Source organism: Nitrospirota bacterium, assembly GCA_016235245.1.
Classification (GTDB): domain Bacteria; phylum Nitrospirota; class Thermodesulfovibrionia; order Thermodesulfovibrionales; family UBA6898; genus UBA6898.
In genome coordinates, this window is the sequence record JACRLO010000037.1 from 1 (window position 1) to 44,135 (window position 44,135).

Consider the following 44,135-nt stretch of genomic DNA (forward strand, 5'->3'; position numbering starts at 1 on the left):
AGTGAATATGCGGCCAGAAGTACGCAGAAGAATATTGATCATCACCGTCTCGCTTGCGGTCATTCTTGCTCTCGTATACGGCTTCATGCCGAAGCCTGTGCGGGTTGATCTCGCGCAGGTGAAGAAGGGGGCCATGAGGGTGACCATAGACGAAGAAGGAAAGACGCGGGTAAAAGACCGCTTTATCGTGTCAGCTCCTGTTGCAGGTTTCCTGCGCCGCGTTGAACTTGAAGTAGGGGATGCAATAAAGAAGGGGCAGGTTGTGGCCGAGCTTGAGCCGCTCCGTTCTTCAGTCCTTGACCCAAGGAGCAGGGCAGAGGCCCTTGCTGCTGTTTCAGCAGCCCAGGCAACGCTCAATGCGGTCAGGGAGGAAGAACGTTCTGCAGAGGCATCTGCTGATTATGCAAGAAAGAACATTGAGCGTCAGAAAAAGCTTTTCGAATCGGGCTATGTTGCCAAGGACACCCTCGATCAGGCTGACGCTGACGCAAAGAGGACCGAGGCGGGCCGCCTCTCGGCAGAGGCGCGGGTAAAGGCTGCGCGGGCAGAGCTGGAGCGCGCAAGAAGCCTGTTGGGCCATTCTGCTGCTGAAGGGACTGTTGACCGGGAGAGGGTCGTGACAGTCAGGGCGCCGGCTGCGGGCAGGGTTCTGAAAATCAATCACGAGAGTGAAGGCGTGATTGCTGGCGGCGAGCCGGTGATCGAGATCGGGGACCCCGAGACGATCGAGGTGAAGGCAGAGGTCCTTTCTGCGGAGGCAGTAAAGATCAAGCCGGGCGGGGCCGTACTCTTTGAGCGCTGGGGAGGCAGTGAACCGCTCTCCGGCCTGGTGCGGGTCATCGAGCCTGCGGCATTCACGAAGATATCGAGTCTCGGCGTGGAGGAGCAGAGGGTGCTGGTGATAGCAGACATAACCTCAGTGCCTGAGGCCTGGAAAAGGTTAGGAGACGGGTATCGGGTCGAGGCGAGCTTTGTGATATGGGAGGGCAGGGATGTTCTGCAGGTACCTTCGAGCGCACTCTTCAGAAAGGGTGAGGGATGGGCGGTTTTTGTTGCTGATAAGAACAGGGCACGTCTGAGAGAGGTCAATGTCGGCCATAGAAACGGCCTTGTGGCAGAGATCGTTTCAGGTCTGACCGGGAAGGAGCAGGTCATCACTCATCCAGACGAATTGATAAAGGACGGTGTCAGAGTGCGCCTGAGAAATAGCGGGAAATAATGGAGAGGACAGAAGTCCTTTATCTGTCAAAGAACATAAAACAGGACATTAGAGATTATTTCGATGTAAATCCTGTTTGGAGACTGTTAATATATGCAGCGATGAAGGAGAAGAGGAATTGAGGAAATATGTTATGGAAGCGTCTCCGCTTGGGCCTTCGCGAAAGGTGAAGGCAGCTATCCGCAAAGCCGTCAAGGACATTAATATGCAGCCAGAGGAAGGGTGGGCGCGTCTTGAGCGGCTGTTTCTTTCAAAATTTGGAATTGGCAAAGAAAGTCTTCTCTTTGCCAATTCACTGAAAGAGCTTTTGTTTGCCATCTGCCGGAGTCTCAGGCCAAGGAGAATACTGATTATTGGTCCTGCATTAAACATCTACCGGGAGGCTGCCCAGGCTGCCGGTGCGGTTATTGAATCTCTGTGTGGCAAGGAAGAGGGCTTCTTTCTTCCTGATATGTGCGCCCTTGTCGAAAAGGCCGAGGGCTCAGACCTCGTCTTTATCGCAAACCCCAACAGGATCAGCGGCAAAGTTATGTCCGACGCAGTGTTGAAGCAGCTGCTCGCAGCTCTTGCCCTGAAGGACTGTGTTACGGTAATTGATGAAGCGCTTATGGAGTTTGTAGAGGAAGAGGGTTTTATCCGGAGAGCCGGACAGAACGGCCGTATTATTGTTCTCAGGACTACAGCCTATTACTTTGGTCTGCCTGGGCTTGAGCTTGCCTGTGCAGTGTCAGCTCCGAAGGCGATTGCGTCCCTGAGGCGGCAGTTGCAGAGTGATCCGAGCATCCCTGCGATGGAGGCAGCACGCACGGCACTCAAGGACAGGACGTACAGAAGAGTAATGGACAAATTTATGAAAGAAGAGAAACTGCTCTTAAGAAAAGCGATCAGCAGAATGCCCGGAATGGTTATGTTTGATTCTGATACCAATATCGTTCTTCTGAAGGCTGTTAATCTTGCTGTTGAGATTGCCCGTAAGGCAGCTGGGGCGGGGCTTGCCGTTGACCCCTGTTCTGATTGTGACGGACTTAATGATGCATTTCTCAGAATCTCGGTGATGAAGCATGATCATAACCGTAAACTTATCAAGCTGCTCAATGGGATCAGTCTGGAAGATGCAGAGAAGAAGAGCGGCGCTGCTTAACACGTAAGGGGCTACGAGATGCTGTGTATTTTGGTGTAACCGGATGCACTGAGCAGCGACTCTCCCCTGAGATTGATCATTTCGATAAAAGACTCAACCACATAGGGATCAAATTGTTTACCTGCGTTGAGGAAGAGCTCCTCCTTGACCTGATAGATCGAGAGGGCTTTCCGGTAAGACCGCTCCGACATCATGGCATCAAAAGTATCAACCACAGAAAGAATCCGTGCCTTAAGCGATAGTTCCTCTCCTCTTAGCCCATAAGGATAACCCGCGCCGTCATAGCGCTCGTGGTGCTGGATGATAGTCTGCCTTACTCCTTCGAGGGTGTCGATCGGGCTCAGGATCTCTTCTCCGATGAGCGGATGAGATTTGATCAAACTGTATTCTTTTGACGTGAGTTTGCCCTGCTTCTGCAGGATGAAACTCTCGATACCGATCTTGCCGATGTCGTGCAGAATGGATGCATGCTCGAGGATCTCAAGCTCTTTATAATCAAGGCCGATGAACCTGCCGAGTTCAAGGGCAAGGAGCTTGACTCTTTCTGAATGCCCCTTTGAGTAAAGATCGCTTGCCTCGAGGGCATTGACCAAAGACTGAATAGTGGCAAAATAGTTTCTTTTCACACTTTCATAAAGCCAGGCATTTTCCATCGAAACGATCGCCTGGTTTGAAAGGGTTGTCAGGATTTCCATGTCCTCGTCAGAAAAGGCTGATCCATTCTGCTTCATTTCGAGGATCATTGTCCCTATAATCTCCCCTTTCATCTTAAGCGGCACCCCTATTTTTGACAAAGGGTCATTGCCATGCTGAAGCAGGATTGGCTTGCCCTGAGCCATAACTTCGGTGTAATAAGCCTGATATTCCAGAGGCACATCTACGATGCTCTCTGTGCCAAGTCCCCTCCTGTACTGAATAATGAGGGGAGGCTGATTTGCGTTGCGGATGTGAAGAATGGCCCGTTCCGTGTTGAAGAGGTCAGCGGTGGTCCTGGTGATGATCTTCATGACCTCCTCAGTTTCGACAATGGAGGTCAGAATCCTGCCGACCTCGTTCATTTTTTTGAGGCGCTCGACGACCTTTTCAAGTTCCTTGTTCTTTCCCTTAACTTCTTTTGACAGCGAGGTGATAGCTTTGTTTGCCGTCTCGAGTTCCTTAAGTCTGAACTCAAGCTGGGAGTTGAGGTCCTCGACCTTGTTCTTATGCTCGAGATCCATCCTGATTCTGGAAAGCTCCCGTTCTTTGGAGAGATTTTTTTTATACAGTTTGTTCATCTCATCGATCATCCTGTTAAAGGCAGTACCGATGGTGCCAAGCTCATCTTTGCTTGATCCCTGAACGGTGGCGTTCCAATTGCCTCCCTCAACTTCCTGAATCGTGGTGAGGAGGTTCTTAAGCGGCGTCATCACGAAACGAGAGAAGAGCAGGCTCAGAACAACCGATATCACGATTACAATAATGATGTTCGAAAAGACGAGCATTCTTTTGATGGACAGCATTGTTGAGAAATTCCTCGATACGTCAAGCTTTACCTGGATGACACCGATAATCATTTCCCTGCTGTCATGACAAGCAAAGCATTCCTGTCTGTTTGCAATGTTACGGAAATAGCTGATCGTGCTGTTGTTCTGGACAACCGGCTTCTGGTGTATTTCATGTGTCGCAATCTTCATATAATCGGGGGATTTGGCGCCAATCTCCGACATGTTGGTAGATTTCAGGATTGTGCCGGCAGGCGAAAGTATCCTGACATGCACGATTTCCTTATTCTTTCCGATATTTTCGAGGATCTTCTGGACTTCCTGGGTGTTACCCAATTTCATGTCGTGAGCTATGGTGCGCTCGATGATATCACCTAAAAAAATGGTGTCATCGACCTTTGATTCGATCATCTTGGTGTTCTGCATTCTGAGAACGACAGCTGTCGTGATGCCGACCGTAATGATGATGGTGAAGGCTATTACCGCAATAATCTTGGTTTTGATAATCATATAGTTATCTGCTTATTTGCAAGATATATGCCCGAAAAAGAGTTGAAACGCCTTGAAATACAAGCAATTTATGGCAAAATTAGCGCTTCTGTGGTGTATTTCACCCATTATTGTTTGAAAACTCGCAGTTATGAATGCATCTTTATGAAACTAATTTTGTGCATTAGTATAGAATAATAATCTATGAGAAAACCTTTTGTTGTGATTGTAGGCAGGCCAAACGTCGGGAAGTCCACCCTCTTTAACCGGATGACCGGAACACATTCAGCAATTGTTGAAGACATCCCCGGTGTTACACGGGACCGGAACTACCTTGACGCAGAGTGGGAAGGCAAAAGCTATATGCTGGTCGATACCGGAGGTTTTTATATCGACCCGCCTGAGGACATCTTTGCCCAGGCCAAGGAGCAGGCTCTCTTTGCCATTGAGGAGGGCGACATTATCCTTCACCTCCTTGACGGCAAGGATGGCCTCACACCTGCTGACATGGAACTGGCCCGCCTTATCCGCACCTCGGGCAAGAAAGTCATCTGGCTGGTAAACAAGATCGATGCACCGGTAAGGGACGAAAGGTTCTATGATTTTTATGCCATCGGCGCGGATGACCTTTATCCCGTTTCTGCAGCCACCGGATACGGGTATGACGACTTCATGGACATCCTGGGTGCGTTGCTTCCGGAATACCATGAAGAAAAAACCGAATATCCCAAGATAGCGGTTGTCGGAAGGCCGAATGTCGGCAAGTCGACACTGGTCAATGCTCTAACGGGCAAGAAGCGTATGGTCGTGAGTGACGTGGCAGGGACTACAAGGGATTCTATTGACAGCCCCTGTACCTTCCACGGCAAGAAGTATATGATCATCGACACGGCAGGGCTCAGGAAAAAAGGCAAGGTCGGGTACTCGCTTGAGCGGTTCTCCATGGTGCGGGCGGTCAGGAGCATTGAACGCTGCGATGTTGCGCTCGTTGTTCTGGACATGAGTGTCGGAATTACCGAGCAGGACCAGAAGATCGCCGGCATCGTCAAGGACTACAATAAGGGTGTCGTATTCCTCCTCAACAAATGGGACCTTGTGACTAATCCTGAGGAGACCTTTAAAAACGTTCTGCCTGAACTGTACCGGAAGGTCTGGTTCGCTGAATATGCGCCGGCGATCACCATATCCGGAGTCTCTAAAAAAAGGATTACCAAGGTTTTTCCGGTGATCGATGTTATCATCGAAGAACGACGGAAGCGAATCACAACAGGAGAACTGAACAGGTTTTTCCGCGAGATCATTGCAACAATTTCACTTCCTATGTATAAGGGCAAGGAAGTAAAGATGTACTATATGACCCAGGTGGGTATCGAGCCTCCGGCATTTGTTGTTTTCTCGAATTACCGAAACGCGGTGATGGACTCTCACCTCAGATATATCGAGAGGAAGCTGCGGGAGTATTTCGGCTTCGGGGGAACGCCGATCAAGATCCATGTGAGGCCAAAAAAGAGAGATGCCTGAGGGTGAAGATGGTCAGGGTTATTGGCAGAAGCGTCCTCGATTTTTTCAGGGACAACGGCTTGATGCTCGCCGGTTCGATGTCCTATTTTACCATGATGGCGCTGGTGCCCCTCTGTCTTTTCCTGGTAACGGTATTCGGTTATTTCCTTGGACAATATCCTGATTTTTATAATTTCTTTATTGCAAAACTGGCAGGTTTTTTTCCTGCGGTGACACAGAATATTACCGATGATCTCACGAAGATCATCTCCTACAAAGGACTTGGAAAGTTCAGCCTTTTCCTTTACGGGGTCCTTTCTTTCCAGGTCTTTGCTTCTATGGAAGCAGCGCTGAATACCATTTTTAAGGTTAAGAAAAGAAGGCATTTTGTCGTCTCCGTAATTGTCTCTCTTGTCGTCGTGACGTTGATCATCGCGCTGCTGACCGCTTCCTTTGCAGCAGCCTCGCTTATACCGCTTTTAAAGACCCTCGGATCGGATTTTTCCGGTATCAGGATCGGCAAGATCACAAAGTTTCTTCTGCAGTTCGTTCTTCCTTTTGTGCTTGTTCTGTTTTCGATCATGCTTCTCTATGTTGTCGTGCCGAAGACGCGCGTTGCACTCTCTTCGGCGTTGAGGGGCGCTTTCTTTGCAACCGTCATGCTGGAGATTGCAAAGCATGCCTTTACGTGGTATGTGATCAACGTAGCGCATTTCGGGAAGATCTATGGCCCGCTGACCGCATTTGTCATGTTCCTGCTCTGGATGTTCTATTCCTCCGGCATCTTTTTAATCGGCGCCGAAATAGTGCATAATTTGGGGAGTCAAAAGCAGATAAGGAGCGTCAAATGATAGACCTGATCGGGACGATCGTTGAAGTGGGCACTGGTGAAGCCCTTTATGTGGGGAAGCTTGTCGAGATGAACGAATATGAAATTCATCTTGAGGCAGAGTCTGGCTGGGTCGTGGTCCCGATAGAACGGATCGCCTTTGTGCGGCCCAAAGAAGAAGCGGACTGGATAGCGCCGTAATGTTATTTCTGAAGAACATATGGGCAATTGGCGGCGGCAAAGGCGGCGTCGGCAAGAGTGTTATGGCCGCAAATCTTGCGTGCGGTCTTGCCCGGCAGGGAAGCAGGGTGACCCTTATTGACGCGGACCTTGCGGGAGCAAACATCCATACGCTTTTCGGCATCCGGTATCCCGAGGTCACGCTTGCAGACTATCTGAAGAAAAGGGTCGCCAAATTCTCTGATGTCCTTATTCCGACGGCCCAGGAGAACCTTAACCTTATCTGCGGAGCTTCTGATCTCCTGGAGATGGCAAACCCGAAATATGCCCAGAAGCAGAAGCTGATGCGCGCCATTGCTGATCTCGATGCAGACTACATAATCATCGACATCGGTGCCGGTTCAACGCTGAACAATCTTGATTTCTTCAATGCAGCACATATCGGCATTCTTGTTACGACTCCCATGCCGACCGCGGTCCAGAATGCCTATACGTTTTTAAAGATGGCACTGCACCGGAGAGTCCTTTCGCTCTTTTCCGACGAGCCGGCGCTCAGGAGCGAGATAGCCTCTGCGCTGGAAGACGGCAATGGGACCAAGAGCATGATCGAGCTCGTGGCAGATGTCAAAAAGATGGATGAAGCGGCTTCCTGGAAAATCATCAAGACCCTGGTCGAAAGCCGGTATCGCCTGATCGTTAATATGTCATCAGAGATGGACGGCCAGAGAATAGCGAATGCGCTTGCGGGACTCGCCTATCAGTTTCTGCGGCTAAAGCTTCCCTGCTTTGGGACGGTTGGCGTCAGCGCGGACATCGAGCAGTCCGTCCGCAAGCTGCAGCCACTCATGTTAAGCGGCAATACGGTTACTTCTCAGGCGATCAGGAAGATCACGCTGAAGATGAAAGACGAGACAATGCAATTCGCTGTCCGTGACCAGGTGGAGAAGAAGAAAGACGAACGGCAGCCCAAACCCGGGATTGAGGTCGCAGGAGAAAAACAGACGGCAATTGACAAAAGCGCTGCAGACCGTATCGGTCCCGGCGCAATGGAGGGAAGGATTACGAAGGAACCGGATGTTGCAACCCGGTATAAGGCTTCAGAGACTGAATCGACGGTCCAGCTCTGCATGAATGACGAATTTGTGCACGAGGGCATCAGGCTTCATATCCAGACCGAAGACCTAGGGATCAAAAAAGCCAAGGTCTTGACCCTTGTCTTCAGGGGAGGACGTATTCTTTTTTCAAAGGAAACCGACTATGGCCAATTTGCAGACCAGCAGCATCTGGAACGGTCAGTCGCGGAACGGGTACGCTGGCAGCACAAGGCGATACTTGCCGGTATACATGCCGGAAAGCTGGGCGACAGACTTAGCGCGGAAGGGGGAGCCTGATGGCAATTGGACGGATAGGTCTGTTGATTGAGGATGATTTTTGTGCAAAGACACTGAAGCAGATCCTTGAAGACGCCGATTTTGATGTTGATTTGCCGAAGATCGAGATTTCGAAAGTCCAGGATGCGTCGGTGCTTGACCCCTACGATCTTGTGATCCTGAACAGTGAAGTGGCCCAGAGAACGGAGGAGGGTTTTTTCTCGCTGATCCTCTCTGCGCGCGGGTTTATCCTCGTTGATTCAGCCAAAAATATCGCCGATTTATCAATATCTTCGATGCGGTATATCGATCCCTATATGAGTCCTGAAGAGATCGTCTCAAGGGTCAACAGCGTTCTGTTCCAATATAAGAATATCCGCAAATCTCCGAGGATTAGCGTGAATCTTCCTGTGGACTATCGCTGCGGCTCATCCTGGTTTCAGAGCAATATACAGAACCTGAGTCAAAATGGGGCGTTTATCGCCTCACTGAATCCGCCGGAAAAGAACGAACTTATATCGGCGCATTTTACCCTGACGGGCGATGAAAAGCCGATAAGCGTTATCGGGCGGGTGTTGTACAGCATTGGCTATGATCTTGACCGTGGCATCATTTCACACCCAGGGTCTTCAGACCGAAAGATTGTCGCCATGCCGGGGATGGGGATCTTCTTCGAGAAGATCTCGGACGAGGACCGTGAGGCCATAAGAATCTTTGTAGACGAAAGGGCGTTTTGAGCGCTATGAAAATTAAGGTTCCCGAAAATTCTCCGGTGAGAGTCGATTTCAGAGAGCCCCGTCTGGAGCAGCTCTCCGATATGCTGAAAGTCCTTTTTATCAGCGAATCGGACATGGATATTGAAGTGCCGAAGGCTGAGGCCTATTTTCGGGTGGGTATGACCATCGAAGGGACTGTTGTTTCCTTTCCCGGGGTCGGCACCAGCGGTATCAAATGCTTTGTGAAGGCGGTGAGCAGCAACCGGTGCAATCTGGTCATTGAGAAGGCAGAACCCCGCAAACCGCTGCTTGACTATCTGCAGCAGCGGGAAAGTCTCGATAAGCTCAATCAGCAGACCTACAAGCCTGCCGTGGATGTTGGCGGCGTTATGTTCAATAAATTCATGGAGGAGCAGAAACAGCCGAAGGAGCTGCCCAGAAAGAAGGTGCTGATAGTCGATGACGCCATCTCTGTGCATGACCGCTTCAGGACTGCCTTTGTTGACAACGGCTTTGAAGTGCTCCAGGCAGTGGATGGCATGGAAGGTATCAAGCTGGCGCTTGAGGCGCATCCCGACATTATTCTCATGGATGTGAATATGCCGAAGATGTCAGGCGTTGAGGCAACAAGGATAATCAAGTCAAATCCGCGTACCAGCAGTATTCCGATCTGCATGTTCACGACAGAAGGCGAGCAGGATTTTATCATGCAAGCCATAAAGATCGGGGTAAAGGATTATATCATCAAGACCTCGGATGCAGCGCTCGTGATACAGCGGATACGCAAAATCATCGGAGATGGATAGACATTACAGGCAATAAGGCGTTATGGCAGATAGATCGAAAAGCAGCCGCCCCCGCTTGTTTCGCAGTTTGCCGTTCGGATAAAGCCTTTTCTGTTTTTATTCCTGTGCATAGTTGCTACGATTGATGCGAAATAGAGGCCAAGTCCTGTACTTCCACTCGAAAAACTTACCCTGCTTGATCCTGCGGCTCCTTCGGTAATCATATGCTCAGGATACCCTTCGCCATTGTCCCTGATATGAATGGCAAGATATCCGTTTTCCTCTCGTGCCGTTATCCATATCCTGCTGTCAGCATACCGATATGCATTGTTCATGACATTATTGATCACGCCAGCCACAAGGTCGCGGTCAAAAAACCACGCCAGCTCTTCTGGGCAGTCCGCTTCTATGGAAATACCCTTACATTCCAGCAGGGGCTTGTTCTGGAGTGCAGCGTCCTCAAGAAATTCCGATACCGAGTGATATTCGATAGTAAGCGTGTACCGGTCCTTATCCATTTTATAGAGGGTAAGCAGCTGAATCAGGTTGTTGTTCACCCTCTTGGCCTCATACTGGAGATTGGAAAGAAGAGGGTGGGAAGGGCAGTTCTTTCCTGAGCAGTTGCCCAGGATCTCTTCCGTTGTATTGATCAGCATGCCGAGTGAGTTTTTCATGTCATGGGCGATCGATGCCAGAAACGCAGGGAACTGCATGTCCTGCTTTTCCATATCCGGCCCTTTTTTGTCTTTATTGGTCATCATCAACCTGCCAGGAGCTTCTCATACATGCCGAGGAGGTTTTGATACTTGGGATGATCTCGTGCTGGGCATGAGATACAATGCTGGCGCCCTCAGTCTCCATCTGGGTATCCTTGAATACGTCCTGGACCTTCTTAATGACATCCTCGTCCTCATGGTTGTTCCTGACAACCTCCTGAACGAGTCTGGTTCCTGCCGCCTTGTCGCCGAGTTCAAAGCAGACCTTTGCCAGATCTATGGCAATATCTTCGGAGATGCTGCCGGAGGACTCGTCCATAAGCTGCATCGCCTCCCGGATTGCCTTCTTTGCCTCCTCGGGCCGGTTCATTTCCTTAAATACGATGCCCTCCATGGCAGAAGCCTGCATGGACGCATCTGCATTGCCTTTGAAATCCTTGCGCACATCTTTCAGTACGTCAAGGGCTCCTTCAGGCGTCTTTTTTTCGACGAGCACTTTCGCAAGACTCGTGTAATGGGACGGATTTTTGAAATAGGAGTACTGGCCCAGATCGATTGCCTTCTTGAAAGATTTTTCCGAGACGTCAAGATCATTCATCTTGAAGGAAATATCCCCGATCGTCTTGTGCCGGAAGATAGATTTGGGAGACAGCTGGGCAGCTGTCATCAGGACCTGCTGTGCTTCCTCCAGGGACTGCTGTGCTACCAGAGATTTGGAAAGCCAGTCATAGGCCTCGATATACATGCCATTGTCCTCTACCAAAGCTCGAAAGGTCTCAACCGAACCTGCATAGTCCCCCGTATAGAATTGGACCTTGCCCATCCCCAGCTTTGCCCAGGAGATGTCACGTATGGCAAGTATCTTTTCATATACCGCTCTGGCAGTCTCGTAGTCTCCGGTGGTAATGCAGAGGTCCCCCTTGAGTTTAAGATATTCAAAGATATTCTTCGGGATCTTCTGGATGTACTGGTCGCAGAGAGATATGGCACGGAGATATTCCTTGTTTGCAATGGCATGTTCAATGATCTCGAAGTCGCTTTTCCGTCTGATGGCCCGCTCAAGCCGGGTGCTTAATACTTCACGGGAAAAGGGTTTGATAAGGTAGTCATCGGGTTGATATTCAACTGCTCCCATGACCATCTGCATGCTGTTTTCAGCCGTGATCATCATAAATACCGTCGAAAACTTGATCAGGCCGCGTTGTCTGGCTTCCTCAAAGACCTGCTGTCCGTCCTTGCGGTTGTATCCGAGATTGTAATCACAGAGGATTACGTCATAGGATTTACTCAGCATCAGCTCGATGGCGGCTTCGCCATGGGCAGCATCATCGATATCCTTGGCGTTAAAGCCCCAGAGCATACGGCGCAGAGATGACCGGAACTCTCCGAAATCATCGATGATAAGAAATTTCTTGTAGCTGAAGTCGAGTGACATATTTCAGCTAGTATCTTAGCACAAATATTTCAGATGAGTAACCAAAGAGATGGTATTTAAAGGAAAATTCTGACAGGCTTACGGTGCAAGTGCATATCGGATAGTGGTTACCCTGCAGGAAAAATTATGTGCGCCCTGACAGATCACCAAGAACATATTGACTAATGGCAATTGCAGATATGGCAGCAGTCTCCGCGCGGAGTATGCGCTTGCCTAAAGATGCAACTGCAAACTCACGACTTTCGGCTTGCCTGACCTCTTTTTCGGAGAATCCGCCTTCAGGTCCTATACAGAGAACGATCTGTTTTTGTCCTTTCAGCGCCTCAAGTGAGGAAGAGAATGGGAGTACCCCTTCTTTTTCCCAGCAGATGATGCCTTTGGGGAGTCCGTCGGCCATTATCACCGATTCAAATGCAGCGGGTTCGTGGATAAGGGGAATCCTGTTCCTGCCGCACTGGCGCGAAGACTCAACTGCAATCTTCTGCCAGCGCTGGAGTTTTCTGGTCTCCCTGACCTGGCTCCTCTCGGTAATCATCGGAACGATCTCTGTCGCCCCCAGCTCGGTTGACTTCTGGATAACCAGGTCCATCTTTTCGCCCTTGAGCAAACCCTGGAAAAGGATGATATCCAGGGGAGGTTCGTTGTCCTGGTTGAATGGGCCTGTGATATTGAGTGTTGCCTGCTTTTTTGTGATGGCTGAGATCGTTGCAGCATAGACAGAGCCGCTGCGGTCTGTTACGAGAAGATTGTCGTGGGCTTTACACCTGAGAACGGCTGAAAGATAGTGGGCCTTTTCTCCGGTGATATAAACGATTTTCTCTGCCAAAATGGCTTCGTCAAGAAAAAGTCTGGTCATGGAAAACAGGGGATGCTTCCGGTCAGAATCAGTTTTCGACTCCGGTGAAAAGATCCTTCAGCTTGTCCTTAAAGCTCCTATTACTGTCATCAATGCTGAGAGCAGCAAACTCCTCAAGAAGGTCCTTCTGTTTTTGTGAGAGCTTTTTCGGGACATCGATATAAACCCTGATGAGCTGATTGCCCCGCTGCTGGCTGCCGACCCTTGGCGCTCCCTTGGACTTGAGCGTGAAGATTTTTCCTGACTGTGTGCCGGCCGGTATCTTGAGCTTTGCAGAACCGTCGAGTGTCGGCACTTCGATCTCTGCCCCGAGAGCTGCATTGGTGAAGGATATGGGAAAATCGCAGAAGATGTCAGTGCCCTCTCTTTTGAATATTTCATGCTCGTTAACATCGAGAATCACATACAGGTCTCCGCTAGGCCCATTATTAAGGCCCGGCTCCCCTTCACCCACGATCTTGAGCCTTGAGCCTGCATCAACGCCGGCCGGTATCTTGAGGTTAACAGTCTTCTGTTCCTGGACGGAGCCATGCCCCTTGCATTTTTTACAGGGGTTCGAGATAATCTTGCCCGTGCCGTAGCATTTGCCGCAGCTTTTGGAAACACTGAAAAAACCCTGCTGATATCTGATGTGGCCCGAGCCCTTGCATGCGCTGCATATCTCAGGCTGCTTTCCCGGTTCTGAACCGCTCCCGCTGCATTCGCCGCATCTTTGGAGTTTTGGGAACGTAATTACCTTTTCCGTGCCAAAGACTGCTTCTTCCAGAGAAATATCGAGATCATACCTGAGATCATTTCCCTTGGAAGGCTGCTGCCTCCTGTGCCCGCCGAAGTTGCCGCCAAAAAAATCACCGAAGAAGTCTTCAAAGATGTCGCCGAACCCTGCGCCGCCGGTGAATGGACCCTGACCAGCACCAAAACCGTCTGCCGTGCCGAAACGGTCATAATGCGCCCTTTTTTCGGGATCGGAGAGAACCGAATAGGCGTGGCTGATCTCTTTGAACTTTTCTTCTGAAGCCTTGTCTCCGGAGTTCCTGTCTGGGTGATATTTCATCGCAAGCTGCCGGTATGCCTTCTTCAGTTCCTCAGGCGCGGCCTGCCGCGAAACACCAAGCAATTCGTAATAATCGTTCACGGTATTCCCTTCGTTGTTAGTTGTCTCAAAGTATACATGAAAAAGGGTCCAAGGGCGCAAGCACTTGCAGAGTCAGGCGCTTTTCCCTTGAACCCTCTGACGTTATGGTGAGGCGTTATTTCTTGTCCTTGTCAACGTCCTCGAACTCTGCTTCGACAATCTCTTCTTCGGCCGGTTTCGAGCCCTGGCCCGGACCTGCAGATCCGTCTCCGTGCTGTGCCCCGGCCCCTGTCTGTTTGTAGAGATGCTCTGCAAGTTTATGCGAGACCTGCATCAGCTTGTCTGTCGCTGACTTGATTTCGGCAGGATCGGAACTTGAGTCCTTGACTTTCTTGCACTGCTCAAGCGCTTCGTCGATCTCACGCTTTTCATCGGCCGTGATCTTGTCCCCGTAGTCGCCCAGGGATTTTTCGACGGTATAGCAGAGCGTGTCTGCATTGTTCCGTGCCTCTGCCATCTGTTTCTTCTTATGGTCGTCCTGACCGTGTTCGTCGGCGTCGCGGACCATCTTTTTGATCTCATCCTCAGAGAGACCGCTTGAGGCGGTTATCCGGATCGACTGCTCCTTATTGGTGCCAAGGTCCTTCGCAGAGACATGGAGAATGCCGTTTGCATCGATGTCAAAAGAGACCTCGATCTGGGGCACGCCACGAGGAGCAGGGGGGATGCCGATCAACTCGAAGTTGCCGAGCAGCTTGTTATCTGCAGCCATTTCACGTTCACCCTGGCAGATCTTGATGGTGACCGCAGGCTGATTGTCTGTGGCGGTGGAGAACACCTGGCTTTTCTTGGTAGGAATGGTCGTGTTCCTTTCGATGATCTTCGTGAAGATACCGCCGAGGGTTTCAATGCCCAATGACAGAGGTGTTACGTCCAGGAGGAGCACCTCTTTCACATCTCCCTTCAGGACTGCGGCCTGTATCGCAGCGCCAACGGCAACCACCTCATCAGGGTTCACGGTCCTGTTCGGTTCCTTGCCAAAGAAGCCCTGGACAGTCTGCTGTACCTTTGGTGTGCGCGTCTGGCCGCCTACGAGGAGCACCTCATCGATGTTTCCTGCAGTAAGTCCGGCATCGGAAAGAGCGTTCTTGCAGGGACTAATAGTATTTTCGAACAGGTCTGCTGCCAGCTGCTCGAACTTGGCGCGGGCGATCTTCATCAGCAGGTGCTTTGGACCGGTCGCGTCAGCAGTGACAAAGGGAAGATTGATCTCGGTTTCTGTTGCCGTGGAAAGCTCGATCTTTGCGCGCTCGGCAGCCTCTTTTAGTCTCTGCAGCGCCATCTTGTCGTTCTTCAGGTCAATGCCCTGATCTTTTCTGAACTCATCGATCATCCAGTCGATGATCCTGATGTCAAAGTCGTCGCCGCCGAGGTATGTATCTCCATTCGTTGACTTGACCTCAATGACGCCTTCTCCGATCTCGAGGATCGATATGTCAAAGGTTCCGCCGCCAAGATCGTATACGGCGACTTTCTCTTCTTTTTTCTTGTCCATGCCGTAAGCAAGGGCAGCGGCCGTCGGCTCGTTGATGATCCTGAGTACATTGAGACCGGCTATTCTGCCTGCGTCCTTGGTCGCCTGCCTCTGGCTGTCGTCAAAATAGGCCGGTACGGTGATGACCGCTTCGGTCACTTTTTCGCCGAGATAATCTTCGGCAGCCTGCTTCAGCTTCTGCAGGATCATGGCCGAGATCTCGGGCGGCGAGTACTTCTTGCCGAATATCTCGACATGGGCGTCGTTGTTCTGTGCTTCCACGATCTTGTAGGGAAGCCTCTTTTTGGCATGTTCAACTTCCGGGGCCGAGTATTTTCTGCCCATCAGCCGCTTGATCGAGAATATGGTGTTTTCCGGATTCGTGATCGCCTGCCGTTTTGCTATCTGGCCGACCAGCCGTTCACCCTTGTCCGTGATCGCGACTACCGACGGTGTTGTTCTTGTTCCTTCCTGGTTTGGTATGACAACAGTTTCTCCGCCCTGCACAACGGCAACGCATGAGTTCGTAGTCCCGAGGTCAATTCCTATTGCTTTTCCCATCTTATTGTTCCTCCTCTATGGAATCGTGTTTTTTGATTTCTGATGCTTCTGCATCATCACTCTGCTGCTTCTGCACTTTTACTGAAACGGCCACGAGAGAGGGTCTGAGCACCTTGTCGCGATACCGGTACCCGGCCCTGAACTCCTCTGCTATCATTTTATCGTCAATATCATCACGCTCTACCTGTGACATGGCATGATGGACTGCGGGGTCAAAAGCCCTGCCCATCGCCTCGATGCGGACGAGCCCGAATTTTTCGAGCGTTCTTTGCAATTCCTTGTGGGTCACTTCAACGCCCTGTATCAGACCGTTGCTTACTTCTCCCGAGGAGTGCTTCAGCGCAAGCTCAAGGTTGTCTATGGCAGGCAAAAGCTCATACAGCAGGGATTCATTTCCGTACCGTATGAGGTCTTCCTTGTCTTTATTGACGCGCTTCCGGTAATTTTCAAAATCAGCGTACAGCCGCAAGTACCTGCTGTTTAGTTCATCCAGCCCGGAACTGACCGCAGGTTTCTGCTGTTCAGCTTCCACGTCAGGACTGTCGTTAACAATCTCGATGTCATCCTCTCCGATATCTTCGTTTTCCCTGCCCAGATCTTTTTCTCCCAAAATGCACCTTCCTATTTGTTGTATGTCAGTATTTCTGTTATGAACCTGGCAGTTGTGTCAACCAGCGTTATTGCCTGCGAGTAATTCATTCTTGTCGGACCGATGATGCCGATGGCGCCCATGGGTCTGTTCCCCTCCTTATATCTGGAAGCCACGAGGCTGAACTGTTTCATCTCGTCAAGAGGGTTCTCTGATCCGATGAAGACCTGAGTGCCGTCCGTATCAGCGATCTTGTCGAGAAAGCCGAGTATGATATGTTTGTCCTCAAGGGTCTTCAGAAGTCCCCGAATTCTGCCGATATCGCAGAAATCAGGGAGATTGATCATATCAGACAGGCCAGAGATGAAAATGTCGCTGTCCGATATTGCCAAAACGTCTCTGCAGATTCTTGTTGCCTCGCCTAAGAGGCTGTTGCAGATTACCCGGTCGCTCGATATCTCTTCGATAATGGTCTTTCTTGCCATATCGAGAGAGTATCCTGAAAACCGCTCATTAATGTAGTCAGAAAGCCGGTTCAGATCGCTCCGCGACATTTCCTGCTCCACTGCTATGATCTTGCTCCTGATGATAGACTCATCAGCAAAGAGAACGACCGCAATCTGGTTTTTCCGATACGGCACCAGCTCAATCCTGCTCAGGATCGTCCGGTTGGCATTTGGCGATACGGAAATGCCTATATAGTGCGATAGCTCCGAAAGCATCCGCGACGCATTGTCCAAAAATGAATCGACGTCTTTCCTGAACAGATCAAGCTTTCTGCCCATTTCATTAACAAGCTCTGAATCCGCCTCATTTTTTTCAGTTGTCAGTGCATCCACATAGAAGCGGTATCCGACGTCAGTCGGCACACGGCCTGCCGAGGTATGCGGCTGGCGCAGAAACCCCATCTCTTCAAGATCGGACATGATGTTGCGTATGGTTGCCGAGGAAAGGCCCAGGGGAAATTTCTTGGTTACTGCCCGCGAACCGACAGGCCCAGGCGAGCTTATATATAACTGAATTACAGCCTGTAATATCTGTCCACTTCTTTCATCCAAACCCATTAGCACTCTCCAAGTTAGAGTGCTAATAATCTAACAGGTAGGGGGTAATCGTGTCAAGAAAAATAGAAATATCCTTATATTTTAATGAGTTTAAATATTGCAGGAAGTCTGATAATAGCACTATGAGGATGTTTCGCTGCATCAGATAAGGATTGTCTTTGGAATGGAAAAGCCGTTGAATTCAGATGCGTAGGAGATGGTATATGCGCCGCTCGAAAGGATCAAAATATAATTGCCGATGGCAGGTTCCGGCAGCATAATGTTTTTTTCGATAACGTCAAAACTGTCGCAGCTTGGGCCGGCGAGGGTCCATTTTTTGATCTCTTTTGAGCCCTCGACAACATAGCTGTATTGAATGCCTCCGATACTCTCCATGAGGCCGTTGAAAACGCCAACATCGATAGAGAGCCATTTTTCGTCACCGCGACTGGTTTTCCCGATTACCTTTGTAACGAATATGCCTGCATCCCCAACTACCGACCTCCCGGGTTCGATAAGGATGCGGGTTTTTTTCGGAAACTTCTGATAAATCGCCTTATTGATATTCTTCTCGATCGCGGAGATGCCGACAACATCTTTGGTATACCGTATCGGGTATCCTCCCCCGATATTCAGGAGGGAAAGCTTGATCCCGGCCTTGTCAGCCCTGTCCCAGAGGTCCTTTGCCTTGTCTAGGGCAGAGTTCCAGTTATACATATTCGTACACTGTGAGCCTACATGAAAAGTGATGCCAACGGGGTTGAGCCCCTTCTTTTTTGCAAGCACAAGCAGTTCCTCCGCCTCTTCGACCTCGACGCCGAATTTTTTGCTGAGGGGCCACTCGCTGCCTTCATTGGGGACAGTCAGCCGCACATAGACATTGGCTCCTGGAGTGTATTCCTTCATCTTGAGAACTTCGGCCTCCGAGTCATAGGAAAAATAGTCAACGCCTGATTTTGCGGCCATCCTCAGAAAACGGAAGGTCTTGATGGGGTTGCTTGTGATCATTCTGTCACTGGTGACCCCGATGGATTCTAGGACGCTCATCTCTCCCTCTGACGCTATCTCAAAGCCGATACCGAGGCTGTTGATGAGCTTCAGGGTCTCGATGTCAGGATTTGCCTTGACCGCATAGTAGACTTCGGAATTTCTGATATTTTTGCCTATGGCATGGACTTTCTGACGCACTTTGGCTTTGTCCATGAGAAGGTAGGGCGGTTCGAGATCTGTTTCACGTATGAAGTCGATCGCCTTCTGGATCGTAGACCTCTGCGTAATCTTCGTATGTGCTTTTGTTATCCGAAAACGGTGGTTCATGTCGTTATGTCCTCACGTGAGCATGTATTAAACGGCATTTCTCAAAAAAATTCAATACAAACGTTTGCATAATGGGATGCGTGGTCAGGTGGAAAGCAGGGACTGAACTTTGTCAGCGAGACTATGCAGGGCAAAGGGTTTATTGAAATCCTTCCGGGTATTTCCATCGACATAGAGAGAGACCATCTGCGGGAGCGATTGTCCGGAAGTCGGGGCTGTTTATCATCTGTTTTGCCCCGGACTTCATGACCGTCTCGTTTATTTGCTTCTTTTCTATCGGGGCTTTCTCGCCTGAAGCAGCCGTTTTGATGCGCCACGTATGACTTCAGGCACATTTTTGTTCTTCTCCAGTATGATGAGGTCTTTGGTCTTGATTTCGCCGATCAGGCCCATGGATATCCCTGGCGGTGTCTTGGGGTTTGTAACCAATGCGTGAACTACTGCGTAGCTCTTGAGCCATTCCCTGTTCTTCGAGATCCTTCTCAGCGCCTCTTCGTGGATAGAACGGGAGCGGGCGATCAGCTCTATCTCCGTATCGGTGATCTTCTGGTTGTCCAGTACGCTGAGCATGACCTCCTTGTTCGTGTCCTTGATCAGAATGCCGCGGACTTCCCTGCTGCCCTTCATCGCCAGCTGGACTCTTTCGGATACGGTCAGTGTCTGGATCTTCTGGAGGATATTCTGCACACGGACCTCTTTTGGCCTCTCCGTCCGTGCCACGGCTGTTGTCGTTTTGGCGGGAAGATGGAGAGACCCGGAGATCAGGCTCCTGACGTCAGCAGGAGTGTCCGGATGATCGTACAGCACCTGCAGGATTTCCGGTCTTGTTATATTTGCGCTGGCGATCTCCTGAAAGATATCTGCGTCATCAGCAGCCTCAATCAGGACCTCTACTACTTCTTTTGATGCGACTGAGTAGTCGAGTCCTATCAGAATTGGCTCATCCATGATTTTTTCTCCTTAGGTGAATAAAGTATTCTCTGTTGCCCTTCTGCCCCGGAAGCGGCGATTCATAATCTCCCATGACAATGAACCCTGATGCTGCTGAAAAATCGCTCACTTTCTTCACCGCAGCCAGTCTTTTCGACTCATCCCGTATTACGCCGCCTTTATCGACCATGCCCTTGCCGACCTCGAATTGTGGCTTCACCAGTGCGAGTACGTCGCCGTCATGACCCAGAAAATCCAGCACTCTCGGAAGCACCTGGGTGAGCGAAATGAATGAGACATCAATAACGACAAGATCGATCGGTTCAGGTATGCGGTCAGCCTCGAGGTGTCTGATGTTTGTCTTTTCGAGCAGAATAACGCGAGGGTCATTCCTGAGAGACCAGTCAAGCTGGCCATAACCGACATCAATGGCATAGACCCTTGCTGCACCTCTTTTTAAAACACAGTCAGTAAAGCCTCCCGTCGAGCTTCCGATATCCATGACGATTTTAGCGGCAAGGTCGATATGGGAGAACTCAAGCGCACCTTCGAGTTTGATGCCGCCTCTGCTGACAAAAGGGATGTCGTTCTCCCTGAGCGCAACAACAGCATTGATATCTACGAGAGCGCCAGCCTTGGATTCCTCTTTTCCGTCAACCAGGACATTTCCGGCCATAATGAGCGCTTTTGCCCTGTCTCTGCTCTTGACGAGCGACCGGTCAACAATGATCTTATCTAATCTGTCTTTCTGTTTCATCAATAATTCTAAACGGAATGACGCGGAATATTGTGCGAGATGGTGAGACTATTATAAAGAAAAAAACAATATTTATACAGGAATGCTGTTCATGGAGAGGGCAGAATCATCTGCTGCAAAGAGGTTCTTTTATGAAGGCGAGGGCGGCCTGGTAGATACCTTCTTCATCAATACCGCAGGCGGCTCTCAGACTGCTCATGCTACCCTGTTCAATAAACGAATCAGGTATGCCGATCCTCTTTATAGCAATGTGGGACATTTTTGCTTCATTAAGGCATTCCATCACAGCACTGCCGAATCCTCCCTGGAGGGCGTTTTCCTCAACGGTAATGATCCTGGGTATGCGTGAAGCCATCGACAGGAGGATATCGCGGTCAAGGGGCTTGATAAACCTCGCATTGACCACTGCTGCCTGAATACCCGCCTCTTCAAGGCGAGCTGCCGCCTTAAGGGCAGCAATAGAAGGATTGCCGATCGCCATGATCATCATGTCATTACCTTCACGAAGCAGTTCTGCGCAGCCTCGAAAAATGGGAGAAGCTGGAATACCGGACTGTGGAGCCCTGCCGCGCGGATAACGGATTGCCACAGGGCCGGCATGGTTCATTGCCCAGGCAAGCATTAGACGCAGTTCTTCCGTATTCCTCGGCGCAAGGCATGTGAGATTTGGAATATGCCGCAGGAAGGATATGTCAAAAATACCATGGTGAGTGGGCCCGTCTTCCCCTACGAGGCCTGCCCTGTCTATGGCAAAGACAACGGGAAGGTCCTGGAGGCAGACGTCATGGATTATCTGGTCGTAGGCGCGCTGCAGGAACGTGGAATAGACCGCAACAACAGGCCTGAGTCCCCCTGCCGCAAGGCCGGCAGCAAAGGTCACGGCATGCTGCTCTGCAATGCCGACATCATAAAAGCGGTCAGGGAAGCGCTCTGCAAAGCAGTCGAGCCCTGTTCCCTCTTTCATGGCAGCAGAGATGGCGATCACCCTGCTGTCTGCTTCTGCAAGTTCTGTAAGAGCTGCACCGAATGCAGCGCTATAGGTCACGGAGCCTGTGCTGAGCGGTGAGCCGGTCTCCACTTCGAAGGGGCCGATGCCATGAAAGACACAGGGGTCCTTTTCAGAGAATTCGTATCCCTTGCCTTTTTTGGTGATCACGTGCACAAGGGTAGGTGATGTCGAGGATTTTATCCTGTTCAGCGTTTCGATCAGAAGCTCGGTGTTGTGGCCGTCAATTGGACCAATGTAGTCAAACCCCATCTCTTCGAAGAGGATGCCGGGAAGGATCATGCCTTTGAGGGTTTCTTCAGCCTTTTGCGCTATCTTTGCAACAGAGCCGCCGAGTTTCGGTATGCCTTCAAGGAAGGATTTCGTCTCTTTCTTGAACTTGCGGTACCGCTCGTCGGTAAGGATCCTGTTCATATATGCGGAAAGGGCCCCGACATTCGGAGATATCGACATCTCATTGTCATTAAGAATGACGATGAGGTCCTTTTTGCCGTGGCCGGCATTGTTCAGACCTTCAAAGGCGAGGCCTCCAGAGAGTGCTCCGTCGCCGATTACTGCTATGACCTTGAAATGCTCACTGTTTCTGTCGCGCGCCTCAAGCAGCCCAAGCGCAGCGGATATGGATGTTGAGCTGTGGCCGGTGCCGAATGCGTCATGGGGGCTTTCGGATATTTTTGGAAAACCCGAAATGCCCTTCTCTGTTCTGAGTGTCGAGAACTGTTCCTTGCGGCCGGTAAGAATTTTGTGGGCGTAGGATTGATGGCCGACATCCCAGACTATCCTGTCCAAAGGGGAATTGAAGGCATGGTGAAGAGCAATGGTCAGCTCAATAATGCCGAGGTTTGATGCTAGGTGGCCGCCATTTACCGCTACGGTCTCAATGATCAGGGTCCTGAGCTCATCGGCAACGGTCTTGAGCTCTTCATTGCTGAGCGTCCTGAGGTCTGAGGGTGAAGATATTTTATCGAGAATCATCAGTTTTTCCTTGCAAGGAGATAGTCGGCAATTTCTCTGAGCGCATCAGCTTCCGATGAAAAGACAGAGAGTGCTGACTTTGCGTCTGCAATAAGACCTTGGGCTATATCTTTTGATCGCTGCAGGCCATAATATCGCGGGTAGGTCATCTTGTGGATCTTTTCATCCGAGCCTGCCGTTTTGCCCATTTCTTCGGTATCGCCCTCTATGTCAAGTATATCATCAATTACCTGAAACGCAAGGCCGATGCTGTTTCCATAAGCGGTTAACGCATCAAGTACGGTCTGGCTGCCCCCATAGAGGATTGGGCCGATACGCACCGATGCGCGAAGCAGAGCGCCGGTCTTATGCGAATGAATGAACTTCAGGGTTTCTCCATCAGGTTCCTTGTTTTCAGAGAGCATATCCTGAACCTGCCCTGCCACCATGCCGTCAAGGCCGGAGGCAAGTGCGATCTCCCGCAAAGCTCCCATCAGATGAGAAACAGAAACCATTGATGACAGGGAAGGGTCCGAGAGGATACTGAACGCCTCGGTAAGGAGAGCGTCACCGGCAAGAATTGCGATCGCCTCGCCATAGACCTTGTGATTCGTAGGCTTGCCTCTTCTCAGATCATCATTGTCCATGGCAGGAAGATCATCATGGATCAGGGAATAGGTATGGATCAGTTCGAGTGCTGATGCATAAGGAACTATATCCCGCGGATTGCCGCCGCAGGTTTCGTATGCGGCGAGTGCAAGGATAGGCCGTATGCGTTTTCCGCCTGCAAAGAGGGAGTAGAGCATTGCTTCCTGCAAAACAGGGGGGTTGCGCTGTATACGGTAGAATTCCCTGAAGAATGAATCTACCAGTGTCTGTTTATCTTTTAGGTAAGCTTTGATGTCCATAGCGAAACCTGCCGCGAAAGGATAAAGGAAAATACGGTTTCCGGCCCCTTTACCGTCAGCCCTTTCTTACTCCCACTCTATCGTGCCCGGAGGTTTTGAGGTTACGTCAAGAACTACCCTGTTGACGCCTTTCACTTCATTGATGATGCGGTTCGAGATCCTTCCCATCACGTCATAGGGGATCTTGGCCCAGTCTGCGGTCATTCCGTCCACGCTGGTGACCGCCCGTACCGCCACCACATTGTCGTACGTGCGTTCATCTCCCATGACCCCGACGCTCTTGATCGGGAGGATCACGGCAAAGGCCTGCCATATCTCGCGGTACAGATCTGCAGCCTTGATCTCGTCGAGCACGATCGCATCAGCCTCCCGCAGGATATGAAGCTTCTCTGCGGTAATATCGCCGATGCAGCGTATGGCCAGTCCCGGACCGGGGAAAGGGTGGCGCCAGCAGATCTCCTCAGGCAGGCCGAGTTCTTCGCCGAGAAGGCGGGCCTCATCCTTGAAGAGTTCCCTGAGGGGTTCGACGAGCTTCAGCTTCATCACCTCAGGCAGGCCGCCGACATTATGGTGGCTCTTGATCACGGCAGAGGGCCCCTTGAAGGATACGCTTTCTATCACATCCGGATAGAGCGTGCCCTGGGCAAGAAATTCTGCATCTGCAATCTTCTTTGCTTCTTCTTCGAAGAGGGCGATGAACTCGTTGCCGATGATCTTTCTCTTCCTCTCCGGATCAGTAATGCCGCTCAGCTTTTTGAGGAACCGCTCCCGTGCATCGATATAGATGAGCCTGATATGGAAATGACCCTCAAAGGTCTTTTTCACCTTTTCAGCCTCTCCCTTGCGGAGAAGACCGTTGTCGACAAAGATGCAGGTCAGGCTGTCGCCGACCGCCCGGTGCAGCAGGAGCGCAACAACCGATGAGTCCACACCGCCGCTTAATGCGCAGACGATCTTCTTGCCCTCTGTTTTTTTCCGTATGTCTGACACAGACCATTCGATGAATGATGCCATCTCCCACGTAGGCTTGCAGCCGCAGATCGTATGCACAAAGTTCTGGAGTATGCGCGTGCCTTCATCGGTATGGACCACCTCCGGATGGAACTGGACCGCATAGAAATGTCTTTTGACGTCTGCCATTGCAGCAACCGGTGAATTGGCTGTGTGGCCGATGACCGAGAAGCCTTCAGGCAGCTGTTCTATCTTGTCTCCATGGCTCATCCAGACCTTGGTTTCCTGTGAGACGCCCCAGAGGAAGTCCTTGTCGCTGTCGATCACAAGCTCGGCATGGCCGTACTCCCTCTTTGTGGACCGGGCGACTTTACCTCCGAGATAATGTGCCATCACCTGCATGCCGTAGCATATGCCGAGCACCGGTATGCCGAGTTTGAACACTTCCAGATCTGGCGCAGGGGCCCCCTCGTCGTACACGCTCGAAGGTCCGCCTGACAGTACAATACCCTTGGGGTTAAAGGCCCTGATCTTTTCCATAGGTGTATTGAACGGAAAGATCTCGGAATACACTTTGCCGTCGCGGATTCTGCGTGCAATAAGCTGTGTATACTGCGAGCCGAAATCAAGGACTAATATCTTTTCTTCATGCATGGCTGTTCATCTCTCTCCCTGCGGGCATGGTGAGGGTACTACCACTCAGGCCGGTAATTGGGAGCCTCCTTGGTGATAATGACGTCATGCACATGGCTTTCCCGCAGACCGGCATTTGTGATCTGGACAAACCGCGCCTTCCTGCGGAAATCAGCAAGATTCTTTGCGCCGCAGTATCCCATGCCGGAACGCAGGCCGCCAAGAAGCTGATGGGCGGTCTGGGCCAGGGTCCCCTTATGCGGCACTCTGCCTTCAACGCCTTCAGGAACGAGCTTCTGCGTTTCGACGCCTTCCTGTTGATAACGGTCTTTTGCTCCCTGGGTCATTGCCCCGATCGAGCCCATACCGCGGTATACCTTGTAGCTTCTCCCCTGAAAGAGAACAACCTCTCCGGGTGATTCGTCAGTCCCGGCGAAGAGGCTGCCGATCATGACCGAACTTGCGCCTGCTGCCAGTGCCTTGGCAATATCGCCTGAATATTTAATGCCGCCGTCAGCGATGATCGGGATCTTGTGTTTGTTTGCTACGGCGTAGCAGTCCATGATGGCAGTAAGCTGCGGGACACCGGCCCCCGCAACGATACGGGTAGTGCAGATCGAGCCCGGGCCGATACCGATCTTTACTGCGTCGGCCCCTGCCTTGATAAGGTCAAGCGTGCCTTCTGCGGTCGCAACATTGCCGGCAATTACTTCGATATCATATTTTTTCTTGATCGCCTTCAGGGTGGTCATGACTGCACTGGAATGACCATGTGCCGTATCGATCACCAGAACGTCAACGCCAGCAGTGATCAGGAGTTCGGCCCTTTTCATGGTGTCCTGACCAGTGCCGATTGCAGCCCCGACCATGAGCCTGCCCATTTTGTCCTTGCAGGAATTCGGATATTTCCTTCTCTTTTCGATGTCTTTTATCGTGATGAGACCTTTGAGTTTATAGTCCTTGTCCACGATCGGTAATTTCTCGATCTTATATTTATTGAGGAGGTTCTTTGCCTCATCGAGCGACGTACCGACCGCTGCTGTAACGAGCCTGTCCTTGGTCATGATCTCGGATACTTTTTTGCTGAAATGTTTCTCGAACCTGAGGTCTCTGTTGGTCAGGATGCCGACCAGCTTGCCGTTTACCGTGACCGGGACGCCCGAGATTTTGTACCGTTCCATAAGGCCGGTTGCCTCTGATACCTGCGAATCAGGGGAGACCGTGATAGGGTCAATAATCATGCCGCTTTCAGACTTTTTTACCTTGTCTATCTCAAAGGCCTGTCTGTCAGGCGCCATTGCCCTGTGTACGATCCCGATGCCGCCCTCCCGTGCAATAGCGATCGCCATAGACGCTTCGGTTACCGTATCCATGGCAGAGGTGAGCAGGGGAACATTCAGCCTGATCTTTCGGGTCAGGTGGGTATGGATATTGACATCCCTCGGCAGCACTTCAGACCGGGCAGGAAGCAGCAGGACATCGTCAAAAGTTAATCCGGATTTTATCTTATCAGCCATGGGATTCTCCTGGAAATTTTCAGGAATTTTACCACGCTCGTAATTGATAAAGCAAACCGCTGCTTTTCACTTGACATACAGGATTACCTCTGAGATATACTTGCAGAACCCTTCGCCTGAAGCAAAAAAAGGCGATGCATTACCGGGAATCTGTTTTACCCTACAGGGGAGTAAAAAGCGAAATATTTTATTTTTTTTTGCTATAATGCGCTCGGCATATATAGTATTGAAGTTGTCGTGCTCCTTGATTATTCAGGGAATAAATTTTTTACAGGAAAGGGGGTGAAGATATGAAGAAGACAGTATTATTTGTTGCTCTGCTCGTTATCGTGGCATTTGTAGGCAGCGCGTTTGCAGTTCCTGCAGGAAAGAATGTAGAGTTCGCAGGCGGCAGCGCAGGCAAGGTCGTGTTTGATGGCAAGACCCATGCAGACAAAGGTCTGAAGTGCAATGACTGCCATACCAAGATTTTCCAGATGAAGAAGGGCTCAGCCAAGATGACCATGGCTGACATGAACGCAGGCAAGAATTGCGGCGAGTGCCATAACGGCACCAAGGCATTCAAGACCAGTGATGCAGCTAACTGCGGTAAGTGCCACAAAAAATAAGGTAATTTAATTCAATAAAAAAGCCCCCTGTTTTTCAGGGGGCTTTTTTATTGGGTATTTGGAACTGCGTAGGCCGAAAGTCTGAAGAACTACAGGCTAAACAATCTGAACAGGCACAGCGCGCCGGATTAGATGCGTGTGAGCCAGGACTTGTATTTCCTGTTTTTGCCTTTTACGACATCAAAAAATATGGACTGCAGTTTCTTCGTTATCGGGCCGCGGCTTCCTGAGCCGATCTTTCTGTTGTCTATTTCCCTGATTGGCGTTACTTCAGCCGCAGTGCCGGTAAAGAATGCCTCATCGGCGATATAAATTTCATCGCGGGTGAAACGTTCTTCAACTACCGGGATCTTGTTGTCCCTCGCGATTTTGATGATGCTGTCACGGGTGATGCCCTCAAGGATGGTGGTAAGAGGTGTGGTCTTGATCTGTCCGTTGCGAACGATAAAGATATTCTCGCCGCTTCCTTCAGAGACATAGCCCTCAGGGTCAAGGAGCAAGGCTTCGTCATACCCGCTGGCAATGGCTTCTTTCTTGGCGATTTGAGAATTTACGTAATAACCGCAAATCTTTGCCCGCGTCATGGCAGAGTTGACATGATGACGCGTGAATGAAGAGACCTGAATCCTGATGCCCTTGTCGATACCTTCGTCGCCGAGGTAAGCGCCCCAGGGCCAGGCAGCAATGGCAACGCTGATCGGGTTTCCTTTGGGATAGAGCCCCATGGCGCCGTATCCTATGTACACCAGCGGTCTGATGTAGCACTCCTTCAGCTTATTGACCGTGACCGTTCTGATGATCGCATCCCTGATCTCTTTTTTGGAATAGGGTATCTCGATAGTATAGATATGGGCAGATGCAAAGAGCCTGTCGACATGCTCGTCAAGCCTGAAGATAGCCGAGCCCTTTTCCGTTTTGTAGCAGCGGATTCCCTCGAACATGCCAAGGCCATAGTGGAGGGTGTGTGTAAGTACATGAACCTGTGCCTTGTCCCAGTCAACAAGTGTTCCATCCATCCAGATTTTATCAGATTTTTTAATCATAGTACGTTATTAAATCAGGATGTCCAGAGCTCTGTCAACCCGCCTGAGTTCCTACATTTTTTCCGGAGCATTGACGCCGAGGATGCCGAGCGCATCGCCTATGACGATTTTGATGCCGCTACAGAGAGCGAGACGTGCGCTGGTCAGTCCGGGATCATCGCCGACGACGCGGTGGTTATGGTAATACGTATGGAACATGGCTGCCAGTTCCTGGAGATAGAAGGTTATCCTGTGCGGCTCAAATGCGCGTGCTGCGCCTTCGAGGACCATAGGGTAGGTCAGAAGCTTTTTGATAAGGCTAAGTTCTGCCGGTTCTGACAGCAGGGAGAGGTCTGCATTGTCCGCACTGATGCTCTTTTCCATGGCATTGGCAAGGATGCTGTTGATCCTGGCATTTGCATACTGGACATAAAAGACAGGGTTTTCCGCCGTGGTTGCGGTCACGACTTCGAGGTCAAAATCGAGATGGCTGTCGGCCTTTCTCGTAAGGAATATGAACTTGGTCGTGTCCGGACCGACAAGGTCCATAATGTCGCTCAGGGTGACAAAGGTGCCTGCCCGTTTTGACATCTGGAACGGTTGTCCGTGTTTCAGAAGATTGACCATCTGTACGAGGATGACCTTGAACCTGCTGATATCGTAACCAAAGGCCTGCATCACTGATTCGATCCTTGGGATGTACCCGTGATGGTCAGCGCCCCAGATGTATATAATGATGTCAAAATGCCGGTCGAGCTTGTTCTTGTGGTAGGCAATGTCAGACGCAAAATAGGTGTGCTGTCCGTCGCTCTTGATCACTACCCGGTCTTTGTCATCACGAAAATCCGTGGACCGGAACCAGAGTGCATGACCGCTTTCATACAGGAAGCCTTTCTGTTGCAGGGCGTCAATCGCCTGCTGTACCTCGCCCTTTTCGAAGATCTCTTTTTCGCTGATCCAGGTATCAAAATCCCTGATGCCGAAACGGCCGAGATCGCTCCTGATAAGCACGAGCATCCGTTTATAGGTCCATCGGGTGATCTCATCGCCGCACGTTTCAAAGGGAATGCCTTTGTATGATTCGCCTTTCTCTGTCTGCAGCGCAGCTGCCTCTTCATCTATATACTGGCCCCGGTACCCGTCTTCAGGGAAGGGTTGATCAAGCCCGAGGATCTGCTGATATTTGGCATGCACGGACTGACCGAGGAGCTTCACCTGTCTTCCGGCATCATTGATGTAGTACTCGCGGTCGATGCAATAGCCTGACTCCTCGAGGAGATTGCAGAGTGCATTGCCGATTGCCGCCCCCCTGGCATGGCCGATATGAAGCGGTCCTGTCGGGTTTGCACTCACATACTCGATCAGGACCTTGCGACCCTGTCCCACATTTTCGCGCAGATAGGACTTCTCGGCCTTGAGCAGTTCCCTGAAGGATGCCACGAGATATTCTCTGGTAAAGGTGAAGTTGATGAAGCCGGGGCCGGCAATTTCGATCTTCTCAAATTTGCGCCTGTCCGTGATCGCATTTGCGATATCTTCTGCTATTATTTTCGGCGCTTTTTTAAAAGCCCGGGCAAGTCCCATGGCAAGCGGTGTTGAGAGATCGCCAAAGGATTCCTCCCGCGGCGTTTCGATCTCGATGGCCGGCAGCGGTGAAACTCCGAGCGATTCAAGGGCCTTTGTCAAAACTGCAATAAGGTCTTTTTTCATAGGGATACAGTGTAAATTCCCATTTGGCGTAAAGTCAAATCCCGGACCTGATCCGGTGCGAAAGAGACTGCAATGCGGCTTTCGGCATGTCGCCGATCATTGACGCGTCTGCCGAACAAGCCCCGAACCCCTGGCATATCTGACGCTGACCGCCGGGGTGCTGTTGGTCTTCTCTGATTTATTTGATACAATGGCTGTGAGGAACCTCAATTATGGAGCAATTACAGGAACTCATTCGAAAATATGGTCTTGAGGAAGATCCTGAACATGTTATAATCCCTCTGGTTTCAGAAGACGGCAGGCCGAGACGCTGCTTTCTGCTGAAACGGAGATTTTTGAGGATCCTGTTCGCGGACGGCCATTTCCATGATTATCCCCTTGAGGAGATGATTGAGGCGACGGTCCTGTATCAGAACATGCCGCTGAGAGAATCAATACTGCTGGTTCACAAAGACCCGGACTGGGATGCAGATGAACCGGACAAGAAGAATACTGAACAACGAGGTGAAGGTGAAAAAAAGAATACTGATTAACGCTGCGCATTCAGAGGAAAAACGCGTGGCTATTGTTGAGGGCGATGTTCTGATCGATTTCTATGTTGAGACTGCAGGCAAGGAGCATCTCAAAGGGAATATTTATAAGGCGAAAGTGGTGAGGGTTGAGCCCGGTCTTCAGGCCGCTTTTGTTGATTTCGGCCAGAAGAAGCACGGCTTCCTGCAACTGCGCGAGATCAAACCTGAATTTTATCAGCATCAGGTCGAAGGCAACAAGAAGCCGAGGATGCAGGACGTCATATCTAAGGGTCATGAACTTATTGTCCAGGTCGAGAAGGACGAACGCGATAACAAGGGCGCAAGTCTTACGACCTATCTCTCTATTCCGGGGAGGTACATTGTCATGATGCCGGGCCAGGAAAAGGTCGGCGTATCGAGGAAGATCGAAGACCGGGAAGACCGGGGAAGGCTGAAGGAGATCTTCAACTCGTTGAAGCTTCCGAAGAAGATGGGTTTTATCCTGCGGACTGCGGGCAGTGACAAGACAGAAGAGGACCTTGATAATGACCTGAAATACCTGACCAAGCTCTGGGCAAAGATACAGGCAGAGTCAAAGAAGGTGCATGCCCCGGCCCTCATTTATAAGGAGCAGGATTTTGCGGTCAAGACGGTCCGTGACTATCTCACCTCTGATGTAGACGAGGTCCTGATCGATGACCCAACGGCGTTCAAGAACACCAAGGAATTTCTTCGAAAGACAGTCCCCTGGCGCAAGATAAACATAACGCTGTACAAGGACAAGAAGCCTATCTTTGCCTGTCATAACATCGAGGCACAGATTGCCAAGATCCATGAGCGTTTTGTGTACCTTCCTTCACGCGGATATATCGTTATTGACAAGACAGAGGCATTGACCGCTATTGATGTCAACTCTGGCAGGTCGCGCAAAGAGGAGCATATCGAGGCGACTGCGCTCAACACGAACCTTGAAGCTGCTGATGAGATAGCCCGGCAGCTCAGGTTCCGTGATCTGGGAGGGCTCGTTGTAATCGATTTTATCGACATGGAATCCTCGAAGAACCGGCGGGAGGTCGAGCAGCGGCTGAGGGATGCGATGAGTCCGGACAAGGCTCATTTTGAAACGACACCAATTTCGAAATTCGGCATTGTCGAGATGACGCGGGAACGCATGCGGCCTGCGTATCAGGAGTCGAGCCACCATAAGTGTGAGCTCTGCGGGGGGACCGGCGTTGTCAAAAGCGATGAGATGGCAGCGGTTGCTGCGCTCCGCGAGATGCATGTGCAGGCAACCAGGGAAGGAACCAGGGCGATCACCTGCCGTCTTCCGGTGGAAAGCATGAATTATATGATCAATACCTGGCGCACTGATATTGCCGCCACGGAAAAGGAATTCGGCATTACCGTCACGCTTCTTGCTGACCCGAAGCTCCTGACCGGCCAGTATAAACTTGAGGCGGACAGACCGGAAGCTCCCAGGGAGCATGTCAGGCCGGAACAGAGACATGACCAGCATAAGCCGGCCCATCAGAAACAGATGCCCCCTAAACATGCAAAGGCTGCGGAACCGGCCCAAGCTGCAGAGCCGGCTGAACAGGGAGCCGCACAGCCCGAAGCAGTTCCTGCTGAGCCGCAGGAGCAGAAGAGACGCAGGAAGCGGAGACCGCGCAGAGGGAAGAAGCGTCCGGCCGGGGGGGAGGCTTCTTCTGCGGAACCGGCTGAAGCTGCCCCTGAAGGTGTGCTCCACGACCCGATCCAGGAAGGGGTATAACAGCTTTGTTTATTTCGGATTCGTCTTTTCAGGCGATAGATAGCGCATAGCGGCATGGCATTATAAGGAGGCGAGATGTTTGGACTTGGATTACCTGAGATGATCGTTGTTTTGGTGATAGCGCTTGTTTTCTTCGGCCCCAGTAAACTGCCTGCTGCGGGAAAGAGCCTCGGCGAGGCGATCAGAAATTTTAAAAAGGGCATAGCTGAGGGAGTAACAGAGGACAAGGAGAAGGTGGAAGGCAAGTAGCAGCGATGCTATTATGCCTGTTCTTTCGTAGGATTTGAATCGTGCTTGATACACTTTTCTATCCAAAGTCTGTGGCTGTAGTCGGTGCTTCTCAGGACCCGCAGAAGGTCGGCTATGCAATCCTTGACAACCTGCTCAAATTCGGGTATCAGGGCAGGATCTATCCCATAAACCCCAAGGCAGACGAAATCCTCGGCGTCAAGGCTTACAAAAGCATCTTTGATGTGCTGGATGAGATAGGTCTCGCTGTTGTCTCGATACCCGCTGCCATGGTGCCTGACTGCATCAGGGACTGCATAAAGAGAGGGATCAGATCAGCGGTGATCATCAGCGCCGGATTCAAGGAGGCTGGCTCTGCAGGAATTCTGCTTGAGGAAGAGCTCAAGGCTCTCAGAAAAACCGGCAATATCCGAATACTCGGCCCCAACTGTCTCGGCATCATCAATACAGCAAACGACCTGAATGCCACCTTTGCAGCAGGAATGCTCCCCAAAGGCAGGCTTGCATTTTTTTCCCAGTCAGGGGCCCTCGGCATTGCGATACTTGACTGGGCGATCGGCAACAAGATCGGTTTTTCAAAGTTCATCAGCCTCGGCAACAAGGCAGATCTGAACGAAACGGACTTCATAGAATATTTTATGCAGGACCCTGAGACAGATATTATCCTGGGGTATATCGAGGATGTGGTTGAGGGCAGGCGATTTCTTGAGATTGCGAAAAAAGCGACAAAGCTCAAACCCATTATCCTTGTCAAATCCGGCGGTACTCAGGCAGGAGCACGCGCTGCATCGTCCCACACCGGTGCCCTTGCAGGGTCTGAAAATGCCTTTAACGCTGCATTCAGGCAGACAGGGGTTATCAGGGCCGAAGGCGTAGAGGACCTCTTTGAGTCAGCATTAGCATTTCATTCCGGCAAGGTGCCCAGCGGCAACAACCTGCTGATTATTACGAACGCAGGCGGCCCTGGTATCATTGCTGCAGATACAGCAGAAAAGCTCGGCATCAATCTGCCGCAGCTTTCAAAGGAAACGGTTGAGCAGCTTATGAAAGTGCTTCCGAAGAACTCGTCGCTCTATAATCCTGTTGACATCATCGGGGATGCGACATCTGAGCGGTACGCTGCAGTGCTCGAGCGCACGCTGAATGATCCGAATGTGGACGGCATATTGATTATTCTGACTCCGCAGGCCATGGTGAATGTTGAGGAGACTGCAAAGATCGTTATCGGGTCATCGAAGAAGACCGACAAGCCCCTGATCACAAGCTTTATGGGAGAGGAGAGGGTGCGGTCGTCAGTGGCCATGCTCAAGGCTGCTGCGATAACGAACTTTTCCTATCCTGAGCCGGCGGTGAAGTCCTTCAGAAAACTTTACAATTACGGACTCTGGAGGAAAAAGGCAGAGGAAATACCTTTCTCGCCGGAAGTGAACAGGGATGCCGTTGCAGAGATCATCAGAAATGCACGCCAGAATAATCAGATCCAGTTTGCAGAGGACGCGTCACGCGAAATTCTGACGCACTATGGATTCAGGTTCCCGAAGAAGCAGCTGGTAAAGATGCCGAATGAGGCTGCCAGGGCTGCCGCTGCCATAGGGTTTCCGGTTGTCATGAAGATCTCCTCGCCTGATATCCTTCACAAGACCGATATCGGCGGGGTAAAACTCAATATCAGTTCGAAAAAAGAGGCAAAGGATGCATTTACCGAAATAACCCTGAATGCCAGGAAATTCATGCCAAAGGCATTCATTAGTGGCGTTACGATCTATGAGACGGTGCCAAAGGGCAAAGAGGTTATTCTTGGCATCACCTTTGACAGGACCTTCGGCCATATGATCATGTTCGGTCTTGGCGGCATCTACGTTGAGGTGTTGAAGGATGTCTCTTTCAGGATCGTGCCGGTCAGTCTGTCAGAGGCCAGCGAGATGATCCATGAGATCAGGACAATCCGGCTCCTTCAGGGTGTTCGAGGAGAGCAGCCTGCGGACATTGATGCTATTGTCCAGAGCATTGTGAGGCTCTCGATGCTCGCAACCGATTTTCCCGAGATCCATGAGCTTGATATCAATCCACTCGTTGTGTTTGGAAGCGGGGCCATTGCCCTTGATTCAAGGATCATCCTCAGTCATGAAAATAAAGGAGGCACGTAAATGCACTACCTGTATATTGGCTCCACCACAGGGTTCTCAGGCAAGAGTCTGATCACTCTTGGGCTGGGCCTTATGTTGAAGGAAAAGGGCCTTTCGATCGGTTATATCAAACCGTATGGCAAGATCCCTCTGCAGCAGGAAGGAAGTATTGTTGATGCTGATGCCGAGTTCCTGCGCAAGGCCCTTGATATCAGCGAGCCGGCAGGGGTTGTATCGCCCTTTGTTGTGACGTATGAGCTTCAAAATAATCTTCTGAAGGGCAGGCCATCAGATAAATTTGATGCCGTCAATAAGGCGTTTTCTTCCATTCCCGACAAAGATGTTGTGCTGGTTGGCGGCGCTACTGATCTTTATGACGGTGTTACCTTTGGTATTAATGGTCTGAAACTGATCCCCTACCTTAAGGCAAAGGCGCTTGTCGTAGAGCCGTGGAACGGCGACAGTTCCATTGACGCAATTGTCGGTGCAAAGGAGCAGCTCGGTCCGCATTTCCTGGGCGCTGTGATCAATAAAGTGCCTGAGGCAGTCCATGACTATATAAAGAATTCTGTCCGTCCGTTCCTCGAAAAGAGGGGCATTGCGGTCTTTGCTGCTCTCCCCATGGACAGACTGCTTGATGCGATTACCGTGCGGCAGCTCAACGAGATCCTTGGCGGCAAGGTGCTCTGCTGTGAAGAGGGGCTGGATGAGTTCATTGAATCTTTTTCGATCGGCGCCATGGATGTTGACAGCGCGCTGAAATATTTCCGGAGAACACCGAACAAGGCGGTTATTACAGGTGCGCATCGCTCTGACATTCAGCTTGCTGCACTGGAAACCTCAACGAGATGTATTATCCTTACCGGCGGGTTATATACGAATGACGTAATCATAGGCAAGGCGAAAATGACCAAAACACCCATCATTTCCGTGCATGAGGACACGTTTGCTACGGTGCAGAAGATCGAATCCGTGATGGGCAAGATCAGTATCAGGGAGCAGAAGAAGGTGCAGAAGACGAAAGAGCTCATCGAGCGGGAGTTTGATCTTGCAAGGCTGCTGAAAGAGCTGAAACTCGGATAGCAGGGGAGAAGAACGATATGGAAGACCTTAAGACATCTGAGACATGGCGCGTATTTCGGATCCAGTCAGAACTTGTAGAAGGGTTTGAGACCCTGAATGACCTCGGCCCTGCGGTCACGATTTTCGGCAGCGCGCGGCTGAAACCGGGAAATGCGTATTACGACGATGCCGTGACTGTTGCAAGAAAACTTGCCGATGACGGGTTTGCTATTATCACGGGCGGCGGCCCCGGTATTATGGAAGGAGCGAATAAGGGAGCAAAAAAGGGGAAAGCCCATTCTGTGGGGCTGAATATAGAAATCCCGAGTGAACAGGTCCCCAACAAATACCAGGATATCAGCCTTTCATTCCGTTACTTTTTCATCAGGAAACTGATGTTCATAAAATACGCTATTGCGTATATTATATTCCCCGGCGGATTTGGGACCATGGACGAACTTTTCGAGGCGCTTACCCTTGTGCAGACAAAACGCATCAAGTCATTTCCGATCATCCTCTATGGCACTGAATACTGGGAGGGGCTTATTGACTGGATGAAAAAAACGCTCGTTGCGCAGGGGACGATTGACCGCGAGGACTTCGCACTTTTTTCGCTGGTAGATAAGCCTGAGGAAGTGCTATTTCTTATTAATGAGCATTTCAGGGTCTTTGCAGACATCAGGCCGAAGATGAGGGCAAAGAAGCGGCCCGGAAAATGATATGCTCATGAATAAAAACAGAATATTCATCACCTGCGGCCGCGGTATAGACCCTTATCTTGAGCAGGAAGTGGCTGAGCTCGGTTTCCCGATCTTTTTTAAGACACAGGCAGGCATAGAGACCGAGGGGACCATGAAGGATGCCATGGACCTAAATCTTCGGCTCAGGACAGGGCTTAGAGTATTATTTCTTGTTGACGAGTTTACTGCTGACAATCCTGAGGCGCTTTACCGGAAGATCCATGCCATACCATGGGAAGAGTTCATCAGCCCAAACGGTTACTTCAGCATCACCTCAACGGTTGATACCCCTACGATAGACAATACGGTATATGCAAGCCAGAAGTGCAAAGACGCGATTGTCGATCGTTTTATGAAGAAGTTCAATAAACGGCCTGACTCCGGGCCGGACCGCAGCCGGGCCGTGTTTCATCTGCACTGGCAGGGGGAGGACTGTCGGATCTATATCGATACCTCTGGCGAGCCGCTTTCTAAAAGAGGATACCGCAAGCTCCCTTACAAGGCCCCTCTGCAGGAGTCGCTTGCTGCTGCTATCGTTAAGGCCTCCGGGTGGAACGACAGCGGCCCGTTTATTAACCCCATGTGCGGCAGCGGAACGATTGCCATTGAAGCAGCGCTTATTGCCCTGAACCGGCCCTCAGGCATCCTCAAGGTCAACTTCGGGTTTCAGCATCTGAAAGGCTATGATGCCGAAGCCTGGGAAGAAATACGAACCAGGGCCAAGTCAGAAGTCCTGAAAAACCTGAAGTCTAAAATCATTGCCACTGACACAAGCGATGAGGCTGTCGATGCAGCCCGGAAAAATGCTCTGACAGCAGGAGTGGAGCATCTGATCGAATTCAGTGTTTGTGACTTTGCAGACACTCTGGTCCCTGAGGGCGGCGGTGTTTTGGTGATGAACCCCGAATATGGTGAGCGGCTGGGTACAGTCGCGGATTTGGAGAATGTGTATAGAAGGATAGGGGATTTTCTGAAACAGAAATGCCGGGGTTATTCAGGGTATGTGTTAACCGGCAATCCCGAGCTTGCCAAAAAGATAGGTCTCAGGTCCAGAAGAAAGATGCTTTTTTTCAACGGACCCATTGAATGCCGCTTGCTTGAATATGAACTCTACAGCGGCAGCAGGAAGAGAAAAGAAGAATAACGGGCATTTACGGAGTATAGCAACAAAAGGCATGCTGATTAGCATGCCTTTTGTTGTGAATAAGGAAGTTAGCGTCTGTTACTCAAAGTGCTTCATAATGTCTGATTTGTCGGTATTTGTAAGGTTTGACATAATGTTCTTGTCAAGTTTTGCCTTTACTGCGGCATCGAGATTGTCAAGGATCTGGTTGTTGATCATCTTGCTCGCAGCAAGGTGCCATTTGGGCAATCCTTCTTTTTTGATAATGGCGTTGATATCGTTCGAAATAAGCTTTGCAGCCTTTTTTTCCATTTCAAGTGCTATATTGTGCGGCTCGCCGTATCCTTTAGCTGCCCCGTTTTTCCCTCCTCCCTCAGCGAAACGACCGGCTGAGTCGCTCAGCTTGTCGCTCAATTTTCCATGGGCCTCCATTGAATCATAACTTTCGATAAGTTCTATTTTGGGGCTTTCATGCTCCTGTTTGGTGACCTTGTACGCCTTGAAATGTCCCAGATCAACTGCAATGATAACTTTATCCATTTTTATTCCTCCTTTTTGACCATTATAGCAGTATATTGCAAGGGTGCATAGAAGGAAAGGGTTATTGTAAAAGAGGCATAAGTGCCACTGCGCGATTGTAATCATGAATCGTAATCGTGGATGCCATGTGGTCTCTTGACGATTCACTTATTCAGAACATGATCATCTCGCTACGGAGTCACTTGGCATGCCGTGGCGTGAGACAAAATAAAAACTTATTGACATAATATTTCGCAATGCTATACTTAAATTCAAGTTAGATTTATCAAGTGATCTGTTCTTTGGGGGTCTTGGATTCAGCTTATAATCTCTGCGGTAGAGGGAGGTTATTACGAAAGACATTTTTTTAAAATTGTAGCATACCCTTTCGCAGTACTTTTGCGTAGACTTCCCGGAAGGGAATCTATATAGTCATTGAACTCAGGTGTGACGTGGAGACTGAAAGTCCTGTCTCCGTGAAAGGACTCTATGAAATGTAGCAGAACGCTTCCTGCCGGATTTGCAGGAGTTCTGGTCTGTGCCGTGTTAGTTCTGTGTGGGGGCCGAACTGCCGTTGCTTTTGCTGAAACTGACCAGCCTCTTGCGGTAATTGGCAGCGTAAAAGTGACAGAGAAGGACTTTAGGTCCGAAATGGACAGAGGCGGATACGGTCTTTCGGGCAGGTTTGAACGACCTGAACAGAGAGAGGCCCTGCTTGAGGACATGGTAAGATCTGAAGTGCTTTATGCCACGGCCATAAAGGATGGATATGACAGGAGGCCTGTGGTGCTCGATGCGCTTAAGCGGATCATTATCAATCATTACCGACAGGATCATCTTGATCGGGAGCTATCAAAAATTACGGTAACGGAAGATGAGATTCGTGCGTTTTACAATGAACAAGCCAGTGAGTATTCCACTCCACAGATGGTGCGGGCTGCGGTCATTGAAATAGCTGTCCCGGCAAAAGCCTCTGATGAAAAGAGAGCAGAATTTCAAAAAAAAGCAGAAGATGCAAGGGCAGATGCTCTGAGCATTGATCCTGCTGTTCTTTCTTTCGGATCGGTTGCGGTTAAATATTCGGATGACCAGGTAGGCCGTTACCGGGGCGGCGACACAGGGCTCATGAAACGGGCGGATGCGGTTGCCAGATGGGGAAAAGAGATTGCTGACGCCATATTTTCCATTACGGATCCCGGGCAGATCAGTCCGGTGATCGTTTCTCCAGCAGGGTTTTACGTTGTGAAATTGATGGAGAGAAAAGAAAGTGTCCGTCGTCCCCTTGCAGAGGTAAATGAGATCATACGCAGCAGGCTTTTCTTCGAAAAGAAGGTGCAGAAAGAGAAGGAATTCTACGGGAAACTCTCTGCCGCACTGAACGTGGAGATAAACAGAGATCTTCTTGGCAAGATACCGCTGCCGGCAGGAGGACCCAGATTCGCTCCTCCTGCATTGCCGAGACAATAAGGAGAAATTATGGCGTATGATCCACGGAAATATTTACGTCCCTGGTTTACCGGGGCGGCTTGTAAAGGAGATACTGTGAAGAAGAATATTATTGCCCGCACGAAGGAATTACTGGTATCCGTAGTCTTTATTCTGCTGATCACTTCTGCCTCAGTGCATGCCGGTCCGGTGGTGACACAGACATTTAACCTGCATCCGGGCTGGAATGCGATATTCCTTGAGGTTCAGCCTGAGCAAAAAGATATGGAGATCCTTTTGCAGTTCAGGACCCGAGTGAAAGACTGCTCGGAGTGCAGGGCTAGCATGTCTATTTCCCAAAGTCCAGAGGGGAAGAGAATCAATTAAGCAACCTCTTTGCCCTTCAGGTTAACCGTGCATATCTCATAGAAATACAGGGGACCAATACTGTCACCTGGAATGTGACCGGACGGCCATCGCTCAATCGTCAGGCATGGGAACCGAATTCCTTTAATCTTACAGGATTTTCCGTTAACGGACAGAGCAGTCCATCATTTGCAGATTTCTTCAGTGGCTCCACCGCCCATGCCGGACAGGCTATTTATCGCCTCAGCGATGCCGGTGTCTGGGAAATTCTCCAGAACCCTGCTGCTATGCAGATGCGCTCCGGAGAGGCCTTCTGGATTTATACCGAGGGCGCTTCAGCATATTCCGGCCCTATCACAGTCCGTACTGATTTTGGTGACGGACTTGATTTCCATAAAATACTCATGGAGAACAAGCTCTGGATAAAGAACGTTTCTTCCTCTGCAAGGACTGTTACGGTCAAGTTTATTCCCATGGAGAATCCCGTGCCTCTCGTAAAGTTTTCGGTAGGACCTAAGGGCGGAATTACGTGGCCTTCTTTTGATGCAGACGAGACTTTCACTGTCACTGCAGGCCAGGAGAAGTTTTACCGGTTCGGTCTTAAAAGGGCTGGTATATCAACTCCGCGAACTGAGTCGATGATCGAGATACTTGATGATATGGGGAGCAGATACCTTGTTCCAGTCAGCGCTGAGAAAGGCGGGTTTTAAGATGGCAGAAGATAATAGTGTTCAAAATTGCAATACGGTACAAGGGGGAAGATTACCCATGAAGGTCTTCAGTTATATGTTTCTAATGGTCTGTATCTGTATGCTGAGTGCTGCCGGAATAGTTCATGCCGCACCTTCTTATACCGGCCTGTGGGTTGGCAGCGTGTCTGTTGATAAGGTTTCTGAGTCCCAGATTCCGTCAAATAACGCCTTTACGGATCCAACACCGGTTTCTTCTCCGTTTAATTTCCGGATACTGCTGCATGTGGATTCCGCAGGAAATACACGGCTCATAAAGGATGTGATTCAGATGTGGAAGTCCGGATCCCCCGGTCATTATGCACTTGTTACTGACGATTCGCTTATCCCTGCTAATTTTGTATGTGACAATCTGGCTGATACGGAGTTTTGCCACCGGATCAGTACTGCAGCGTATGACTTTGACGGTCTGCACCTGAGCATGATCGGCACGTTTTCCCTTGGCGGTCTGCTCACTGGCCAACTAATACTTACTCCTGAGAATCCGACAAATCCTTTCCTGCACCGGTTTAATCCTGAGCATGACAATTTGACTGAGGAATTTAAACCTCTCAAAAACGTTGCGGTCTTTGATGCCGATGGCAATGAGGCAAAGAGGGTCTGTTCATTGACTCTGCCAAGAAGAAGCTGCACGGTAGATGCAGACTGCCCTGCCGGAGAAATATGCGCGGTAAACACCCCTATTCTTGAGGTCTATCGGGTCACCAGAGACATGACCCTGACATTCAGCACTGACCCGAACGGCTCGAATGCATCACCTGCCTGGGGCAGCAGCCTGATGGGGGGCATCTATCAGGAGACGCTTAAAGGTCTGCACAAAAATACCATATATGTGTCCGGCACCTTCCGGCTGCAGAGGGTGACCGATATAGGGGAGTTAAACCAATGAAAACATTCACCGGAAAAAAACAGTGTGAGATCATAAAACAGGTGCTGACCAAGTCTTTGACTTTAATTGTTCTGCTATTTTCCTGTCTATTCTGGGTGAATGCAGGGCAGGCTCATGCAGATTCCGGATGGCCGCAGAGGGCTGGTGGTTCGCTGAATGACCAGGTCCTCGCAACCACAGTAGACAAGAATGGGAGTGTCTATGTGGCCGGCTATTTTACCGGCACCGCGACCATTGGGACAACAACTCTCCAGGCTCCGCCAAACGGCAGCTGTACAAACGGCTATTGCTCGGACATTTTTGTGGGGAAACTTGATGCAGGAGGCGGCTGGGACTGGGTCGTCAGTGCAGGCGGCATATGGGAAGACACTGCTGACGCCATTGCGGTTGACCATGAGGGCAATGTCTATATAACGGGAAAGTTCGGTGGGTCATCAAATTTCGGAAATTTTATTCTTAACTCGCAGGGGTTGCATGATGTTTTTGTTGCAAAGCTGGATACGAACGGGACCTGGCTCTGGGCGAAAAGCATCCCCGGGGACTGGCAGGGATATGGGACGGCTATAGGGGTCACTCCTATAGGGAGTAATCCAACCCGGGACATTGAAGTCTATGTTGCCGGGACATTTTCCGGAAATCAGATATTTCAGATTTTAAACGACAATGGGACCATTACAACAAAGGAACTGAAAACTCTGAGTTATCTCTCTAACAAACCAAACAATCCTGATTTTGATGTATTCATTGCAAAACTGACCAAGAACGGCGACTGGAAATGGGCGCTTTCAGGGGGCGGCACTTTCCCCGGCATAGAATGCCTGACCGGAAACTGGTGCTGCAACTCATCGAATGCATACTACAAGCACGATCACTCAGGCGCAGCGCCCTGGGCTTCCTATAATTATCATCATGCCTGTGAAATAGGGTATTGGGACTCCAACTGGGGTATGAGCGAAAACGAATGCAGGCACTGGTATGGACAAAACCCGACGCCGGCATATTCAGCCCCATTTTCTTTTTCCAGTTATCTCGATTTCGACACGGGGATCAGTAAGCCTGCAATTCCGGCAAACTACACTGAGGACCGTGCAGCGCAGTATCTGTATGGCCATAATGTCTGTTACCTGAGCGCTTCCGGATATCGTGATAGCGATGACCGGGCCACGGGTCTTGTGGTGAAATATGATGAGTCCGACTATACAACCCCCAAAACAACGGTCTATGTGACCGGATATTTTCAGGGAGGCAATTCGGACAGCAGCAGCACCTTTGACTTCAGTTTTTCTGATGGGGTAAATGTAAAAACGGCCATGACCTCAGGTATTGGCAACAAGGACCTCTTTGTCCTGAAAATTTATGACCAGGGGCCTAACATGTTCGGCAATCCTGCCCCGACTCCGAACCCGTCGGTACGGTGGCTTATTGATTCTGCAAATACCACCTCGACCGATTCAATATGGGCGAATGCCATTGCAATGGATTCTGACGGAGACCTGTATATTGCAGGCGGATACAAGAATTCCCCCAAGCTTGGGGCAACACAACTCAATGATACGACCGGCGGTATCAATGCCCCGGTACATGCCTTTGTCGCAAGACTCAACGGTGGGAGCAATGTTTCAGCAGATTGGCAATGGGCCAGGTCAGCAGGCCCTTCATCAACGGCAAACTCTGCCGAGGCATTCTCTCTGTCGGTCGATAAAATGGCATTGGCCGAACGGGGCGTTTATGCAACCGGCAATTTCAGGGGCAACCTCCAGCTGTTTGAAAATGGCAGTGTTATCAAGACGATATATGCAAAGGGTACTTCCCAGAACGATGCCTTTGTTTTGAAATATTTGGCCAGCAGCGGCAGTCTGTCATGGGCTACGAGGGGTGGGTTGTATGATGATGAAAATGCCCGGGGCATTGTTGCTGATGGATCGGGCACGACCTTTGTTGCGGGCAGCTTCAGAACAGCCTCGAGTTTTATAGAAGGCTCGACCATGAATTTTGACGGCAGCAAGAGTCAGTATATCTTTGGTGAAGAATCTGTCAGTGATACCAGTTACTCTGTTGCATTCTGGTTCAAAACGAGCGATCAAAATGCCGGCATTCTTTCGATAACAAATGGTGCAAAGGTTGCAAACGGGGACAGAGACATCTGGCTCTCAAACGGCAATCTGAAGGCCAAGGTGTATAACGGAACAGAAGAGGTTATTCAGACTATCGGGACCAATTTTGCAGACGGTAATTGGCACTATGCCGTACATACCTTTGGCGGAACGGTGGCACAGAAACTCTATGTTGACGGGCTGGAACGGGCATCAGGAACAAAAACAAGCTCCACAAAAACAGTACATTCCGGGGTGACGATAGCCTTTGCAAGCAGTGTCAGCGGTACAAATTACTATACGGGTATGATCTCCGGTCTGGAGTTCGGGAATGTGCTGAGCGCACTTGCGATAATGAATAATTATATAGACCCGAATAAAAAGCCGAACAATATATCCAGCGGCAAAATCCTCTTTTCAGATGGGAATGCCGATATTTTTCTCGCTAGCGTGAGTCAACTCGGACGCTGGAGGGAAAGCGAGATTTGGACTGTCGGACAAGAAGTCCCCATGCCTGACGGAGCAATTGCCGTGAAGCCGGAATTCATGTCGCCTCCTGATGCAGAGAATAACTTTTTCTGGAGCGAGTACAGCAAAAAACTGTATTCCGTCTGGGGTGACAAGGGCGCAGTGATCAAATGGCGTGTCTCAGCTGACCTGCTAAACACCACACGGGTGC

Annotated in this window: 39 protein-coding genes; 21 read left to right on the forward strand and 18 right to left on the reverse strand. The window is 50.4% G+C overall.

What is annotated here, in order from left to right; translation table 11 throughout:
- Positions 1 to 7 precede the first annotated feature (7 nt).
- Both HZB31_14590 and HZB31_14595 read left to right on the forward strand, forming a co-directional pair.
- Positions 8 to 1,219 carry an efflux RND transporter periplasmic adaptor subunit gene (locus HZB31_14590; GenBank protein MBI5849149.1) on the forward strand — a complete coding sequence of 404 codons (1,212 nt, stop codon included), beginning with the start codon at positions 8 to 10 and terminating at the stop codon, positions 1,217 to 1,219.
- A gap of 118 nt (positions 1,220 to 1,337) precedes the next feature.
- Complete coding sequence (locus HZB31_14595) at positions 1,338 to 2,360, forward strand: aminotransferase class I/II-fold pyridoxal phosphate-dependent enzyme (protein ID MBI5849150.1); 1,023 nt, start codon at positions 1,338 to 1,340, stop codon at positions 2,358 to 2,360.
- Between the two features lie 11 nt (positions 2,361 to 2,371).
- On the opposite strand, the gene HZB31_14600 is transcribed toward HZB31_14595, so the two are convergent.
- A complete protein-coding gene (locus HZB31_14600; protein MBI5849151.1) occupies positions 2,372 to 4,351 on the reverse strand; it encodes an HD domain-containing protein in 1,980 nt (659 codons plus the stop codon).
- A 183-nt stretch (positions 4,352 to 4,534) separates the two neighbouring features.
- On the opposite strand from HZB31_14600, the gene der reads away from it, so the two are divergent.
- Genes der through HZB31_14630 form a run of 6 tightly spaced genes read left to right on the forward strand, consistent with a single transcriptional unit; the run spans position 4,535 to position 9,731 of the window.
- Positions 4,535 to 5,851, forward strand: coding sequence for a ribosome biogenesis GTPase Der (der, locus tag HZB31_14605; GenBank protein ID MBI5849152.1), 1,317 nt, complete (start codon positions 4,535 to 4,537; stop codon positions 5,849 to 5,851).
- Positions 5,852 to 5,859: 8 nt separating this feature from the next.
- On the forward strand, positions 5,860 to 6,681 hold the full coding sequence (locus tag HZB31_14610; protein MBI5849153.1) for a YihY/virulence factor BrkB family protein: 822 nt from the start codon (positions 5,860 to 5,862) through the stop codon (positions 6,679 to 6,681).
- Positions 6,678 to 6,860 (forward strand): hypothetical protein, encoded by a 183-nt coding sequence (locus tag HZB31_14615; GenBank protein ID MBI5849154.1) that lies wholly within the window; start codon positions 6,678 to 6,680, stop codon positions 6,858 to 6,860. The genes HZB31_14610 and HZB31_14615 overlap by 4 nt, the downstream gene beginning before the upstream one ends.
- Positions 6,860 to 8,230 (forward strand): P-loop NTPase, encoded by a 1,371-nt coding sequence (locus tag HZB31_14620; protein MBI5849155.1) that lies wholly within the window; start codon positions 6,860 to 6,862, stop codon positions 8,228 to 8,230. Before HZB31_14615 ends, HZB31_14620 begins: the two co-directional genes overlap by 1 nt.
- Entirely contained in the window at positions 8,230 to 8,946 is a 717-nt protein-coding gene (locus HZB31_14625; protein MBI5849156.1) for a PilZ domain-containing protein, read from the forward strand. Before HZB31_14620 ends, HZB31_14625 begins: the two co-directional genes overlap by 1 nt.
- A gap of 5 nt (positions 8,947 to 8,951) precedes the next feature.
- Complete coding sequence (locus tag HZB31_14630; protein MBI5849157.1) at positions 8,952 to 9,731, forward strand: response regulator transcription factor; 780 nt, start codon at positions 8,952 to 8,954, stop codon at positions 9,729 to 9,731.
- A gap of 20 nt (positions 9,732 to 9,751) precedes the next feature.
- Here the strand turns inward: HZB31_14630 and HZB31_14635 are convergent, their stop codons facing one another.
- From HZB31_14635 to guaB, 14 genes are all read right to left on the reverse strand, one after another.
- On the reverse strand, positions 9,752 to 10,471 hold the full coding sequence (locus HZB31_14635) for a HAMP domain-containing histidine kinase (GenBank protein MBI5849158.1): 720 nt from the start codon (positions 10,469 to 10,471) through the stop codon (positions 9,752 to 9,754).
- Positions 10,458 to 11,861: a response regulator gene (locus HZB31_14640; GenBank protein ID MBI5849159.1), complete on the reverse strand. Its 1,404-nt coding sequence runs from the start codon at positions 11,859 to 11,861 to the stop codon at positions 10,458 to 10,460. Before HZB31_14640 ends, HZB31_14635 begins: the two co-directional genes overlap by 14 nt.
- A 124-nt stretch (positions 11,862 to 11,985) precedes the next feature.
- Positions 11,986 to 12,717 (reverse strand): 16S rRNA (uracil(1498)-N(3))-methyltransferase, encoded by a 732-nt coding sequence (locus HZB31_14645; protein MBI5849160.1) that lies wholly within the window; start codon positions 12,715 to 12,717, stop codon positions 11,986 to 11,988.
- 28 nt (positions 12,718 to 12,745) lie between these two features.
- Positions 12,746 to 13,852, reverse strand: a complete 1,107-nt coding sequence (gene dnaJ, locus HZB31_14650; GenBank protein MBI5849161.1) for a molecular chaperone DnaJ — start codon at positions 13,850 to 13,852, stop codon at positions 12,746 to 12,748.
- A gap of 115 nt (positions 13,853 to 13,967) precedes the next feature.
- Positions 13,968 to 15,887 carry a molecular chaperone DnaK gene (gene dnaK, locus HZB31_14655; protein MBI5849162.1) on the reverse strand — a complete coding sequence of 640 codons (1,920 nt, stop codon included), beginning with the start codon at positions 15,885 to 15,887 and terminating at the stop codon, positions 13,968 to 13,970.
- 1 nt (position 15,888) lies between these two features.
- Entirely contained in the window at positions 15,889 to 16,497 is a 609-nt protein-coding gene (gene grpE / locus HZB31_14660) for a nucleotide exchange factor GrpE (GenBank protein MBI5849163.1), read from the reverse strand.
- Between the two features lie 11 nt (positions 16,498 to 16,508).
- A complete protein-coding gene (hrcA, locus tag HZB31_14665) occupies positions 16,509 to 17,540 on the reverse strand; it encodes a heat-inducible transcription repressor HrcA (GenBank protein MBI5849164.1) in 1,032 nt (343 codons plus the stop codon).
- 141 nt (positions 17,541 to 17,681) lie between these two features.
- A complete protein-coding gene (locus tag HZB31_14670; GenBank protein ID MBI5849165.1) occupies positions 17,682 to 18,836 on the reverse strand; it encodes a type III PLP-dependent enzyme in 1,155 nt (384 codons plus the stop codon).
- Between the two features lie 273 nt (positions 18,837 to 19,109).
- Positions 19,110 to 19,784: a hypothetical protein gene (locus tag HZB31_14675; GenBank protein ID MBI5849166.1), complete on the reverse strand. Its 675-nt coding sequence runs from the start codon at positions 19,782 to 19,784 to the stop codon at positions 19,110 to 19,112.
- Positions 19,777 to 20,523, reverse strand: coding sequence for a TlyA family RNA methyltransferase (locus HZB31_14680; GenBank protein ID MBI5849167.1), 747 nt, complete (start codon positions 20,521 to 20,523; stop codon positions 19,777 to 19,779). The genes HZB31_14675 and HZB31_14680 overlap by 8 nt, the downstream gene beginning before the upstream one ends.
- A gap of 106 nt (positions 20,524 to 20,629) precedes the next feature.
- Positions 20,630 to 22,504 (reverse strand): 1-deoxy-D-xylulose-5-phosphate synthase, encoded by a 1,875-nt coding sequence (locus tag HZB31_14685; GenBank protein MBI5849168.1) that lies wholly within the window; start codon positions 22,502 to 22,504, stop codon positions 20,630 to 20,632.
- Positions 22,504 to 23,391 (reverse strand): polyprenyl synthetase family protein, encoded by an 888-nt coding sequence (locus tag HZB31_14690; protein MBI5849169.1) that lies wholly within the window; start codon positions 23,389 to 23,391, stop codon positions 22,504 to 22,506. The genes HZB31_14685 and HZB31_14690 overlap by 1 nt, the downstream gene beginning before the upstream one ends.
- A gap of 66 nt (positions 23,392 to 23,457) precedes the next feature.
- Positions 23,458 to 24,996, reverse strand: a complete 1,539-nt coding sequence (gene guaA / locus HZB31_14695) for a glutamine-hydrolyzing GMP synthase (protein ID MBI5849170.1) — start codon at positions 24,994 to 24,996, stop codon at positions 23,458 to 23,460.
- 38 nt (positions 24,997 to 25,034) lie between these two features.
- Complete coding sequence (guaB, locus tag HZB31_14700) at positions 25,035 to 26,492, reverse strand: IMP dehydrogenase (GenBank protein MBI5849171.1); 1,458 nt, start codon at positions 26,490 to 26,492, stop codon at positions 25,035 to 25,037.
- A gap of 290 nt (positions 26,493 to 26,782) precedes the next feature.
- On the opposite strand from guaB, the gene HZB31_14705 reads away from it, so the two are divergent.
- Positions 26,783 to 27,100 carry a cytochrome c3 family protein gene (locus tag HZB31_14705; protein MBI5849172.1) on the forward strand — a complete coding sequence of 106 codons (318 nt, stop codon included), beginning with the start codon at positions 26,783 to 26,785 and terminating at the stop codon, positions 27,098 to 27,100.
- Between the two features lie 128 nt (positions 27,101 to 27,228).
- Here HZB31_14705 and HZB31_14710 read toward each other — a convergent pair whose 3' ends face one another.
- Complete coding sequence (locus tag HZB31_14710; protein ID MBI5849173.1) at positions 27,229 to 28,143, reverse strand: branched-chain amino acid transaminase; 915 nt, start codon at positions 28,141 to 28,143, stop codon at positions 27,229 to 27,231.
- A gap of 51 nt (positions 28,144 to 28,194) precedes the next feature.
- A complete protein-coding gene (locus tag HZB31_14715) occupies positions 28,195 to 29,832 on the reverse strand; it encodes an arginine--tRNA ligase (protein MBI5849174.1) in 1,638 nt (545 codons plus the stop codon).
- 212 nt (positions 29,833 to 30,044) lie between these two features.
- Here HZB31_14715 and HZB31_14720 point away from each other — a divergent pair, with 212 nt between their 5' ends.
- The 7 genes from HZB31_14720 to HZB31_14750 all read left to right on the forward strand — a co-directional run bounded on the left by HZB31_14720 (position 30,045) and on the right by HZB31_14750 (position 37,436).
- On the forward strand, positions 30,045 to 30,365 hold the full coding sequence (locus HZB31_14720) for a hypothetical protein (protein MBI5849175.1): 321 nt from the start codon (positions 30,045 to 30,047) through the stop codon (positions 30,363 to 30,365).
- Positions 30,343 to 32,115 (forward strand): Rne/Rng family ribonuclease, encoded by a 1,773-nt coding sequence (locus HZB31_14725; GenBank protein MBI5849176.1) that lies wholly within the window; start codon positions 30,343 to 30,345, stop codon positions 32,113 to 32,115. The genes HZB31_14720 and HZB31_14725 overlap by 23 nt, the downstream gene beginning before the upstream one ends.
- A gap of 75 nt (positions 32,116 to 32,190) precedes the next feature.
- Entirely contained in the window at positions 32,191 to 32,364 is a 174-nt protein-coding gene (gene tatA / locus HZB31_14730) for a twin-arginine translocase TatA/TatE family subunit (protein MBI5849177.1), read from the forward strand.
- A gap of 41 nt (positions 32,365 to 32,405) precedes the next feature.
- A complete protein-coding gene (locus HZB31_14735; GenBank protein MBI5849178.1) occupies positions 32,406 to 34,511 on the forward strand; it encodes an acetate--CoA ligase family protein in 2,106 nt (701 codons plus the stop codon).
- On the forward strand, positions 34,512 to 35,573 hold the full coding sequence (locus HZB31_14740) for a phosphotransacetylase family protein (GenBank protein MBI5849179.1): 1,062 nt from the start codon (positions 34,512 to 34,514) through the stop codon (positions 35,571 to 35,573).
- 17 nt (positions 35,574 to 35,590) lie between these two features.
- A complete protein-coding gene (locus HZB31_14745; GenBank protein ID MBI5849180.1) occupies positions 35,591 to 36,271 on the forward strand; it encodes a TIGR00730 family Rossman fold protein in 681 nt (226 codons plus the stop codon).
- 7 nt (positions 36,272 to 36,278) lie between these two features.
- The gene (locus HZB31_14750; protein MBI5849181.1) at positions 36,279 to 37,436 is read left to right on the forward strand and encodes a class I SAM-dependent RNA methyltransferase; all 1,158 of its coding nucleotides are present in this window, start codon (positions 36,279 to 36,281) and stop codon (positions 37,434 to 37,436) included.
- Between the two features lie 78 nt (positions 37,437 to 37,514).
- On the opposite strand, the gene HZB31_14755 is transcribed toward HZB31_14750, so the two are convergent.
- Positions 37,515 to 37,955 (reverse strand): host attachment protein, encoded by a 441-nt coding sequence (locus tag HZB31_14755; protein ID MBI5849182.1) that lies wholly within the window; start codon positions 37,953 to 37,955, stop codon positions 37,515 to 37,517.
- A 468-nt stretch (positions 37,956 to 38,423) separates the two neighbouring features.
- Here HZB31_14755 and HZB31_14760 point away from each other — a divergent pair, with 468 nt between their 5' ends.
- From HZB31_14760 to HZB31_14780, 5 genes are all read left to right on the forward strand, one after another.
- Positions 38,424 to 39,401 carry a peptidyl-prolyl cis-trans isomerase gene (locus tag HZB31_14760; protein MBI5849183.1) on the forward strand — a complete coding sequence of 326 codons (978 nt, stop codon included), beginning with the start codon at positions 38,424 to 38,426 and terminating at the stop codon, positions 39,399 to 39,401.
- A gap of 75 nt (positions 39,402 to 39,476) precedes the next feature.
- On the forward strand, positions 39,477 to 39,746 hold the full coding sequence (locus HZB31_14765; GenBank protein ID MBI5849184.1) for a hypothetical protein: 270 nt from the start codon (positions 39,477 to 39,479) through the stop codon (positions 39,744 to 39,746).
- Between the two features lie 74 nt (positions 39,747 to 39,820).
- Positions 39,821 to 40,435: a hypothetical protein gene (locus HZB31_14770; GenBank protein MBI5849185.1), complete on the forward strand. Its 615-nt coding sequence runs from the start codon at positions 39,821 to 39,823 to the stop codon at positions 40,433 to 40,435.
- Between the two features lie 58 nt (positions 40,436 to 40,493).
- Entirely contained in the window at positions 40,494 to 41,363 is an 870-nt protein-coding gene (locus HZB31_14775) for a hypothetical protein (protein MBI5849186.1), read from the forward strand.
- Positions 41,360 to 44,135: hypothetical protein (locus tag HZB31_14780; GenBank protein ID MBI5849187.1), on the forward strand; the 2,776-nt coding region annotated here is incomplete at its 3' end. The genes HZB31_14775 and HZB31_14780, both read left to right, overlap by 4 nt.

Excerpts from the sequence above, each read along its gene's own strand:
- HZB31_14590 (MBI5849149.1), top strand. The coding sequence starts at position 8 with ATGCGGCCAGAAGTACGCAGAAGAATATTGATCATCACCGTCTCGCTT.
- HZB31_14600 (MBI5849151.1), bottom strand. The coding sequence starts at position 4,351 with ATGATTATCAAAACCAAGATTATTGCGGTAATAGCCTTCACCATCATC.
- der (MBI5849152.1), top strand. The coding sequence starts at position 4,535 with ATGAGAAAACCTTTTGTTGTGATTGTAGGCAGGCCAAACGTCGGGAAG.
- HZB31_14610 (MBI5849153.1), top strand. The coding sequence starts at position 5,860 with ATGGTCAGGGTTATTGGCAGAAGCGTCCTCGATTTTTTCAGGGACAAC.
- HZB31_14615 (MBI5849154.1), top strand. The coding sequence starts at position 6,678 with ATGATAGACCTGATCGGGACGATCGTTGAAGTGGGCACTGGTGAAGCC.
- HZB31_14620 (MBI5849155.1), top strand. The coding sequence starts at position 6,860 with ATGTTATTTCTGAAGAACATATGGGCAATTGGCGGCGGCAAAGGCGGC.
- HZB31_14625 (MBI5849156.1), top strand. The coding sequence starts at position 8,230 with ATGGCAATTGGACGGATAGGTCTGTTGATTGAGGATGATTTTTGTGCA.
- HZB31_14630 (MBI5849157.1), top strand. The coding sequence starts at position 8,952 with ATGAAAATTAAGGTTCCCGAAAATTCTCCGGTGAGAGTCGATTTCAGA.
- HZB31_14635 (MBI5849158.1), bottom strand. The coding sequence starts at position 10,471 with ATGATGACCAATAAAGACAAAAAAGGGCCGGATATGGAAAAGCAGGAC.
- HZB31_14640 (MBI5849159.1), bottom strand. The coding sequence starts at position 11,861 with ATGTCACTCGACTTCAGCTACAAGAAATTTCTTATCATCGATGATTTC.
- HZB31_14645 (MBI5849160.1), bottom strand. The coding sequence starts at position 12,717 with ATGACCAGACTTTTTCTTGACGAAGCCATTTTGGCAGAGAAAATCGTT.
- dnaK (MBI5849162.1), bottom strand. The coding sequence starts at position 15,887 with ATGGGAAAAGCAATAGGAATTGACCTCGGGACTACGAACTCATGCGTT.
- hrcA (MBI5849164.1), bottom strand. The coding sequence starts at position 17,540 with ATGGGTTTGGATGAAAGAAGTGGACAGATATTACAGGCTGTAATTCAG.
- HZB31_14670 (MBI5849165.1), bottom strand. The coding sequence starts at position 18,836 with ATGAACCACCGTTTTCGGATAACAAAAGCACATACGAAGATTACGCAG.
- HZB31_14675 (MBI5849166.1), bottom strand. The coding sequence starts at position 19,784 with ATGGATGAGCCAATTCTGATAGGACTCGACTACTCAGTCGCATCAAAA.
- HZB31_14680 (MBI5849167.1), bottom strand. The coding sequence starts at position 20,523 with ATGAAACAGAAAGACAGATTAGATAAGATCATTGTTGACCGGTCGCTC.
- HZB31_14685 (MBI5849168.1), bottom strand. The coding sequence starts at position 22,504 with ATGATTCTCGATAAAATATCTTCACCCTCAGACCTCAGGACGCTCAGC.
- HZB31_14690 (MBI5849169.1), bottom strand. The coding sequence starts at position 23,391 with ATGGACATCAAAGCTTACCTAAAAGATAAACAGACACTGGTAGATTCA.
- guaA (MBI5849170.1), bottom strand. The coding sequence starts at position 24,996 with ATGCATGAAGAAAAGATATTAGTCCTTGATTTCGGCTCGCAGTATACA.
- guaB (MBI5849171.1), bottom strand. The coding sequence starts at position 26,492 with ATGGCTGATAAGATAAAATCCGGATTAACTTTTGACGATGTCCTGCTG.
- HZB31_14705 (MBI5849172.1), top strand. The coding sequence starts at position 26,783 with ATGAAGAAGACAGTATTATTTGTTGCTCTGCTCGTTATCGTGGCATTT.
- HZB31_14710 (MBI5849173.1), bottom strand. The coding sequence starts at position 28,143 with ATGATTAAAAAATCTGATAAAATCTGGATGGATGGAACACTTGTTGAC.
- HZB31_14715 (MBI5849174.1), bottom strand. The coding sequence starts at position 29,832 with ATGAAAAAAGACCTTATTGCAGTTTTGACAAAGGCCCTTGAATCGCTC.
- HZB31_14720 (MBI5849175.1), top strand. The coding sequence starts at position 30,045 with ATGGAGCAATTACAGGAACTCATTCGAAAATATGGTCTTGAGGAAGAT.
- tatA (MBI5849177.1), top strand. The coding sequence starts at position 32,191 with ATGTTTGGACTTGGATTACCTGAGATGATCGTTGTTTTGGTGATAGCG.
- HZB31_14740 (MBI5849179.1), top strand. The coding sequence starts at position 34,512 with ATGCACTACCTGTATATTGGCTCCACCACAGGGTTCTCAGGCAAGAGT.
- HZB31_14745 (MBI5849180.1), top strand. The coding sequence starts at position 35,591 with ATGGAAGACCTTAAGACATCTGAGACATGGCGCGTATTTCGGATCCAG.
- HZB31_14750 (MBI5849181.1), top strand. The coding sequence starts at position 36,279 with ATGAATAAAAACAGAATATTCATCACCTGCGGCCGCGGTATAGACCCT.
- HZB31_14755 (MBI5849182.1), bottom strand. The coding sequence starts at position 37,955 with ATGGATAAAGTTATCATTGCAGTTGATCTGGGACATTTCAAGGCGTAC.
- HZB31_14760 (MBI5849183.1), top strand. The coding sequence starts at position 38,424 with ATGAAATGTAGCAGAACGCTTCCTGCCGGATTTGCAGGAGTTCTGGTC.
- HZB31_14775 (MBI5849186.1), top strand. The coding sequence starts at position 40,494 with ATGAAGGTCTTCAGTTATATGTTTCTAATGGTCTGTATCTGTATGCTG.